The following is a 56,802-nucleotide window of genomic DNA, read 5'->3' as shown; positions in this document are numbered from 1 at the left end:
GACCGCAGCCGGCATTGGTGCCCTGGTGCTCGTCGGTTATCTGGTCTGGCGCACTTTGATCCTCAATCCCGGCGAGATTACCGAGATCGCGGAAAATGAAACCGCAACCGAAATAGCAAGCGCTACGGGAAATCCCAATGCGCAGAATCTCGAAACGGGTGGCCCGACACCCTCCAGCCAGGGAACGGTTGTCTTGACCGCGACCCAGAATGTCTGGTTGAAAATCTATGACGGTGAGGGCAAGCGCCTGTACGAAAACGAAATGGCCGCCGGCGAGACATTCACTGTTCCGGCTGATGCCGACGATCCCCAGATTCTGACCGGGCGCCCCGATGCGCTGACCGTCACGATCGATGGCCAGGTTGTCCCGCAACTGGGCACGGCGGAGCGGACAATCAAGGATGTCGGGGTCAGCGCGGCGGCGTTGCTTGCCCGGGGAGAAGCCAGCGGTCCGGCTGTCGATTTATCGACTGATTGAGAATCGCACAAGCCGACATGTTGACGGGAATGGGTGGAAAACCGCCGGTTTCCGGTTATAATTTTCTTTACTTTTCAGGCTAGTATATGGTTAATATACGCCAAATTCAGCGGAGGCTTCGATGAAGACATTGGGTATCACAATCCTGCTCACCAGCTTGCTCGTCAGCACACCGGTGGCGGCACAAGATGCAAATACAGGTAAGCGCGTCGATCGCCTCGAACAAGAAATGCGCGCGGTCCAGCGCAAGATATTCCCCGGTGGCACAGGCCGCTATTTCGAACCCCAGATCACGGCCGAGACCGGCCCCGCGTCATCCGGGACAACGAATACGACGTCGGCTGTCACCGACCTTATCGCCCGCGTTGACGCGCTCGAGCGCAGTCTGGCGAACCTTACCGGCCAGGTCGAGGAAAACGGATACCGGCTGAAGAAAATCGAGGATCGTTTGGCCGCGACGGAAGCGCCGGCGGTTAGCGCGACGACCACGGGTACGAACGGATCTACACCCACGGTAGCCGCACCGGAGGCTGCACCCGATCCCCAGCGGGTTGTCGGCGTCGCTGCGATCGTCATGCCCGACACCGGGGACGCTGCCGAAGATGCCTATATTTATGGCTATCGGTTGTGGGACGCAAAATTCTATCCCGAAGCCCAAACCCAGCTGAAGAAAATGGCCGATGAACATTCCGGCCATCGGCGGGCCAGCTACGCTCAAAATCTGCTGGGCCGCGCCTATCTCGATGATGGCAAGCCGGCGCTGGCTTCGGTTGCCCTCTATGAAAATTACCAGAAGCGCCCCCGCGGCGAACGGGCACCGGACAGTCTCTATTTTCTGAGCACGGCGCTGGTGCAACTGGGCAAGAAAGCCGATGCCTGCCGGGTTCTGGCAGAAATGCAGGATGTCTATCCGGATGTGGCCAGTGGCCGGCTTGCTGACCGGGTCGCATCGGGCAAGGCCGCCGCCAACTGCAAGTAGCTGATGGACAACGAAACCGCCTCGCTAAAAGAAGATTTTGCAGAGGCATTTTATCGGCTGATTCCGGCATTTGAATCGAATGGCGAGAAGCTGGGGCTGGCCGTTTCCGGCGGGCCCGACAGTCTGGCTCTGCTATTGCTGGCATTTGACGTCTTTCCGGGCAGGATTGCCGCAGCGACCGTCGATCATGGCTTGCGCCCTGCGGCAACGACCGAAGCCGAATTTGTCGCCTCGCTATGCCGCGAACGAGGCATAGCCCACGACATATTGCGACCCGTTGTGCCGATCCGCGGCAGCATCCAGAGCGCGGCCCGGCACGCACGCTACGGACTGCTGCACGACTGGATGAAGGAAAATGACATCCATTGGCTGGCAACCGCCCATCATGCGGATGATCAGCTGGAAACCATGATCATGCGGATATTGCGCGGCAGCGGGATCGACGGGATGTCGGGTATAAGGGAGAAACGGGCCAATATTATCCGCCCGCTGCTTCATTTCCGGAAATCGGCCCTGATTGCCTATGTCGCCAGCCAGGGCATCGAAGCGGTCGATGATCCCTCCAATCGCGATCAGGGTTTCGACCGGGTGCGGGTGCGACAGGCGCTAAAGGATCTGGAAGGATTTGATACCAGTCTCGCCAGTCAGAGCGCGAGCGCATTGGGCTCGGCCCGTGAGGCTATCGAGTGGCACGTCGAGCAGCTTGCCGCGGAGCATATCAAAACCGCAGATAGCGGGTGTTCGCTCGAAAAAACCGCTTTCCCGCACGAGATTCAGCGGCGTCTGCTGCTCAAATGCCTGCATATTTGCGATGTTTCCCTGTCCCCTCGCGGCAGCCAGATTGACCAGACAATCATCGCTCTGGAACGGGGTGAAACCGTCACTCTCGGCAATATTTTATGCCGCGGCGGAGAGAATTGGGCCTTCCAGACCGCTCCGCAGCGCCGGAACAGCTAAATTCCCCGACGCTTGCCCGCCCAGCTCCGATTACACTGATCGGTAAAAACATTGGCGTCCATATTGTCATCCTCGGGAAAAGGACTATCTTTAGGTAAATGAGAATATTGCGTATGATGCCCATCATCCGCGACAACAATGATTACAGGACAAGATGCGCAATGAATGACGAACAGGATCCGAAAGAAAACCCGTGGATGAAGAGCATGTTCATCTGGGCTGGCGTCATCATCGCGCTTCTGCTCACTGTTTCAATGTTTGGTGCAGGTGCCGCAAGTGACGCGGGAACAGGTATCAGCTATTCCTCTTTCCGCAACAAGGTTGAAGAAGGCAGCGTCAAAAGCGTTGCCATCGCGCCGGACCAGATCACCGGCGAACTTACCAATGGCGACAAATTCTCGACCACACCGGTCGGCAACGATCCGTCGCTGGTAAACCTGCTCGATGAAAAGGGCGTCGAATATAGCGGCAAGGCTCAGGAACAGGCGAGTATCTGGCAGATCATTCTGGTCCAATCCCTGCCCTTCCTGCTGATCCTCGGCATCGCCTTTTTTGTGCTGCGCCAGATGCAAAAAGGCAGCGGCTCCGGAGCCATGGGCTTTGGCAAGTCCAAGGCGAAGCTTCTGACCGAAAAACAGGGCAAGGTAACCTTTCAGGACGTCGCCGGGATTGATGAAGCCCGCGAAGAGCTGGAAGAGATCGTCGAATTTCTGAAGAATCCCGGCCGTTTCGCCAAGCTTGGCGGCCAGATACCGAAAGGCGCGCTGCTTGTCGGTTCGCCTGGTACCGGTAAAACCCTGCTGGCTCGCGCCATTGCGGGCGAAGCCGGCGTACCGTTTTTCTCCATCTCCGGTTCCGATTTTGTCGAAATGTTTGTGGGCGTCGGCGCCAGCCGTGTCCGTGACATGTTCGAGCAAGCGAAGAAAAACGCGCCGTGCATCGTCTTCATAGACGAAATCGATGCCGTCGGTCGTCATCGTGGCGCCGGTCTCGGCAACGGCAATGACGAACGCGAACAGACGCTGAACCAGCTACTGGTCGAGATGGATGGTTTTGAAGCCAATGAAGGTATCATCATCATCGCTGCAACCAACCGTCCCGACGTGCTGGATCCTGCTCTGCTGCGTCCCGGCCGTTTTGACCGTCAGGTTGTCGTCCCACGCCCCGATATCGAAGGACGCGAAAAGATTCTGGCAGTCCATATGAAGAAGGTGCCGCTGGCGCCCGACGTCGACCCGCGCACCATTGCACGCGGCACGCCCGGTTTCTCTGGCGCTGATCTGGCCAATCTGGTCAACGAGGCTGCCCTGATGGCGGCTCGCCGCGGCAAACGGATGGTCGCGATGAGCGAGTTCGAGGATGCCAAGGACAAGGTCATGATGGGCACCGAGCGCAAGTCGATGGTGATGACCGAAGACGAGAAGAAAATGACCGCCTATCACGAAGCCGGTCATGCTCTGGTCTCCGTGCACGAACCGGCCTCTGATCCGATCCACAAGGCGACGATCATCCCCCGTGGCCGTGCGCTTGGTATGGTCATGCGCCTGCCCGAACGCGACAATTACAGCTACCACCGCGACAAGATGCACGCCAATCTGGCGGTGTCGATGGGCGGCCGCGTCGCCGAGGAAATCATCTTCGGCTATGACAAGGTCTCGTCCGGCGCATCCGGCGATATCCAGTACGCGACCAAACTCGCTCGCGACATGGTCACCCAGTGGGGCATGTCGGACCTGATGGGGCCGTTGCAATATGAAGAGGAACAGGGTGAAACCTTCCTCGGCTATTCTCAGTCCCAGCGCGTCCATATGTCGGACGAAACCGCTAAGAAGATCGATCTGGAAATCCGCAAGCTGATCGACGACAGCTATGACCGTGCGAAGCATGTGCTGACCACGAACGAGAAGCAACTCCATGCCCTCGCCAATGCGTTGCTCGAATATGAGACGCTGTCCGGCGAAGATATCGACGAGCTGGTCGAAACCGGCAAGCTGTCGCGCCCGAATGGAGAGGTTGTCAAGCCGGCTGCCGTTCCTTCTGCCGGCGCGAGCATCCCGAAGGCGGGACGGAAGAAAAAAGGCCCGTTTGGCGATCCCAAACCGCAAGGCGCTTAACCCCCGCCTGCCAATGACAGAATAAGAAAAGGCCGCCCGGAATATTTCCGGCGGCCTTTTCTTTTGTCTCGAATAATCTTGCGCGGTGACGCGGCTTGCTTACCGGCGACCATAGTCTCCGGAAACACCGGCGCTGCGTGGTGGTGCAGCGGCGGTCAAGCGAAGCGCTTCAGCCGACTGGCTGATCGAACCGATTTCATCCGGCGTATCATCATCGTCGATGAGAACCTTCTGCAGCGACTGGATCAGGCTTTCTTCCAGATCCTTCGGCTTGACGGTTTCTTCTGCGATTTCGCGCAGCGCCACAACCGGGTTTTTATCACGATCGCGGTCAACAGTCAGCTCTTCGCCGCCTGAAATCTCACGTGCGCGCTGGGCAGCGAACAACACCAGATCAAACCGGTTTGTTACTTTATCGACGCAATCTTCAACGGTAACGCGAGCCATAAGCCGCTCCTGATTCTGCAAAATATTGGAAAAGAAGCCTGCATCTAGGGATATCAGCTGGATTTGTCAACAAATCCGGTGTGCTGTGAACATTCATAAACAATCTAATGGTTTGTCGGTACGCCGGTGATAATCTATGCCTCCCAGCCATGGAAAGCGTCACCGCCAACAACCCGATATTGCCATCCGATCCGCCAATATGGCTTGGCGTCGGCGAGAATCGCTTGCGACTGGTCCGCGCCGCCGCGGAACGTCTCGCCGCGCTGGTGAACATGATCGAAAGAGCGGAAAAAAGCCTCAAGCTTTTCTTCTACATGTTCGAGGATGACCGCACCGGCCGGAGAATTCTGGATATATTGATCGCCGCCTGCGAACGCGGCCTGGCCGTCGAAATGATGGTCGACAGCTTCGGTTCAAACGGTACATCGCGAAGTTTTTTTGATCCGCTGATCGAAGCGGGCGGAAAATTCAAGATTTTCAGCCCGCGCTTTTCGACCAGCTATTTTGTCCGCAACCACCAGAAAATGATCATCGCCGATGATTGCTGCGCGCTGATCGGCGGATTCAACATTGCCGACGCCTATTTTGACATGGCCCAGCAAAACGGAGAGAGCCTCCCGGTCGGCGATAGCTGGGAAGATCTCGGCCTCGAAATCGAAGGGCCCGAAGTCAGAAATCTCGCCAACTATTACCGGCTGTTGTCCGACTGGGTCTATCGCGACAATGGCAATATCCGTTCGCTGCAAAAAATGGTGCGGCACTGGAAGGCCGGTGACGGCCAGTTTCGCTGGCTGCTCGGCGGACCGAGCAATCGTCTGAGCCGCTGGGCGTGGGCGATCAAGAAAGATCTCGAGAATGGCAGCAGGCTCGATCTCGTCTCCGCCTATTTTTCGCCGGGACAAGGCCTTTTGCGCCGCATTGGCAGAATATCGAAACGTGGCGGGGAGAGCCGGATCATCTTGCCCGGAAAAACCGATAATGCGGCGACGATCGGTGCCAGCAGATTATTGTACGGATATCTGCTGAAGCGCCATGCCCGTCTGTTCGAATATCACCCCAAGCGGCTGCACACCAAATTGGTGGTTGTCGACGATGCGGTCTATATCGGCTCCGCAAATTTCGATTTGCGCAGCCTGTATATCAATGTCGAGATGATGTTGCGGGTCGAAGATGCCGCATTTGCCGGTCATGCGCGCAGCGTGATCGACATCATTCACGAGCAGACAGAGGCGATCACACCGGAACTGCACAAGTCGCGCCGGTCCTTTCTGAACCGGCTGCGCTGGACCATATCCTACTTTGTCGTGAATACGCTCGACTATAGTGTTACCCGCCGACTCAATTTCGGAATCAAGAAATAGCTCCGCCTTTTTCGCATTCGGGCCAATTTCCGGACCAACTTCACCATTCTGTCGCAGGACAAGAATCGTTCATCGCAATTCGCGGTTATGACTCTGTTAAGACAGAGCCACGTAGCTAGGAGGAGCGATGAGTATTCCAATATCAGATGATCGGCAGTGCATATGACCCAGTTTCGGTATATTTTCACATTGCTGCTAACCACCATATTGGCCGCATGCGTGTCCGCTCCCGACCGGCCATCGGTTCAACGGGACACACCCCCGCCCCCGACATATAAAAATCCCGCGCCAACGGAAACGCCGCGCGCCACTGCGTCGCGTGACCGCCCCGATCCGGCGCTGGTCCGCGAAATTGCCGATCTTTGGCGGAGCTTCCCGGGCACAACGGGGATTGCAGTCAAGCGGATCGACGGTGACTGGGAAATCGGTCACAGGATGGATCAATATTTCCCGCAGCAGAGCGTCTCCAAACTCTGGGTCGCGCTGACCCTGCTCGACAAAATCGATCAGGGCCGCGCCTCCTTGTCGGATTCCATCCGCATCGGCAAAGAAGATTTGACGCTATTCCACCAGCCCATGGCGGCGGAAGTCGAAAAGAACGGTGCCGTCGTAAAGTCTGTCTACACCTTGCTTGAGCAAGCATTGGCGAGCAGCGACAATACGGCAAATGACGCTCTGCTCAATCATGCAGGCGGGCCGGAAGCCGTGCGCAAGTTCATCGCAAAAAACGATCTCGGGAAAATCCGCTTCGGCCCTGGTGAACGCTTGTTGCAGAGCGGCATCGCCGGAATGGAATGGCGGCAGAATCTGTCCTACGGGCGTACATTCTATGCAGCCCGGGCAAAAATACCGGTCGAGCAACGACGCCAGTCGCTCGACGCCTATCTCGCCGATCCGGTCGACGGGGCAAGTCCGCAAGCGATTGTTCGCGCGCTCGACAAACTGGCCCGCGGCAAGCTGCTGTCGGAAAATTCGACCAATTTGCTGCAATCGATATTGAAACGGACGAGAAGCGGGCCGAACCGGCTTAAGGCAGGCGTTCCTGCCGGTTGGGAATTTTTGCACAAAACCGGCACCGGTCAGGTGCTTGGCCCGGTCGCAACCGGATATAATGATATCGGTATCATGACGGCGCCGGACGGCACCCGCTATGCCGTGGTCGTGATGCTGGGCGATACGACCGCATCCATCCCGGAACGGATGCGGCTGATGCAGTCGGTGACCCGGGCCGTTGCCCGTTACCACCCGGGCTGATCGCTATTCGCTATCGGCGGCCGGTGCCGGTGTGGCCGTCTCCGGTGTATCGATTGCTTCAGGCGGACTATTGCGCTCGTCGAGCATCTTTGCCGCTTCATCCAGTGCCTTTGCCTCGCCGATGGTAACGCCACCGGGGCCGGGATCATTCTCGGCAGGACCGCAAGCAGCCAGTCCGGTCAATATCATGATGCTGACTATATTTTTCATGCCGTCTCCATAATGCCAATCCGGACTGAGCCAAAGACAAAAAAAAGGGCCACCCGGGGGCAGCCCTTTTTTCTAAATCTCGCTAAAAATTTAGTTGAGTTCTTTTTTCGCAGCGGCAGCGGCTTTGTCTACTGCAGCATTCGCAGCATCTTTAGCAGCTGAACCGGCTGCTGATGCAGCTTCACCAGCGGCTACAGCAGCTTCACCAGCGGCATCAGCAGCAGCACCGGCTTCAGCAGTCGCGTCAGCAGCAGCTTCGCCCATGGCGTCGGTTGCGCCTTCAGCGGCATCCATTGCATCATCAGCAGCTTCTTCAGCGGTTGCTTCTGTGCCTTCTACGGCTTCTTCTACACCGGTTTCAGCATTGTCAGCGCCGGAGCAAGCAGCCAAGCCAAGTGCAGCGGCCAAAACGATTGATGTTGTAACTTTTTTCATTGGGGTAAACCTTTGTTATATTCCTCAAAAAACCAAGCAGGGCGAGAGGCGTTCTACCGCCAATGTCCTACGGTGGACGTATCTAGCGTTTTGGCCGAACGAACGCAATGAAGAACCTGATGTGACATTTTCATGACCTGTAAATTCTACTGTCATCGCGATCTCCGACAAATATTAAACGCGGAAAATCAAGTCGATTGACCAGATATAAAGATTTCTTTATATAGTAATTCGACATGGATCATATCTTAAACATTTTCAGAGCACTTGCCGACCCTACGCGGTTGCGAATCGTGCTGTTGCTGCAAAAAATGGAACTGGCTGTCGGTGAACTTGCACAGATACTGAACCAGAGTCAGCCACGGATTTCACGCCACATCAGAATATTGGATGAAGCCGGACTGGCTGAGCGGCGAAAGGAAGGGAGCTGGGTTTTCCTGAAACCCGGCCCCGCATCCGAGCTGGAGATACTGGGCCGCATTTTCCGGTCTGACAAGGTGGCCAAGTCGGAACAGGCGATGCAGGACCAGGCGCAGCTTTCATTGGTCCGCAAAGCCCGCGCCGAGATGGCGGAACGCTATTTTTCCGCGCATGCCGAGGAATGGGATGCGATCCGCTCGCTGCACCTGCCCGAAGCAGAAGTCGAACGGGCGATGCTCGTCTTGCTGAAAGATGCGCAGCTCGGCAAGATGCTGGATATCGGGACCGGGACGGGGCGGATGGTCGAACTGTTCGGGCCGTCAGCCCAATCGGTCATCGCGCTCGACAAAAGTCCGGAGATGTTGCGGCTGGCCCGGGCAAAATTGCTCGAAAGCGAAGCCGCCAACGGATCGGCTCTGGTACAGAAAACGGAATTGAAACAGGGCGACTTCAACCAGCTGCCGGTGGAAAATTGCGCGGTCGATAGCGTCATTCTCCATCAGGTCCTGCATTATGCCCAGCATCCCGAAGCGGTGCTTGTCGAAGTGTCGCGGGTATTGAAATCCAACGGTTTCGTCCTGATCGCAGATTTTGCCGCCCATGACCGGGAGGATTTGCGCACCGAACATGCGCACGCACGTCTGGGCTTTAGCGATGACAGCATGAAACGCTGGCTCACCGCCTCGAAGCTTGAACTGGTGCAAACCAGAACCCTTGATGGGGGTGAACTGACGGTAAAGATCTGGGTCGCCAGAAAGCCGGCCATAACCAGCCTGCATCCCGACGCCGACAAAGCGGCCTCTCGGTCTGAAAATTTGAAAAGAGCAACAGCATGAACAACACCACACGGCCAATGGGCTTCAACGAGCTGGAAGAAGCCAAACGGGCGCTGGATGTGCCGCTGTTCGCGGGACTGAGCGGGGACGCCGATGTCTCGTTCGAATTTTTCCCGCCAAAATCGGAAAAAATGGAAAAAACCCTGTGGGATAGCGTGGTCACTCTGGAGCCGCTCAATCCGCGATTTGTTTCGGTCACTTATGGAGCCGGCGGCACCACGCGCGAACGCACCCATGCTACGGTCGCCAGGATCGCCAAAGAAACCAATATTCCTGCAGCGGCCCATCTGACCTGCGTCGGCGCAAGCAAAGCGGAAATCGCCGAGGTTGCGAAATCCTATTGGGAGGCGGGCGTTCGCCATATAGTCGCTTTGCGCGGCGATCCGCCGTCGGAGGGTCAGGCCTTCGAACCGCATCCGCAAGGCTATGCCAGCGCTGCGGAACTGGTAAAAGGCCTGAGCGACATTGCGCCGTTCGAAATATCGGTCGCCGCCTATCCGGAGACCCATCCGGAAGCCGACTGCCCGCAAACCGACCTCGACAATCTGAAGCGCAAGCTGGATGCCGGGGCAAGCCGGGCGATCACGCAGTTCTTCTTTACCGCAGAGGCCTTTTTCCGCTTTCGCGATGCTGCGGCCGCAGCCGGTATCGACGCCGAGCTGGTTCCCGGCATTCTGCCGGTTTCCAACGTCGCCCAGACCCGCAAATTTGCCGGCATGTGCGGCGCCGAAATTCCCGGCTGGATGAATGACCTGTTCGAGGGTCTGGATGACCATCCTTCGGCGCGGCAATTGATCGCCGCCACGGTGGCAGCGGAATTGTGCCGCAAGCTTTATGCCGGTGGCGTTCGCCAGTTTCATTTTTATACGCTCAACCGGGCCGAACTCAGCTACGCGATTTGCCACTTGCTCGGCAAGCGCCCGAATGGGGCCCGCCAGGAGAAAGCAGCATGACCAGCGCGCGCGAACAATTGCAGAAACTGGCTGCGGAACGCATCCTCGTATTTGATGGCGGCTATGGCACCGCGATCCAGAATTACCGGCTTGGCGAAGAGGATTATCGCGGCAGTCTCGACCTCACCGATGACCAGAAGGGCAATAATGATCTGCTCAGCCTGACCCGTCCGGATATTATCGAGGCCATTCACACATCCTATCTCGAAGCGGGCGCCGACATTATCGAAACCAACACGTTCAGCTCTACCGAGATCAGCCAGGCCGATTATGGCTGCGAGCATCTGGTTCGCGATCTCAACGTCAAGTCCGCAGAAATCGCCCGTGCGGCCTGCGACAAGGCCGAAGCCAGGGATGGCCGCCCGCGCTTTGTCGCCGGATCCGTCGGCCCGACCAACAAGACCCTGTCGCTGTCGCCCGACGTGAACGATCCCGGTTTCCGCGAAATTGAATATGATTATCTGAAAGGCGTTTACCGGGCGCAATGCGATGCCCTGATCGACGGTGGTGTCGACTTCCTGTTGATCGAGACGATCTTTGATACGCTCAACGCCAAATGCGCTGGCATGGCGGCGATGGAAGCGGCAGAAGCAAGCGGGCGGGACGTGCCGTTAATGATATCGATGACCCTGACCGACCTGTCGGGTCGCAATCTCTCCGGCCATACGGTCGAGGCTTTCTGGCACGCGGTCCGGCATCTCAAGCCGCTGACCATCGGGCTCAACTGTTCTTTCGGAGCGGACCAGCTCAGGCCGCATCTGGCGATGCTGTCGAAAGAGGCGAACGCGCTGATCATGGCCTATCCCAACGCTGGCCTGCCCAATGATCTAGGCGAATATGACGAAATGCCGCAAGAGACGGCGGAATTAATCGGCGATTGGTTGAAAGACGGTCTGGTCAATATCGTCGGCGGTTGCTGTGGCACCACACCGGAGCATATTGCCGCCATTGCCGGTGCCGTGGCTGACCAGGAACCGCGCAAGATACCGAAGATTACTGTCAGGACACGTCTGTCGGGTCTCGAACCGTTCACGATGGCGGCATGAGCCGAGCGTAATCAGGTTCGTGGCGCTCCCGCCATGACTGGATAGACTATTAATCGCCCTTCGGCTTCGGTCGAGACCAACGGATGATATCACGAATTATGAACCAATCCTCTTCCACCAATTTCGTCAATATCGGCGAACGCACCAATGTCACCGGCTCCGCCCGCTTCAAGAAGCTCATCCTCAACGATGACTATGAAGCAGCGGTCGAGGTCGCTCGCCAGCAGGTCGAGAACGGCGCGCAGGTGATCGATATCAACATGGACGAAGGCCTGCTCGACGCGCATCATGCGATGACGACCTTTCTCAAGCTGATCTCTGCCGAACCCGATATCGCGCGCGTTCCCGTGATGATCGACAGCAGCAAATGGTCGGTGATCGAGGCCGGGCTGAAATGCGTGTCCGGCAAACCGATCGTCAATTCGATCTCGATGAAGGAAGGCGAGGAGGAATTTCTCAACCACGCCCGCAAATGCATGGCTTATGGTGCGGCAGTAGTGGTCATGGCCTTTGACGAGACCGGTCAGGCGGATACCAAAGAGCGCAAGATCGAAATTTGCGAGCGCGCCTACAAGCTGCTCACCGGCATCGGCTTCCCGCCGGAAGATATTATTTTCGATCCCAATGTTTTTGCCATCGCCACCGGCATTGATGAGCACCGCCGCTACGGGCTCGATTTTATCGAGGCGACCCGCGAGATCAGGAAGCGCTGCCCGCATGTCCATATTTCCGGCGGCCTTTCCAATCTGTCGTTCAGCTTCCGAGGCAATGAACCGGTGCGCAAGGCGATGCACAGCGTCTTTCTCTACCACGCAATTCCTGCCGGCATGGACATGGCGATCGTCAACGCCGGCCAGCTTGATATTTACGACGACATCGATCCGGAACTGCGCGAGCTTTGCGAAGATGTCATATTCGACCGGCGCGACGACGCGACCGACCGGCTGATCACGCTCGCGGAAAAATTCCGCGGCACCGATGAAGTGGCGGAAAAGGCGGCGGCGGAATGGCGCGGCTATGAAGTGCACAAGCGTCTGGAACATGCGCTGGTCAAGGGCATCGACGCCCATATCATCGAAGATACCGAGGAAATGCGTCTCGCCGTCAAAGCGCGCGAGGGTCGCCCGATCGAAGTGATCGAAGGACCGTTGATGGACGGCATGAATGTCGTCGGCGACCTGTTCGGGTCCGGCAAGATGTTCCTGCCGCAAGTGGTCAAATCCGCGCGCGTCATGAAAAAGGCCGTCGCCCACCTTTTCCCCTATATCGAAGCGGAAAAAGACGAGAATGCCAAAGGCAAGGGCAAGATCATCATGGCCACGGTCAAGGGCGATGTGCATGATATCGGCAAGAATATTGTCGGTGTTGTGTTGCAGTGTAACGGCTTTGAAGTCATCGATCTTGGCGTCATGGTGTCGTGGACCGATATATTGAAAGCCGCCAATGAAAATGACGCGGATATCATCGGCCTGTCGGGACTGATCACACCCTCGCTCGATGAAATGGTAACCGTTGCCGAAGAAATGGAACGGGCAAAAATGACCATGCCGCTGCTCATCGGCGGTGCGACCACATCCAAAACCCATACCGCGTTGCGTATCGAACCCGCCTATAGCGGCCCGACCATCTATGTGCTCGACGCCAGCCGCGCCGTCGGTGTCGCGTCACAGCTGGTCAGCGACACGCAGGCCGAACCCTTTATCGCAAAAACCCGGGAAGATTATGAGCAGGTCCGCATCGCGCGGGCGGGCAAGACCGGAAAGAAACTGGCGACGCTCGAAGAAGCGCGCGCCAATGCCGCTGTGGTCGACATGAGTCTCAAGGCTGCGGCCCCGGCCAAGCCGGGACTGCACGTCTATGAAGACTGGGACCTCGCAGAGCTGCGCGACTATATCGACTGGACTCCCTTTTTCAGGGCATGGGAACTGGCCGGCAATTATCCCGCAATCCTGACCGACAAGATTGTCGGCGAAAGCGCGAGTGACCTGTTCCGCGATGCGCAGGTGATGCTCGACCAGATTATCGAGGAAAAGTGGCTGACCGCTAAAGGCGTCGCTGGCCTGTGGCGGGCGCGGCGCGACGGCGATGACATATTGGTTTCACTGGACAATGAGGAATATAATCTGCCGATGCTGCGGCAGCAGGTCGTCAAACGCGGCGGCAAACCGAATAATTGTCTCGCCGATTTCATCGATACCAGCGACGACTGGATCGGCGGCTTTGCGGTTACCGCCGGCCATGGCATTGACGAACATGTCCAGCGGTTCGAGATGGACAAGGATGATTATAACAGCATCCTGCTAAAGGCTCTTGCCGACCGGTTTGCCGAAGCCTTCGCCGAACGCATGCACGAACATGTCCGCAAGTATCTGTGGGGCTATGCGGCGGATGAAAATTTGAACAACAAGGACCTGATCCGGGAAAAATATCAGGGCATCCGCCCTGCCCCGGGCTATCCCGCCTGTCCGGACCATAGTCTGAAACCGATCCTGTTCGAGATGCTGGATGCGACGGCGAACACCGGTATCGAGCTCACCAGCGGCTTCGCGATGACGCCGACGGCTGCGGTTTCGGGCTTCTATTTCGCCCATCCGCAAGCCGATTATTTCGGGGTCGCGCGGATCAGTGAAGACCAGGTTGAAGAATATGCCACAAGGCGCGGTGTGTCTGTCGAACAGGCGCAGCGATGGTTGCGGCCCAATCTGAACGAATAGTCCACCTCATTAACCGGTTAACCTCTGTCGCTCAGCCTGAATTCATTTGGGACGGCATAAGCATAGCTATTGTTTGCCGTTGCGGCAGACGATAATGAGACTGCCCTATTCTTCCGATTCAGGATGGCCGAAATGAACTTCAAGACCCCTTTGATTGCCGCCGCTATCTTCGCCACGCTTGCCGGAACCACTGCACAGGCGCAGCGCGTCGCTCCCTTTACGGTCATGGAAACCGGCCAGGCCTATCAAAGGCTGGCGGACGCGGTTGCTGCCATTGGCGGCAATAATGCGACCATCGTCATCGCACCCGGCTCCTATGGCGATTGTGCGGTGCAGACAGCGGGCCGGATCACCTACAAAGCTTCCGTCCCGGGTCAAACCATCCTCGATGGCGGTGTCTGCGAGGGCAAGGCATCGCTTGTCCTGCGCGGCAAAGCAGCAACTATTGACGGAATCATCTTCCAGAACCAGCGCGTTCCCGATGGCAACGGCGCCGGCATCCGGATCGAACGCGGCGACCTCTATGTTTACAACGCGATGTTCCGCAATGCCGAAGAAGGCATATTGAGCGCCGACGATCCGAGCGCCGAGATTGTCATCGACCGGTCCACCTTCCAGCGGCTCGGACGCTGCGATCGCGGCCTGTCCTGCGCGCACAGCATCTATATCGGCGATTTCGGTTCGCTGAAGGTGACCAACAGCCGGTTCGAGAAGGGCAATGGCGGACATTATGTCAAAAGCCGCGCCCCACGGGCGACGATCACCAACAATAGTTTTGACGATACACAGGGCCGCGCCACCAATTACATGATCGACCTGCCGGCCGGCGCGACCGGCGTGATCAGCGGTAATGTCTTTGTCCAGGGCCAGAACAAGGAAAACTATAGCGCCTTTATCGCCATCGCGGCCGAAGACAGGGACCATAGTTCAGCGGGACTGAATATTCATTCGAACAACGCGTCACTCGCCAAGGGTGTAAAACGGAACACCTGGTTCGTCGCCGACTGGAGCGGCGACGAATTGCGGATCGCTAACAACAGTCTCGGACAAGGCCTGACCCGCTACCAGCGGCGCTAGGGTCTCGCCGCCAACCGGTTCATTCGCAGCTGTTTGCAGGGCCGCCGTCGATATCCAGACATTGTCCGTCTGTTTGATCCGCAGTGATTTCCACGCCGATCAGCGCGCCCAGAGTCGGAGCGATATCGACGGTCATTACCGACAGAGGCTGTTCAAAATGCTGGATGCCCTCGCGCCAGAACAGGATCGGTACCCGGCGGTCATAATCCCAGGGACTGCCGTGGGTTGAAACATAGCCGCGCTGGGTCGTGGCAATCGGTGTGATCCCCTTTTTGAGCAGGACGATAAAATCGCCGGACCGGTCGGGGTTGAAAGACGCGCGCGCACGCTCGGCCAGCGTCCATCCTTCGGGCGATCCGCGCGGAATCTCGATCGACGCGATGTCGTCACGGTCCAGCACCATCTCGACCTGATCATGGGCCGCGATCAGCGCGATGGCGCTATCCTTGACCTGTTCCCGCTGCTCTTCTGACAACTCGAGACTGACATAATAGTCGCCAAATGGTCCGTCCGCGTAGAGCACGGGCTTGTCGCCCGGAATGTTCAGCCCCGCCGCAACCTTCTTGCCGATCGTCTTTGCATTGAGATCGGGGTCGATACGCTGGGCCGTCGGCACGCCCTGCTGGCTCATCCGTTCCGGCAGGTCCAGACCGCCATGATCGGCCGTCAGCATCACGACATAGTCAATCTCTTGCGCGTCCAATATGTCGAAAAAGTCGCCAAGTGACCGGTCCAGTTCACCCATCTGGATGCACATTTCGAGACCCTCGGTGCCAAAGGCATGGCCGATATAGTCGGTCGCGGACAGTCCCACGGATATCACGTCCGTCGCCTCGCCCTGCCCCAGTTTCATGTCATTAATCACCGCGGTTGCCGCCGCGATTATCGACCTGTCGAAATCAGGCGAGCCGCGGTATATACTGGCGGCGCCGTCGGGACGCTCGAAAGCATATTCGCCGACAGATTTGCCCTCTCCGTGCATGATCTTCGCGCTATGCGCGGAACAGCTGGCCGGTATCTCGAATGCCGGACGGGCCTTGTCAATTTTCGCGCCGATAACCTCGTTCAACCTCGCCACCGCAGGCATGATCTTGCGGCCCTTCAGGGTGGAAAATCCCTTGCCTTGCCACCAGTAAATCTCGTCAACATCGTGGCCGCCCATCATCAGGGCTGCCCGGTCCTTGCCCGCCACCGCGACATTGCGCGATTTTGGCGATATTTTCTTCAGCCGCTCGCCCAATGTGGGCACCAGAAGATGCCAGGCGGAAGCGACAAAATCACCCTGCGTTGCAGCCGTGATATCGCCAAAGCTGGTGCCCGCGATCCGTTCGTCTTCGGCGCAATAGACGGTCTTGTCTTCGCGTTCGATCGACTGGTCGATCCAGTTATTGGCGATGATCCCGGCGCGCCCGGAATGCACACCGGTCATGATCGTCGAATGGCCCGGGCAGGTTTCGGTTGCAGCATGGGACTGATAGCCGGACGGGAACACCACACCATTTGCCAGCCGTTTCAGGCCATCGGTAAAACTGCTGCGATATTCGGCGAACAGATCGGCGGAGAACTGGTCCACCGAAATGGCAACGACCAATTTCGGCTGGGCTGGCTCCGCGCTATTGTGATCTTCGGCATTTGCCGTTCCCGAAATTGTGATAAGCGCAGCCAGAGCTGTAACTATGGTCGGTTTTCGCACGAATTGTCCCCACTGAATGAAAGCGCCTATGGAAAGTGATCTAGCAATAGACTAGATGCGGATAAACAGGAAATAGTGAGTTTTTATGACATTTGATTTTCGCATTTTCTCGGTAATGCTGGCGTTGGTTGCGCTGGTCATTGCTCCGGCGGCCGAAGCGCAGAACCGGCTCGGCAATAGCGAATTGAATGTACCGGCCACGCTCATCGCCGAAACGCAACAGGTCAAAGCCGGGCAAAGCGTAACCCTGGCCTTTGTCATGGAACCCAAGCCAACCTGGCACGGCTATTGGGAAAATCCAGGCGATGCCGGCATCGGCATGAGCTTCAACTGGACCCTGCCCGCAGGCGTGATCGCCGGGAAACCGAAATTTCAGGTCCCCGATACGCTGCTGATCTCGGGCATCATGAACTATGTTTACAAGGGCGATTATGCGGTGCTGGTCGATCTCGTCCTGTCCGATGATGTCCGGCCCGGTCCCTTGCCGATTTCGGTAAAATCGGAATGGCTGTCCTGCACCGACGAGATTTGCGTACCCGAACAGGATGATCTGTCAATCACGCTGCAGGTCGCCGGCAAAGACGCTCCGCTTGTGCTCGACAAAAGATTCAACGGGTTCCGCGCGGCCCTGCCCCGGCCTCTGGGCAGCGAAGCGAGCTTTGCCGTCACCGACAATCTCTTCCGCCTGTCGGTTCCCCTGCCGGCCAGTGTCGAGATTGACAGTCCCTATTTCTTCATCCTTGAAGACGGCGTTGTCGACTATGCCGCACCACAGAAATTCACGCGCGACGGCGATCGCCTGATCCTCGAGACCGATGCGCGCGGCGACGGGTTTGACGCGATCAACGGCATTTTGAAAATCGGCGATCACACGGGTTTCCTGATATCCGCAGTCAAAGGCGATGTCGCCATGACCGGCCTGCCACTGGCAGGAGACGATCCGAAGAGCGAGAGCAATGGGTCACTGCTTTTTTTGGCGCTGGGCGGCGCATTATTGGGCGGCCTGCTGCTCAACCTGATGCCCTGCGTCTTTCCGATACTCAGCCTGAAAGCGATCAGTCTGGCCAAGGCTGGCGGCAGTGAAGCCGTCGTCCGCCGCGACGCTCTGGCTTATACCGCTGGCGTTGTGCTGGTCGCCACCGCCCTTGGCGCGGTTCTGCTCGGCCTGCGGGCCAGCGGAGCGGCCGTCGGCTGGGCGTTCCAGCTGCAGGATCCGCGGATCATCTTTGTCCTGCTCGCGCTGGTAACGGCCATCGGGCTTAATCTGGCCGGCCTGTTCGAACTGCCCAATGTCAATTTCGGCAACAAGCTGACCCGGAAAGACGGCGCAGCCGGTTCCTTCTGGACCGGTGCGCTCGCCGCCTTTGTAGCCACGCCCTGCACCGGCCCGTTCATGGCAGCCGCTCTCGGTGCGACAATCGTCCTGCCGCCGGTGGCTGCGCTGGTGATCTTTGCCGGTCTCGGCATCGGCCTGGCCCTGCCCTTTCTGCTTATCGCCTTTGTCCCGGCTATACGCAGCCGCCTGCCCAAGCCCGGGCCCTGGCTGGACAGCTTCCGCAAGATCATGGCCATCCCGATGTTCCTCACCAGCATCGGCCTGATCTGGTTGCTCGGCCGCCAGATTGGCACCGATGCGCTCGGTCTGTCGCTAATCTTCCTGCTCACGGTCAGCCTGATCCTGTGGTGGTTCGGCGGGGGACAGATGAAAGGTCTGTCCCGCGGCGCGCTGACCAGCGCGGCCATGGTCGCTGCAGTTCTGGGCGGTATCATCGCCCTCCCGGGGGACGAGGCGATGAACAGCCAGAAGCTTGCGCACTCGTCCGCCGCGACATTGCCCAGCGAACCGTTTAGCGAAGCGCGCCTTTCTGAACTGCGCGCGTCCGGCCAGCCGGTTTTTGCCTATTTCACCGCTGACTGGTGCATCACCTGCAAGGCCAATGAGGCCACCGCCATCCAGCGCACCGAAACCGCCGATGCATTCGAAGCCGCCAAAGTTGCCGTGTTGATGGGAGACTGGACACGGCCCGATCCCGTGATCAGCCGGTTTCTGGAGCAGCATGGCCGGGCCGGCGTGCCGCTCTATCTCTATTATGCGCCCGGCGAGGAACCCGTCATCCTCCCGCAGATTCTGACCGTAGCAACATTGGTGGATTTGGTCGATAAATCGGTATAAACTGCCCCCTTGCTTCCACCCCCGATGAACGGAGACAATTCATGAGGAACCCTGCATCCATAGCCGTGACGGCCATCGCCACCATCGCACTAGCCAGCCCTGTGGCGGCAGCGCAAAAAACCGGCGCCATCGCCCAGGATTTCAAACTCACTGATGTAAACGGTAAAACCGTTCAGCTGTCACAATTTCGCGGCAAGACCGTTGTGCTCGAATGGCATAATCCCGGCTGCCCTTTTGTCAGCAAACATTATGACAGCGGCAATATGCAGGCGACCCAGAAAGCGGCGCGGCAACAGGGCGCTGTCTGGTTGACGATCAACAGCGGCGCCAAGGGCAAACAGGGTCATATGACTGGTGCCGAAGCGAAAGCGCTTATTGCCAAGCAGAATATCCAGTCGACCAACTATCTGTTCGACACCAAAGGTCTGGTCGGCAAGGCCTATGACGCCAAGACGACGCCCCACATGTATATTATCGATGGCGCGGGCATATTGGTCTATCAAGGCGGGATCGATGACAAGCCGACCGCCAATCCGGCAGATATCAAATTGGCGCGCAATCATGTGCTGGCGGCTCTGTCCGAGATGAAATCCGGCGACAAGGTCAGCGTCGCCTATTCGCGGCCCTACGGCTGCTCGGTCAAATACGCTTCCTGAACCGTCTGCAAGTTGCAGGACCGGCACGCAAACTCTACGCGCGCGCCAGCCCTGCGCCCCAGGGTCTCCGGATATGATGACGGCGTACGAACCCCCGAAAGTCGCCATCGACAGGTCTCCGGACCCAATGCGAAAACAGTTGCAACTCGTCGCTCAACCGGAGGGTCGGGGACAGATTCGATACACAACCGGAATCTGTCCCCTCCTTTGTTCCGACAGCGTGCGACCCTATCTAAAGGCGCCGGCGGTCAAACTTCTCCGTCCCGCCCGCCGGTTATCACCGGCGGTGGAGGTAATTTTTCTAGCGTCTCGATGCTAGCCCCGCTCTATTCCGGTACTCAGGAACATGCTGCTTGGGCCACTTCTTGTCACTGTGGTCTGTATACTGGCCTTGTAGACAACCTGCTATGAACAAGGGTGTAAAGAGATGTATCTTAACGCAAGGTGCTGAATTAGCCCTATTTTATTATTAAGCGCCGTAGCCCGCAGGCGGCCTATATTCTTCCGGCTCTGGCGAGGGTTTCACGCCCCGTCAGGAAATGCATGATTTTACAGATAGTTGCGGCCGTTACCGATTCGCGCGCTGTTTGGGCGCTCGCGAAAGCCCTAGCCGGGCTTGCGAAACCGCATCACGAACCTGTCGGTTTTGCCACGAACCGCCGGATCGAAGACATTTTTTTCCAGATCGTCGTCGGGATTGGCGAACATCTCGTTTTCCCCGTCCAGCACGAAACCGGCCTTCAGGAAATCTGAGCGCGCGGTTGCCGGATCGATCCTGTGGGTCTTCTCTACCACTGCGCGGGTATCGCCCGCAGAGCCGACGTGATCAATCACAGCGACAACGCCGCCCGGTTTCATACCTGCATATAGATTTGCCAGTATCGCAGCCGGGTCCATTCTTTCCATTTTGAACTGTTCGCTTTCCCAGTAAAAATCATGGTAGATCAGGTGGAGCATGGCAAAGTCGATGCTGTCCGCTGCCGGTTTGTAATCCGGCAATTGCGAAGCCACCATCGTCACATTGGGTTGCCGGGCAGCGACGTCCGCCCATTTTTGCTTAGACTGGTCACTGGAAACAAATTGCGGCGGATTAACCGCCACAACCGTTCCGTCGGGCCCAACGGCACGCCCCAGAATTTCGCTATAATAGCCGCCGCCAGCAAAAATATCGAGAACGGCATCGCCGGTTTCGAGGCCCATGAAGGCAAGCACCTCTGCCGGACTGCGGCTCTCGTCGAGCGCGACATCCGCCTCATCCCGCCCCGGAGCGGTCACCGCGGAAGCAAAATCGGGTGCCGTTTCCGCTGCATCAGTCGTCGATTGGGGCGCCATTTCTCCCGCATCGACCGGAGCCGCAATCGCCAATACGGAAGTCGCCAATGTCAAAAATATCGAAGCACGCATGATTGTCTCTCCCCAGAATATTGGGAGCAACATGAACCGGCCGGCACTTGCGCACAAGCTATAGCCAGTCCGTTAGTCTACTTGAGAATGTCGTTTATCGAAACAGTAGCGCAACTACATCTTCCGCTGCGTCTTGCCATAACCCATTTTCCGCGTCCCCGGTCGTCCTTCGGTCGACCTGCCTTTCGGTTGCGCGACCTGCAAGTCGGCAGGCAGCCCAAGCTCTTCGGCTTCCAGCTTGCGGATCTCGTCACGCAGGCGGCCTGCGGTTTCGAATTCAAGATCAGCCGCTGCATCGCGCATCTGTTTCTCCAGACTTTCGATATGCGCACGCAGATTATGGCCGACGAGAGGTTTGCCGTCGTCCCGGACTGCACCGGTGACCATATCCTTGGCTGTGGCGTGGGCGACAATGTCACCGATATTTTTCTTGATCGATTGCGGGGTGATGCCGTGCTCGAGATTATATTCGACCTGCTTCTCGCGGCGGCGATCGGTCTCGCTGATCGCGCGTTCCATCGATCCGGTCATCCGGTCGGCATAGAGTATCACCCGCCCGTCGACATTACGCGCGGCACGGCCGATGGTCTGGATCAGCGATGTTTCGCTGCGCAGGAAGCCTTCCTTGTCGGCGTCGAGTATCGCGACCAGACCGCATTCCGGAATATCAAGACCTTCGCGCAGCAGGTTGATGCCGACCAGCACGTCATAGACGCCCAGTCGCAGATCCCGGATCAGCTCGATCCGTTCCAGCGTCTCGACATCGCTGTGCATATAGCGGACCTTGATCCCGGCCTCGTGCATGAACTCGGTGAGATCTTCCGCCATCCGCTTGGTCAGCGTGGTAATCAGGGTGCGATAGCCCTGCTCAGCCACCTTGCGACATTCGTTGATCACATCGTCGACCTGGTCCTCGACCGGCCTGATCTCGACCGGTGGATCGATCAGCCCGGTGGGACGAATAACCTGTTCACTGAACACGCCACCAGTCTGTTCCATCTCCCATTTGCCCGGCGTCGCCGACACGCTGACGGTCTGCGGCCGCATCGCGTCCCATTCGTTGAAACGCAGCGGCCGGTTGTCGATACAGCTGGGCAAGCGGAAGCCATATTCCGCCAGATTGATCTTGCGGCGGTGATCGCCCTTCGACATGGCGCCGATTTGCGGAACAGTCTGATGGCTTTCATCGACAAACAGCAGCGCATTGTCCGGCAGATATTCGAACAAAGTCGGTGGCGGCTCGCCCGGCAAGCGCCCGGTCAGGAAGCGCGAATAATTTTCGATACCGGCGCAGCTGCCGGTGGCGGCGATCATCTCGAGGTCGAAATTGGTTCTTTGCTCCAGCCGCTGATGCTCGATCAGTTTTCCCTCGGCTTCCAGCTCCTTCAGTCGCTCCGCAAGCTCGAACTTGATCGCTTCCATCGCCTGTTTCATCGTCGGACCCGGCGTGACATGGTGCGAATTGGCATAGACCCGCACCTTGTTGAGGGTCGCGCCCTTCTTGCCGGTCAGCGGGTCAAATTCGACAATCTCCTCAATCTCGTCGCCGAAGAAACTGATCCGCCAGGCCATGTCTTCGTAATGCGACGGAAATATCTCGAGATTATCGCCGCGCACGCGGAAATTGCCGCGAGCGAAGGCCATGTCATTGCGCTTGTACTGCAGCGCCACCAGCTTGCGGATGATATCCCGCTGGTCGACCGCCTGTTCCTTGGTAAGGTCAAAGATCATCGCCGAATAGGTCTCGACCGAGCCGATACCGTAAAGACAGGACACCGACGCGACGATGATCACATCGTCCCGTTCGAGCAGCGAACGCGTCGCGCTGTGCCGCATCCGGTCGATCGCCTCGTTTACCGAGCTTTCTTTCTCGATATAGGTGTCCGACCGCGCGACATAGGCCTCGGGCTGGTAATAGTCATAATAAGAGACAAAATATTCGACGGCATTGTCCGGAAAGAAATTCTTGAACTCGCCGTAAAGCTGCGCCGCCAATATCTTGTTGGGCGCCAGGATCAATGCCGGCCGCTGCAGCTCTTCAATCATCTTGGCCATCGTGAAGGTCTTGCCCGATCCGGTCACGCCGAGTAGCACCTGATCACGCTCCTCGTCGCGCATCCCGGCAACCAGTTCCTTGATCGCCGCCGGCTGGTCGCCGGCCGGCTCAAAATCGCTGACCAGCTTGAACGGTCTGCCGCCTTCCGATTTTTCGGGACGATTGGGCTTGTGCGGTACGAAATCTTCGCCGGTCTCCGGCTCTGCAAGGCTTCTTCTGATTACCAATTCTGTCATCGGCTTGATATGGAACAAAAAGGGTCCAATGTCATCCCTGTTATGGCCTTTTCCGGTCAGGACGATCAACGCAAATTTACATCTGCAATACTTCGGTTTATGTTAGGAACCGGGGGCGTTAACATTGAGGGAATATTCTTGTGAAAAAATTACTTGTTTCGGTGGCTGTACTCAGCCTGATAGGCGGCTGTTCCGACAAGGGCGCTGACCAGGACGGTGACGGCAAGATCACCGCTGACGAAGTCGCCAAGGAAATGAACAAAGTCACGCTTGAGCCCGGCGAATGGGAAAATAACGTAGAAATAGTCGATGTGAAAATCGACGGATTGCCCGACGGCATGCCCGCTGGCGCTCTGGACAGCATGAAGGGCAAGGTCACGACCTCGAAATCCTGCATCACCGAGGAACAAGCCAAAAACCCCGGTGCCCAGTTTTTTGCCGCGCAAGAAGAAACCAATTGCGAAGTCAAGAAATTCAACATGAGCGGCGGCGCGGTATCTTCGGAAATGGCCTGCAACAACATGGGTGGCGGCCCTGGCAATATGACCATGACCATGGATGGCCAATATGGACCGAGCAACTACGAGATGACGATGAATATGGTTGGCGGAGCAGCGGGTATGAAAATGAATATTTCTGCCAAGAGCAACGGCAAGCGGATCGGCAACTGCCCGGCCGGCTAGTCCCGACATTATCGAAATGAGCAAAATCAAGGCAGGAGCGTTTCGCTTCTGCCTTTTTTTTGCGTCATTGCATCTGCGCCTCCGGCTGATAGATTTTGTTTCGAGACCGAATCGATCACCCCCGATTGATGATCAGGAGAAGAACCATGATTGGATATGTAACGCTCGGCACCAATGATATCGACAAGGCCCGCGCTTATTATGACGCGCTGCTCGGCGAACTGGGCGCGAAACGCCTGATGGAACTCGAGGAGAACGGCTTCACGCTTTATGGCGTTGATATGACCACGCCATCGATTGCGCTTACCACGCCTTTTAACGGACAGGCGGCGCAGCCGGGCAACGGCAATATGATTGCGCTGCAGATGCAGGAGCGCGGACAGGTCGACAGCTTCTACAATAAGGGTCTCGAGCTTGGCGGTAGCGATGAAGGCAAGCCCGGCGTTCGGGGCGATGAAGGCCCGATGGCATTTTACGCCGCCTATTTTCGCGATCCGGAAGGCAACAAGCTTTGTGCATTTCGGATGGGTCCTGCATAAGGCAGAAAAACAAGGGGAGAGAAATATGAAACATCTTTTGGCTTTGGCGGCGACAACCGCCTTGATCTGGACCGCACCGGTGTTGGCACAGACCAGTTCGACATCACCCGATCTGGCAGCGGCTATCGCCGCAGATTATGACAAGGATCTGGAAGCCCTGTTTCTCGATTTTCATAAAAACCCCGAACTATCCTACAAGGAAACCCGCACCGCCGCGATTATCGCTAAGCAATGGCGCGCTGCAGGCTTCACCGTCACCGAAAAAGTCGGCGGCACCGGTGTCGTTGCGGTGATGAAAAACGGTACGGGCCCGACCCTGATGCTGCGCGCGGATATGGACGGCCTGCCGTTGGTCGAGGATAGCGGACTGGACTATATGTCGACCGCGAAACAGGTCAGCATCGATGGTGAGGAAAAGCCGGTCATGCACGCCTGCGGCCATGACGTGCATATCACTTCGCTCATCGGCACAGCGCGGCAAATGTCTGCGATGAAGGGCCAATGGTCCGGCACTTTGGTGCTGATCGCGCAGCCGGCCGAAGAGCGGATTGGCGGAGCCAAGCTGATGATGGACGACGGGCTATACACCCGTTTCCCCAAGCCCGATTTTGCCATGGCCTTTCACGTTTCTGCCGACACGCCGACCGGCAAGCTGGCGATCGGCGAAGGCATCGAAAGCAGCTCGTCCGACAGCGTCGATATCATTGTCCACGGCGTCGGGGCCCATGGCGCTTCTCCGCATCGCGGCAAGGATCCGATCGTGATGGGCGCGGAAATCATCATGGCGCTGCAGACCATCGTCAGCCGCGAAATCGCACCACTCAAGCCGGCGGTCATAACCGTCGGTTCGTTCCACAGCGGGTTCAAGCATAATATCATTTCCGACAAGGCGACCATGCAACTCACGGTCCGATCGGATGACGAGGACACGCGCGCAAAATTACTCGAAGGGATCAAGCGCATCGCGACCAATGTCGGCCGGATGAACGGCCTGCCCGAAGACAGGTTGCCCGAAGTTCTGGTGTCGCATGAATCGACTCCGGCCAATTATAACGATGCGGCGATGACCCAGCGAGTGAAGGGCGTATTCGCCGCTCGCTTCGGCGAGCAGGTGTTCGACAACCAACCTCGCGAAGGCATGGGCGCAGAGGATTTTGCCTATTTTGTTGCACCCAATACCGATGTCCCGGGCGTATATTTTGCCGTAGGCGGGACCCCGCAGGCCGATTTTGATCGCGAGAAAGCCGGCGGCGCACCGGTGCCTTCGCATCACTCGCCCTTTTTCAAAATTTCTCCGCGCGCATCCGTCACATTGGGAACCGAAGCGATGACGGCAGCGGCGCTGGACTATCTGACGCCGCAGAAATAATCATTGTGGCGGACGAACTGTCACCGGCGCAGATCGAGGCGCTGCAGGCAAGCCTGGTCGAGAAGCAAGCGGAGTTGAAGGCGCTTGATCTGGAAGCGGCAAGCTGGCGCAATACGGTGGAACTGGACCAGCAGAGCGTAGGCCGGCTCTCCCGCATGGACGCCATGCAGCAGCAGGAAATGGCCCAGGCCGAAGCAAGGCGGCGGACCAGCGATATCGCCCGGATCGAAATGGCTTTGAAACGCATCGAGCAGGGTGAATTTGGCTGGTGCGCCGAATGCGGAGAGCCGATCGCCTTTCGCCGTCTGGAGATCGATCCCGCAGCAGCCTTGTGCATTGATTGCGCGCGTTAGGTTCTACCCAAAACCATAAAATTGTGTCGGGTTCACATCGGAACGCTTGACATGCAACCAAATAGTTGCATATAAGAAGACATGTCCGATGTATTTTCCGCTCTCGCCGATGAAACCCGGCGCCTATTGCTGGACCGGCTGTTTAACGACGGCGGCCAAAGCCTTAGCGCGCTTTGCGCCAATCTGGATATGTCACGCCAGGCCGTCGCCAAACATCTCGGGATTCTGGAAAAAGCCAATCTCGTGTCCGTTCACTGGCAAGGGCGGGAAAAGCTGCACTATCTCAATCCCGTGCCGCTCGGCGATATCGTCCATCGCTGGGTCGGCAAGTTTGAAGATGCCCGCATCGAGGCGCTGATCGACTTCAAGGAACAGATTGAAAAGCCAGATCCAAAAACCCAGGAGAAACGCCGTGCCTGATACCAGGATTACCGCAATCGAAACCCGCAATTCTACCGGAGAGAAATGCGCTGCCGATTTTGTCTATACGATCTTCATCAAAGCTACCGCCGAACAGGTCTGGAACGGCCTGATCGAGCGCGAGCTGACCAAGTCCTATTGGGGCCATTATAATGAATCCGACTGGAAGCCGGGTTCGCGCTGGGAACATGTGCGCAGTGACGGCAGCGGCAAGATCGATATACGCGGTCGCATCATCGAAATGACCCCGCCGCATAAAATGGTCTGGAGCTGGGGTTCTGACGAGAACGCCGATCAACCCGAGAAATTGTCACGTGTGACCTATGAACTGGTCAATCTGGGGCCTGATACCAAGCTGACCGTCATCCATAGCGAACTCGAGCCGGAATCGGCGATGAATGTCGATATACGAAACGGCTGGCCGATGGTTCTCAGCAATCTGAAATCCTTTTTGGAAACCGGAAAGACGTTGGCCAAAAAGGCATGATCCAGCGGGCAATCATTTGACCAAGGGTGAGGGAATAAGGTTTCAGCCAGATATCAGCAGACAGCCAAAGGGACTCGAAATCACGCTCAGTCGCACTGACATTGCATATTCCCTCTTCCGCCCGTGAATCCAACCGCCTAAAGTCGTTCCATGAACGATCAATCCTTCATTCTGGACGACATCAAACCGCATGATGGTCGTTTCATCAGCGGGAAGCATTATTTCGCCTGCCGCGTCTATTTCGAGGACACCGACTTTTCCGGTATCGTCTATCACGCCAATTATCTCCGCTACATGGAACGGGCCCGCTCGGACATGCTCCGTCTGCTCGATATGGACCAAGGAGCGGCCTATGACAACGGCGAAGGCGTTTATGCGGTGGTTGATCTGACGATGAAATATCTGCTGCCGGCCAAGCTCAATGATGATCTTGTCGTGATCAGCACGGTCGAGAAATTGCGCGCCGCCAGCGTGATTATCGACCAGAAGATTTTCCGCGGACCAGACCAGATTACGTCAGCCTCCGTTCACGCAGCCTTCCTTACCCCTGCTGGACGTCCGAGGCGGCAACCGAAATCGTGGACAAAGGCATTCGCCAGCGTCATGGATCAAGCGAATATGAAATGAAGGATATCAAAACTTGCTAGACCAACTTTCCCTGGGAGCGACAACCGGTAATTTTTCGCCATTCCTGCTGTTCATGGAAGCCGATATTGTCGTCAAAACAGTGATGATCGGGTTGCTGCTGGCCAGCATCTGGACATGGACGATCATCGTCAGCTTTGGCATGAACATTGCGCAAATTGCTCGAAAATCGGACAAATTCGAACAGGCATTTTCCTCGACCGACAATATCGACAGGTTTTTTGATGCCCACGGCCAGTCCAGCCTGCCCAGTGCGAAAGTGCTGGCGGCCGGAGTCAGGGAATGGCGTCGTTCGACCGCCAAGGGCCCCGTTGACCGCGAGGGCACCCGCCAACGGCTGGCATCAGCAATGAACTCGACCATTGCCCAGGAAGTGGATCGCATCGCCGACCGGCTCAACTTCCTCGCAACGGTTGGCAGCGTCGCCCCTTTCGTCGGTCTCTTTGGTACCGTCTGGGGTATCATGCGCAGCTTCTCGGCGATTGCCGCAGAACAGAATAGCTCGCTCGCCGTGGTCGCCCCCGGCATAGCCGAAGCCCTGTTCGCGACAGCCATTGGTCTGTTTGCCGCTATTCCTGCCGTGATCGCCTATAACCGTTTTTCCCACCGGCTGAACAAGCTGGAGGCGCGGATGGGTCGCTTTGCCGACAGTTTCCACGCAACGCTCAGTCGCGAACTGGAGATCGGGAACTAGATATGGGCATGAACATGGGATCCGGGATAGGCAGGCGTGGCGGTGGCCGCGGACGTGCTCCGATGGCAGAAATAAACGTCACGCCTTTTGTCGACGTGATGCTGGTGCTATTGATCATTTTCATGGTGACGGCGCCATTGCTGGTGGCTGGCGTCCCTGTCGACCTGCCGGAAAGCCGCGCCAATGCGCTGGAACAGGAGCAGGAACCGGTACAGATTTCGATCGACAATGAAGGTCGTGTGTTTATCGAGGAAGAAGAACTCAGCCGCGGCGCTCTCGAGACACGATTGCGCGATATTGCCGCGGACCAGAATCCCGAAGATCCGCGGCAGATCATGCTGCGCGGCGACAAGACGCTGGATTATGGCCTGATCATGGGCGTGATGGGCGAACTGAACCGGGCTGGACTGAACCGGGTTTCGCTGGTCACTACAGGTTCATCTGAGACTCAATAATGGTCATCGGCTGATATGGAGAAAGCTGAAAAAATTGGCTTGGGAATAGCAGCCGCGGGTCATGTGGCGCTTTTTGGCGTGCTGTCATTGAGCATCCTCAGCACAACCAACGATGCTTTCCGCAACAAGCCGATCGAGGTGATGATCGCCGATGAGGTCGGCCTGGTAAGCGCCGCTCCCGATCCCGCAAAAGTCACCCCGGCGACCAGCGTAGCGCCCGAACTGGGTGCGCCCGAGGAAAGCAGTTTTGTCGCGCCGGAACCGCTACCCGAACCGCCGAAAGCTGAAGCGAAGCCAAAGCCGGCGGCGGCTCCTGCCCCGATATCCCGCGAACCCCGACGGCGACCGGACAAACCGGCCAGCAGCACCGCGAAAGCCGCGCCAAAGCCGACCCCCAAGCCGCGCGGGTCGCGACTGGGGGATGATTTCCTGAAAGGCGTCACCGACGCGACGTCCGTCAGCCGCAACCAGAATATCGCGGCAGAGAAGGCTTCGCCTGCTGCCGTCGCCTCATTGGAGCGCGAACTTTACCGGCTGGTCAAACAGAAATGGCGTCCACCCTCCGGCGCGGACGCAGAACTTTTGCGTACCAAGGTAACCGCACGGCTTGATAGCAATGGCCGGATCATCGGCACACCGACGGCGACAACCACCGGCATCACACCAAGCAACCGCTCTCAGGTCGACATCCATCAGGAACGCGCCATTGCCGCGGTGCAGCTCGCTGCGCCTTTCACGACATTCCCGGAAAAATTTTACGACGAATGGAAGGTTATCGAACCTGTCCTGTATCTTGGCGTCTAGGAGACCAGACATGCAATCGCCCGCCCCCTATATCCGAACCTTCATCCTTGGCATCATCGCCAGCGTTGGACTGACCGCAACCGCGCACGCGCAGTTGACGGTCGATGTCGACAATAGCGGATCGGAGGAACTGGTGATTGCGGTTCCGGGACTGCCGACCCCGCAAAATGTCGACACGCCCGCCGGCAATACCGCTGAACTGGGCGCGAAGATCAGCGATGTTATCGTCACCGATCTGCGGTCCAGCGGATTGTTCAAGCCTGTCGGCCGCAATCAGGTTCGCGGGATCAGCTTTTCTGAAGTGACCGCTCCGCAATTTCCGTACTGGAGCGGCACCAACGCTTCGGCGCTGATTCAGGGCTTCATCAAGACCAATCCCGACGGCAAGCTGACGGTCGGCTGCTATCTTTATGATGTCGCGCTGGAAACCGAACTCACCCGCCAGGGTTTTGTCGTCGAACCCCGCGACTGGCGCAGGGCCGCGCATAAATGTGCCGATGCCATCTATTCCCGGCTGAGCGGCGAATCGCCGTTTTTCGACAGCCGTATCGCCTATATCGCCGAGACCGGTCCCAAGGGTAACCGGGTCAAGCGGCTGGCCATCATGGACAGCGACGGTGCCAATCACCGGTTCATCACCAACGGCCAGGCCACCGCTCTGACACCGCGTTTCTCTCCCGATTACAAGAGCATCGTCTATCTCAGCTTTCTCGACGGCAACCCGCGCATCTATATTTACGATATCGGGACCGGTCGTCAGCGGCTGATCACCCAGAGCACCAACCCGACTTTCGCCCCGCGCTGGTCGCCGGATGGCAAATGGATCCTCTATTCCATGGCGATAGCCGGTAACACCGACATCTATAAAGTGTCGTCTGCAGGCGGAGCCAACCCGCAACGCCTTACCTTTTCCCCCGGTATCGATATCGGCGGCAGCTTTTCGCCCGATGGCGGACGGATTGTCTTTGAAAGCGACCGCTCCGGCAGCCAGCAGCTTTATGTGATGGACGCAAATGGCGGCAATGAACGACGGATCAGCTTTGGCGGCGGCCGCTTTGCGACACCGGAATGGAGCCCGCGTGGCGATCTGATCGCCTTCACCAAAATGGCCGGCAATTTCCGCATTGGCGTCATGACGCCAAGCGGCGGCGGCGAACGGCTGCTCACCAACAGCTGGCAGGACGAAGCGCCGACATGGGCGCCCAATGGTCGCGTCATCCAGTTTTTCCGGACGACAAGGGGAAATGGCGCCACCGGAATCTGGCAGGTCGACCTGACCGGCAGCAACGAACGACAGTTGCCGACTCCGGTCAATGGTTCCGATCCGGCATGGGGTCCCTTGCTGCCATAAATTAGAAACGCGACAAGCCTTTGGAAAAAGGCTATATATATCCGAAGGGCTAACTCAAATAGGAGCAATATGATGATCAAATATGCGACCCCCCTCCTGATTACCGCCAGCCTCGTACTGGCCGGTTGTTCAAAGAAACCACCAGAAGAACTGCCGCCGGCACCAATTGGTACGGCCCCGACACCTGCGCCGACCGGACCTTCTGGCCCGGGCTATGCACCCGGTTCGCAGGGTGATTTCCTCGCCAATACAATGTCCGACAAAATCTTGTTCGATACCGATCGCTTCAATGTCGATTCCCAGGATCAGCTTATATTGCAAAGCCAGGCACAATGGCTGGCACAAAATCCAAATGCGCGGATTACCATCGAAGGCCATGCCGACGAACGCGGCACCCGCGACTATAATCTGGCGCTGGGCGAACGCCGTGCCAATGCGGCGAAAAACTATCTCGCCTCGCTGGGTGTCAGCCCGGCGCGCATGACCACGGTCAGCTATGGCAAGGAACGCCCCGACGCGCTCGGCTCCAACGAAAGCGCCTGGGCACAGAACCGCCGCGCGGTCAGCGTCGTCGTCCGCTAGACCGATCTGGACTGACATATAAAAAGGGCCGCTACCTCTGCAGGTAGCGGCCCTTTTTTTGATCCGGAAAAATCCGACTATTTCTTGGTGCCGGTCATCGCCATTTCACCAAAAGCGCCCGCTTTTACCGAACCGACGAGTTCGCCGTCGGTAATCACTGCATCGCCTTCGAGCTTCATCGGCATGGGAACGGTCATGTTCATTTCCCAGGTAATATGATTACCGTCGACCTTGCCATTTTCAACATCCATAGCGCCCATTGCGCCGGCGTTGTTGCCGGTGAACGTGTCACCGTCGGTTACGATGGTGAATTCCGAAGTCTGGTCTCCCATCGGGGATTTCGTCACACAAGCATAAGTTCCATCAATAGACATTCCATTCTCCTTTTTATGTCAAAGCCGTGATCCGGCCCGGACTGGCGATTACTCGTCACCCTCTGCCGAATCGTTCGAACCACTCTCACTATTAACAGCAGTGTCACTAGCTTCATAGCCGCGATATTCGATCGGCATATCAAGGGCATCCAGCTGGGATTTGATCTTGGACACGTCACCGACAATGACCCAGGTGAATTTATCCGGGTCGATTGCATCGGCCATCGCCTTGTTCAGATCATCAGTCGTCAACGCTTTATAGCGATCCGCGACGGTTTCCGCATAGTTGGACGGCCTGCCCAACATCACGTCACCCTGCATCTGGCTCAAAATGCTCGGCGTACGTTCGAACTGGCCGGGCAATTCGCGAACATTGCCGTTGACCGTGCGTTCCAGTTCGGCTGGCGTAACGCCATTTCCTCCCAGAAAGTCCCGGACCTGCGCATCAATTGCGGCGACGGCGGGACCGGTCTGATTGGTCTGGACCGGTGCACGCATGGTGTAGAGCACCCGGTCTTCGCCGCGCAGCACGGTGTTGCGGGTGCCGTAGCTCCAGCCCTTGGTTTCGCGCAAATCCATATTGATCCGCGAAAGGAAATTGCCCCCCAGGATCTCGTTTGCGGCGTTGAGCGTCAGCAAATCGTCAGAGCCTTTATAGGGCAATACCTGTCCGGCCAAGATCATCGACTGCGGAGAATTGGGGCGGTGGATGGCAATGATCCGTCCCTGCCCTTCGGGAATGGGTGCGTCGAAATTCTTCGCCGGCGCCGCTTTTCCGGTGCCTTTCCACTTGCCGAAACGCATCTCCAGCTTGCTGACCAGCTCCTGCTTGTCGATCTTGCCCGCTGCAAAGATCGTTGCCTTCGCCGGATGCATCCATTGATGATGGAAAGCGGACAAATCGTCGCGGGTGATAGCCGAGACCGTTTCTTTGGTACCATTACCGGACAGCCCGCGGCCATAGGGATGTTCGGAACCGAAGAGCAGCGGCGGCAGCGTATTGCTGGCGATGCTCAGAGGATCGCTTTCCTCGCGATCGATCGCGGTCAGCTGCTGCACCCGGATGCGTTCGATATCATCCGCGTTGAACGCCGGGTTTTTGACGATGTCCGCCATCAGGTCGAGCGAAGCATCGAGATTGGGATTGACCGCGCTCAGGTCGACATCGGTACGGTCACGACCGCCACCGGTGCTGATATTGGCACCCAGCCGTTCCTGCTGTTCTGCGATTTCGATCGATGTCAGGCTGGTCGTGCCTTCTTCCAATATCGATGTCACGAAATTCTGCAGCCCGAGCTTCTCGGACGAATCCGCGCTGGTACCGGCGTTGAAAGACAGGGTCACCCGGGTCATCGGCACCGTATCACGATGGGCGAAATAGACCTTGATGCCGTTCGACAGCGTCGCGGTTTCGACATCGGGGAAATCGACATTCGGAATTTCACCTACCGGCGGCAGGTGAGACCGGTCGGGAGCGGTGACCGTCCCTGTTTCGCCATCCTGCGTATAGAAAGCCGGAGCGGTCAAAACGCCGGTCCGCGCGCCTATGCCAGCGCCCACTTCCTGATATTCGTCCCGCTCTCCCGGGACAACCGTGATACCAAGCACCGGACGGGTCAGCCATTTCTGCATCGCGGCCTTGACGGCTTCCGGTGTCGTCGATGCCAGTCGGGCGAGTTCCTTTTTATAATATTCCGGATCGTCGGAATAGAGTTTGCCCTGTGCCAGAGCGACCGCTTTACCACTGAAGCCGCCGACCTGTTCAAGACCGGCGATCCGTGCCGCCGCATCGCGGGTCGCGACCCGCTGCACTTCATCTGCTGTCGGACCGTTGACGATGAAATCGGCAATGATCTGATCGAGCCGTTTGGCGACGACATCAGCATCTTCACCCGGCTTCACGTCGGCCGTGATCTCGACCAGGCTGCCATGCACGAACGGCAACACATAAGCGGTAACGCTCACCGCATTTTTCTCTTCCCGCACCATGATATTGTCGAGCCGCGAACTGGCGAGACCGCCAAGCACGGTCATGCCGACATCGAGCGGCGTATAGTCGGGATCGTTCAGACCCGGCACCACCCAGTTGCGATAGATGCGCGTGGTCGCGACCTTGTCCTTCATCACCTCGTAGATCGGGGCATCAAGCGTCGGCAATTCAGGGTTGAGCTGCGGGATCGGCTTGCCACGGGGAATCGCGCCAAACCATTTGTTGACCTTCGCTTTCGCGGTCGCCGCATCAATATCGCCGGCCAGAACGAGGATCGAATTATTCGGGCCGTAATGGTCGGTGAACCAGAGTTTCATATCGTCGAGCGACGCGGCTTCGAGATCCTCCAGCGAACCGATCGTGTCATGCCCGTAAGGATGGTCGGACGGAAACAGCAATTCGGTCTGGCGATAGCCGACCAGCCCATAGGGACGATTGTCGCCCTGACGCTTTTCGTTCGAGACCACGCTGATCTGGTTGTCGAGCTTCTCCTGCGTCACCGCGCCGAGCAGATGGCCCATCCGGTCGCTTTCGAGAAACAGAGCAACATCCAGCGCGGAGGTCGGGACGGTCTGGAAATAATTGGTCCGGTCGAGCCAGGTCGTGCCGTTGAGATCGGTCGCGCCAATCTGCCGCAGCGGTTCGAAAAAATCACCCGGCGCATTTTCCGATCCGTTGAACATGATATGTTCGAACAGATGGGCATAGCCGGTCTTGCCCTTCGGTTCGTTGGCCGAGCCGACGCCATACCAGATCGAGACCGCCACAACCGGTGCCTTGCGGTCGGTATGCACCAGCACCTTCAACCCGTTGTCGAGCGTGAATTCTTCATAAGGGATATCGACCGCGTCGACCAGTTCGCTGACCGGCGCCGGCTTGGCCGATTCATGATGTTTGGCCAGAGCCGGAGCGGCAACCGTCAACGCCGTGGTGGATAAAGCCAGAAACAGGGAACGGGACAAACGGGACATCAAAACTTTCCTCTCAATCATAATGCGAGTGACATGGATTTGGACATGCCGGTAAACAGGGCCTTGCGGCGCATTGGCTTCGACAAACGGCATTCGATCATCGACAAACGCCTATTTTGTCTTCCAGCCCCAGAACAGGTGACAGGGCAGGATATTCCAGAAGGAATAGCCGCTGTCGATATGGTCAAAATGTGGTTCCATGAAGGCGCGCGCCTTTTTGACAAACTGGTAGACGAGAAACGCTCCGCCGGGCCGGATTGCCTCATAGGTTTCTTTGGCGATTTTGGGCCCGAGCTGATCAGGCAATGTCGAAAAAGGCAGGCCGGACAGGACATAGTCGGCTTTCTCGTGACCGAGCTCGCTGATGATCTTCTGCACATCGGCAGCAGAGCCGTGGATCGGATAGAAACGGCTGTCGTGGATGGTCTTGCCGAGATAATCGATGAAATCGGGATTCAGGTCGATCACGACAAGCATCGCGCCGGGCTTCAGCCGTTCGAGTACGGGGCGACAGAATGTGCCCACACCCGGACCATATTCGACGAACAGATCGCATTCGTCCCATTTGACGGGCGCAAGCATCTTCTTGATCGTGATGTCGGACGACGGCATGATCGAACCGACCATCACCGGATGCTTCAGAAAGCCCTTGAAGAATACACCCCAGGGCCCGAGACGCCGCTCCACCCGCGACTTGATGCGATCGATAAATTTCATTTTGGCGATACTATTAGTCAACTCGGTCCTCCGGTACCAGATCAAACCGTCTTACTAGGGCGTTACAGCACCGGTGACAAATATAATACGGGTTGCCCGTTACAATCGACCGGCTAAAAGAGAGCGATGAAGCTTCATCCAAAAGACTCGATCGCGGTCATATTTTGCGCACAGCGCACCGGCACCGGTGACGAGGCTTATCAAAGCGCAGCGGCGGCAATGGGTGAACTGGCAGCACAGCAACCCGGCTATCTCGGAGAAGACCATGCGCGGTCTGCGGATGGCCTGGGGATTACCGTCAGCTATTGGCGCGACGACGGCAGCGCGAAAGCATGGCGCGACCACCCGGATCATATTGTCATCCGCGAACGGGGTCGCGGGGAATGGTATAGCGAATATAGTCTTCATGTCGCCCGCATCGAACGAGCCTATGACTGGCAGAAATAGCGTGGCATAGGAAATCTATGGCCGATTCACCCGATATTGAACCGCTCGAGCGGATAGCTTCTTCCGTTCCCGATGCGAAACCGATCGACAGCACCCGGATGGCCGTGCTGTTCTCGGTCATGCTGGTGACAGCGTCCGGCAACACGGCCATGCAATCGATATTGCCGACGATCGGGACACAGCTCAATATCCCCGACTTCTGGGTCAGCGCGGCGTTCAGCTGGTCAGCCCTGCTCTGGGTCTATACCGCTCCAAAATGGGCGCGCCAGTCCGATCACCGTGGCCGGAAAGCGCTTATGCGCCTCGGCATGATCGGCTTTACGACCTCGTTCGCGCTAGCGGGTCTGGCGCTGTTTCTGGGACTGCTCGGCTGGTATAGCGCGGTATGGACCTTTGTCCTGTTCGCTTTTTTCCGCAGCCTTTATGGCGGTCTGGGGTCGGCTGCTCCGCCTGCGGTACAGGCCTATGTCGCAGCCCGAACCGCGCGCGCCGACCGGACCAAGGCGCTGTCCCTGATATCGTCCTCCTTCGGGCTCGGCACCATCGTCGGGCCGGCCATTGCGCCTTTGCTGATCCTTCCGGTTCTGGGTCTTTCCAGCCCGATGTTCGCCTTTGCCGCAATCGGCATAGTGGTGATGGTGGCGCTAGCGCTGAAACTGCCCAATGACAATCCGGGTTTTCATGCGCGCGGCGTGGTGACGTCCGAGCCTTATAGCAGCGCACCTTCCTCCGGCAGTTTGAAGGAAGAGGATGATTCCACCGAAGAGGAAGCCAGTCTGCCGCCGCGCTTGCGCTGGGGTGACGAGCGGATCAAGCCATGGCTGATCACCGGCATATTAGGCGGCAATGCCCACGCTCTGATATTGGGCGTGGTCGGCTTTCTAATTCTCGACCGGCTCGGCTTGCGCGGTGACCCGGAAACGGGAATCCAGATGACCGGCATCGTTCTTATGTCCGGCGCAGCAGCGACCCTGCTGGCCCAATGGGGCCTGATCCCGCTGCTGCAAATGGGACCGCGGACCTCGATATTATGGGGCATGGTCCTGGGAGCAGTGGGCTGCCTGATCATCGGCCTGTCCCATGATCTGCACGGCATCATCATCGGTTTCGCCGTGGCGTCGCTGGGCTTTGGCCTGTTCCGTCCGGGCTTCACAGCCGGAGCATCGCTCGCCGTCAAACGGTCGGAGCAGAATGGTGTTGCCGGCATTGTTGCATCGGTCAATGGCATGGCGTTCATCGCCTCGCCGGCGCTGGGAGTATTGCTCTACACCTATGCCGGACCGCTGCCGTTCTGGCTGGCGATTACGGTTTGCGTTTTCCTGTTCGGTTGGGGCTTCAAGGCCCTAGAGCTCGACGACCGGATGACCGCCGAGCAATAGGGCCCTGCCTTTAGTGTTTGCTGTCCTTGATCGGCGTCAACATTCCCGGTGACACAAAGCCGATCGGCTCTACCCGCATGGCATTTTGCTTCAGCTGGGACTCCATCTTGGAATATTCTTCCTCCATTTCCGGCGTCACCGAAGCGCGACTGTCTTCCAGCGCCTTTTCGAAATGCTTCATCTGCACGGTCTCGACCAGTCCGCCAAATTCGCGCAGCGCGTGAAGCCCGGCACGACGGACAAGATCTTCCAGATCGGCACCGGAATAACGATCGGTGCGCTCTGCCATCTCGTCAAGATCGACATCCTTGGCCAGCGGCATCTTCGACGTATGGATAGCCAATATGCGGCGGCGTCCAGCCTTGCCCGGAACCGCAACATAGACCAGTTCATCGAACCGGCCCGGCCGCAGCAATGCCGGATCGACCAGACCGGGGCGGTTGGTTGCGCCGATCAGAATGACCGACTGCATTTCTTCCAGACCGTCCATTTCGGCGAGAATCGTATTGACCACGCGTTCGGTAACCTGGGAATCTCCCATGCCCCGCCCGCGCGCCGGTACCAGACTGTCAATCTCGTCGATGAACAGGATCGTCGGCGCGACTTGCCTTGCCCGGGCAAAGAGACGGGCAATCTGTTGCTCGCTCTCGCCGTGCCATTTCGACAGCAGGTCGCTCGATTTCGTGGCGATGAAATTGGCTACGGCTTCGCGGGCGACTGCTTTTGCCAGCAGGGTCTTGCCGGTTCCCGGAGGACCGTACAGCAGAAATCCCTTGGCCGGACGGATGCCCAGTCGCGTGAACGCTTCCGGATTCTTGAGCGGAAGCTCGATTCCCTCTTTCAGCCGCATCTGCGCCTCGTCGAGGCCGCCGATATCTTCCCAGCGAACGTCGGGAACCTGCACCATGACTTCGCGCATGGCTGATGGCTGGACCCGTTTCAGTGCTTCGACAAAATCATGCCGTTGCACAACCAGTTCTTCAAGCACCTCCGGCGGCACCGTTTCCGATTCCAGATCGAGCTTCGGCATGATCCGGCGCACGGCCTCGATCGCCGCTTCCCGCGTCAATGCCGCCAGATCGGCGCCAACAAAACCATAAGTGGTACGCGCCAGTTCTTGCAGATTGACCGCCTTGTCGAGCGGCATTCCGCGTGTATGGATGCCCAGAATTTCGCGGCGACCCGCAACATCGGGCACGCCGACAATAATTTCCCGGTCGAAACGCCCGGGGCGACGCAATGCTTCATCAATTGCTTCCGGACGATTGGTTGCCGCGATAACCACCAGATTGAGTCGTGACTCAAGACCATCCATCAAAGTGAGCAGCTGGGCTACCAGGCGTTTCTCGGCTTCGCCTTGCACCTGTCCGCGTTTCGGCGCGATCGAATCGATCTCGTCGATGAACAGGATGGAGGGTGCCGCCTTGGTTGCGGCATCAAATATCTCGCGGAGCTTTTTCTCCGACTCGCCATATGCGGAGCCCATGATTTCCGGACCGTTGATCAGGAAAAATTCCGCTTCGCTTTCATTGGCGACAGCCCGGGCGAGCCGTGTCTTGCCGGTACCCGGAGGGCCATGCAACAACACGCCGCGTGGTGGATCGACGCCTAGCCGGGTGAATAATTGCGGATAGCGCAACGGCAATTCGACCATTTCCCGCAGCTGGTCGATCGTTTCATGCAAGCCGCCAATATCGTCATAAGTGACGTCGGCACGGCGGTGCTCGGTCGATTCTTCATATTCCGGCCGCAGCTCGACCTCGGTCTCTTCGTCAATATGGACAATGCCCTTGGGCACGGTCGAAACGACGTTGAGCCGGATTTGAGTGAGGGAAAAAGCCGGAGCAGCCAGCATTTGCCGCAATTGCGGCGGCATATCACCACGATCAACCTGTTGCTGGCCGTGGGTTGCAACAAAGTCACCCGCCTTTAGCGGACGCCCCATGAAACTGCGCTTCAGGCCGCCACCATTGCCCTGCAGGCGGAGATCCTTCTGGGCCGGAGCGAAAACGACTTTCTTCGCCGGCTTCGATTCGACCTTGCGGATTTCGACAAAGTCACCCGCTCCGACGCCGGCATTGGCACGCTGCAGGCCGTCGAGCCGGACAAAATCCAGACCTTCGTCTTCCGGATAAGGCAGGACGGCGCGCGCCGGCGTGGCCTGCTTGCCGACAATTTCGACAACATCGCCCTCGATCAGCCCCAGTTTCCCTAGATTATCACGGGATAGCCGGGCCAGGCCACGACCGCTATCCTCGGGTCGGGCGTTGGCAACTTGCAGTTTCAACTGCTTGCCATCATCTTCCGGCTTGTCTTTATTCGGTGCTGGATCGGACACGGGGGCGTATCTCCTCAATATCGTTTTGGTTGTTTCCAATAAGATAGGGATCGCGGTACCGATATGCGACTCTGATTTTCAATTGCCGGGTCTTGCGGCGGAATTCGGCCAAAAAAAAGGCCAGTTCCGAAGAACTGGCCTGAAAAGTTTTTAGGAGAGGATGCCTGAAAGGCTCATCCTAGATGCAGCGAAACCGATTATTGTGCAAGTGCGAAAAGAACATTGCGGGTTGCACAACTTGCAACTTATCATTATTGCTAGTGACAGTTTTCCGCCATTGTCCCGATTCTTAATTCATTTTGCGTTGCACAAAGCTGATTTAACAACAATATTGGTCATTCTATGCGCCGTCTTCCTCCCCTCCGCGCCCTCGAGGCCTTCATTCGTGTCGCCCGTCTGGGCTCTTCCAAGGCTGCAGCAGCGGAACTGGCTCTGTCAGCCCCTGCCCTCAGCCGCCGAATCAAATCGCTCGAAGACCATATCGGCAAACCGCTGTTCGAACGGCGCAACCAGTCGATGGTCCTCAACGGGGACGGGCAGACACTGCTGAAAGCCGTTGCTCCGGCGATGGAAACCATCGGCGAAGCGGTCGACCAGATGACCGTGACCGGAGGCGACATGCGTCTGCGCCTCGGCGTTCTGCCGCTGTTCGGAGCGACGCGTCTGTTTCCGAAGCTGCCCGAGCTGAAAAAACTATATCCCAAGCTGAATATCGATGTCGATACATCCTCCCACGCCGAGAATATGCTGGGCGATGCCGTCGATGCGGCGATCATCATTAGCGATGATGTCGATCCCAATCTTTATTCGGTGAAGCTGGACAGTAACAAGGTTTACGCAATCGGATCTGTGGAGCTGACGCAGGGACCAAATGCTGTAAAACGTCCGGAAGATTTGCAGAATCACAATATCCTGATCCACAGCAACATGACCCGGGCCTTTGACCAGTGGAAAAAAGCGGTCGGGCTACCGGATTTGCATCCGGCCGGTATCGACCATCTCGACAGCGGCCCCCTGATGCTGGAGGCAGCGGCTCAAGGGCTTGGCATCGCGATCATGCACGGTGGCCATTTCTCCGACGCGAATGATCCGCGGCTGGTCCGGCTGTTCGACCATCAGGTCGACAGTCCTTACAGCTACTGGTTCGTATGCCGCAAACGCGACATGAAGAACCGGGCTGTCCGGATTTTCCATGACTGGGTAGTGCAAGCGAATCTGTAGGGTCGGGATCTAGGCGGTGAGATCGGGGTCCAGCACCAGATCGTCGTCGAGCTGCACGCCAAAGCTGTTCAGCAGCATCGATACCTGACTATATTGACCCACGGTCAGAACCAGATCCATCCGCTGCTTTTCGGTGAGCTCCGAAAGAGCCTCCCAAGTGGCGTCCGACACATGGCCGTCGCCGGTCAGTTCGTCAGTTGCTTTTAGCATGGCGCGTTCGACAGGGGTCCAGCCCGGCGCGTCGGGACCGGCCTTGATCCGCTCGATCTCTTCGTCGGTCAGGCCGCAATCCTTGCCGATGCGGACATGTTGTGCCCATTCATAGCCGGCCTTCCAGTTGAAGCCGGTGCGCAATATGATGATCTCGCGCTCGCGAGCGGCCAGATCATTATGGCCGGAGAGGATATAGCCGCCCCACCACATGAACGCTTTATAGGCTTTCGGCGCCTTGATCAGCGTCCGGAAAATGTTGAGAATTTTCCCGGAGCGAAAGCGCTCGCCCAGCATCGCCCGATGCTCGGGACCGAGTTCTGACTCGGCGAGCGGGGCGATCCTGGGTTTATCGAGACGCATTCCTATTTATTAGGCCAGTGTGACCGACTTGATCGCGCCTGGCTTTGCTGGTGGTTCGCCCTTTGGCAGTGCGTGAACCGCTTCCATGCCGGAGGTCACTTCACCCCAGACCGTATACTGGCCGTCGAGGAAGCCCGCATCGTCGAGGCAGATGAAGAACTGGCTGTTGGCGCTGTTCGGGTCCATCGTGCGGGCCATCGAGCAAGTGCCTTCGACATGCGGCTCTTTGGAAAATTCTTGCGCGATATCGGGCTTGTCGCTGCCGGACATGCCGGTACCGGTCGGGTCGCCGCCCTGTGCCATAAAGCCGTTGATGACGCGGTGGAAAACAACGCCGTCATAAAAGCCTTCGGCTGCCAGTTCGGTAATCCGCTCTACATGGTTCGGGGCCAGGTCAGGCCGGAGCTTGATTTCAACATCGCCTGTATCGAGGTGGAAAGTCATTTTTTCGTGCGCCATCTTGTCTATTCCTTTTCGTTCATTGAATCGATCTTGGGGCGCATATAGCTAGCGTGATTGAAAAAATCACCCTGCCTTGGGTAAAATGTCACAAAAGATTGCAATTATACGGTCGCCACGACTAGTAAGCAGCCAAACGCGCACAGAAGGGGAGCTTCGCGATGACCGAGATCAACGACGCCCCGCATGACGAGATCATACGCGAGGATGTTCTCGACGACGACAACCGGCTGACCGACGAATTTGTGCGCTCGGTTTCCGACGCGGTGTCGGATAATGATTCCACGCTGGCGCAGGAACTGGTCAACCCGCTGCACAATGCCGACATTGCCGATCTGTTCGAGCTGGTCGATTCGGATGAGCGTGCGCCTCTAGCCGCCGCTCTCGGCGATCTGGTGAGCGCCGATGTGCTCGCCGAGATGAACGAGCATGTTCGCGAAGATCTGATGGAAGCGCTGGACGCGAGCCAGATTGCTGACCTCACCGAGCAGCTCGACACCGATGACGCTGTCGCGATCATCGAGGATCTTGAAAAGGGCGAGCAGCAGGCGGTCCTTGCCGAGCTCGACGCCGAAGACCGCGCCGCGATCGAGAGCGCCCTCACCTATGAGGAAGAAACCGCCGGTCGTATCATGCAGCGCGAATTTGTCGCGGTGCCCGAACATATGATGGTCGGCGATCTGATCGACTATCTCCGCAAGAATGACGATCTGACCACGGAATTCTGGGAAATCTATGTAGTCGATCCGACTTTCCGTCCGATCGGCACCTGCCAGCTCAGCTGGATCCTCAGGACCCCCCGCGATATAGCGATCGCCGATGTGATGAAGCGCGAACAGTCGCTGATCCCGGTCAATATGGACCAGGAAGAAGTCGCATTACGCTTCCAGAAATATAATCTGATCTCGGCTGCGGTCATCAACGATGACGGCCGCCTGATCGGGATGATTACCGTTGATGACATTCTCCATATTGTCGAGGACGAGGCCAGCGAAGACGTGCTGCTGCTCTCCGGCGCCGGCGACGGCGATATCAACGAGCCGATCCGCGATTCCTACGTCGCCCGCGTCCGCTGGCTGATTGCCAATCTGGCGACGGCGCTGATCGCCAGTTTTGTCATCGCAATCTTTGGCGCGGCAATCGAGCAGATGGTCGCGCTGGCAGTATTGATGCCGATCGTGGCGTCGATCGGCGGTAATGCCGGCACCCAGACCATGGCCGTCTCGGTCCGCGCGCTGGCAATGAACGAACTGACCCGCTCCAACACCCGCCGGATCATCGGCAGGGAATTCCGGATAGCCCTGCTCAACGGCGCCACGATCGCCGTTCTGGTCGGGCTCGGCACCGGACTGGTCTTCGCCAATCCTATGCTCGGCGGGGTCATCGCGGTCGCCATGCTGATCAATATCGTGATCGCCGGATTTGCCGGCATTTTCGTTCCGGTGATGCTGGACCGGCTCGATCAGGATCCGGCCCTCGCCTCGTCGGTTTTCGTCACCATGATCACCGACACTATGGGCTTTCTCGCCTTCCTCAGCCTCGCCGTCGGCAGCGGGATGGTCAGCCTCTAGAGCGCCGGGTGATTGAAACCGAACGCCTGCTCCTCCGTCCGCATATCGCAGACGATTTTGAAGACTGCCTCGCCATGTGGCAAGATCCGGCAGTTGTGAAATATATCAGCGGCAAACCCGCCACCGAGGCGGAAGCATGGACGCGATTTCTAGGATATTTAGGGCACTGGAAAATCATGCGTTATGGCTTGTTCGTGCTGATAGAAAAATCATCCGGTCAATTCATGGGAAATGTGGGGTTTAGCGACTTCCGGCGCGGATTGGGACCCGATTTCGATCCCTTCCACGAAGCCGCCTGGGTATTGGCAACGGCGGCCCATGGCAAAGGCTATGCGCAGGAAGCCATGGTGGCCGCGCAAAGCTGGCTCGATGAAGAGTTCAGTCCCGCCCAGACTGTTTGCATTATCAGTCCCGAAAATATCCCGTCGATCAATCTGGCCGAGAGGCTTGGCTTTCTTCCAACCAGAGAATCCATTTATAACGAAAAGACAGTCAGGCTGTTTGAACGTCTAAGGCCAGAATGAAGAGGATAGCTCGGAATCACGCACTCCGACACGATGGCCTTTCTCGCCTTCCTCAGCCTCGCCGTCGGCAGCGGAATGGTCAGCCTCTAGTATCGGTATAGACCCCGACAAAATTGCGCAGGTCGTTATATATCCGTTCCCGCGCGCCATCGCCGATCATTTCGCAACTGAGCGCATCGAAACCGGGCCGGTTTTCGCACGCTGCCAGACGGATTGCGGCGAGCAGCCATATCTCGTCCGGGGTGGTCAGCGAGCAGCAGGGGCGTCCGATCTGGAACGGCTCCGGCCAGGCAAATCCGATCGTCTCGGCGACAATCAATATGCGCGTCGCTGCCCGGTCTCCACCCAGCCGTGCGGACAATTGGTCCCAGCAGTCATAATTGTTCCGGCTCGCCATCACCGCCACCCGGAATGCGATAATCAGCCTTGCCTCGACCGATGGCAAAGTCCGGATGTCCGGTAATGGCATCGCCAGCTTCTCTAAAATCTCGCCCAATATCCGTCTCCTGCAAATTTGATTCTTCCCTTAATATGATATTGATAATCATTTGCAATAATAAACTTGAGGATATTTGGTCCGGTCCGGCTGGTTTGATATAGGCTGACCGGAAGGTGCTTGACTAAAACGGTCGTCGCCCACAGATGTTGGTCATGCCACTCAATATGACGAAAATTGCCTATCGCAGCGAAAGCCCCGCGACACTGCGGAACTGGCTCGAATCTCACAAGGACAATAGCGCCACAAGCGGCGAAGCGCGGCTCACCACCCGCTATCTCCCAAAGCGTCACGCCGAAATGGTCGGCGGTTCGCTCTACTGGATCCACGCGAAGAAAATTGTCGGCCGCTCGCCGATCATCGGCTTCATGGACAATGGCGAGGGGAGGCAGTGGATCCGACTGGAGCCCCGGCTTATCGCCGTCCAGCCGATTCCCAAACGCGCCCATCAGGGCTGGCGCTATCTCGAGGAAAAGGATGCCCCGGCCGATCTCGGCGATGGCGCGGAAGGAGCCGAAGAGATGCCTGCCGAAATGCTCGGCGAGCTGGCGAGCCTGGGGCTGGTCTAGGCCTTCTCAAACAGGGCGGCGCAGCCCGTTCCGGTCAGCCCTTGCTATCCACCCAGTGCTTGAGCAGATCATGAGCAATCGCAAATGGCGGCGGAGCGACAAACAGCGCGCCCGGTTCGCCGTTCATCGCCGCTTTGACCTCGTCGAGCGAGAACCATGCCGCTTCTTCAATCTCTTCCTCATCGAGCGTCAGCGTCGGATCGTCGGTGACGCTGGTGCAGGCGATCATCAGTGATGAAGGGAAAGGCCATGGCTGGCTCGCGACATAGCGGACGTCGCGTACCTTGATTCCGGCCTCCTCGAACAGCTCGCGCTTAACGCAGCCTTCGATACTCTCGCCGGGTTCCAGAAATCCGGCCAGAGCGGAAAAGCTTTTTGGCGGGAAGCGCGGTTGTCGACCGAGCAGCACCTTGCCCTCGCATTCCGACAACATGATCGCCACCGGATCGGTGCGCGGGAAATGTTCCGCGCCGCAGCCGTCTTTCTCGCGGTCGCACAGACGCGCCCAGCCGCCCTTGCGGGACTCGGTCGGCTTGCCGCATTGCGCGCAGAATTTGTGGCGTGCGTGCCAGTCGACCAGGCTCCGAGCGGTCGCATAGATTGCCGCCTGGTCAGCCGGCAGATTGCCCAGCGTCTGCCACAGTGCCCGGTTGGCCAGGGGACCGGCATCCCCTGCCCCGTTCAGTTCGGCGAAAAAGGGCGTGTCGTCTTCAATCCCCAGCAACAGCAGATCATTGTCCGGCGAGGCTTCGTAGGCGGCGCCCCACGCGAGATCGCCGTAATCGTCAAACACCGGGTTCAGACCATCCAGTTTGAGCAGCTTCGCCCGCGGGTTCATCATCGCGGCGCGCAACTTGTCCGGATTGACCCGCACTTGATCAACGCGGTCGAGCGTTCCGCCGGCAAAGGTCGGCACTATGGTTTCTCTGGCTGTCAGTATCTTTACTCCGTCTCAATTTCGCTTTCGGTCGCTCCCCGGACAGGGAACGGTTCAGTCCGGTTCAGGGGCTGGTCTTACCGGTGTCGACCGGTGCCGAGCCGTCAAGATCCGCGTAGACATATTTCGGAAAATCCGACTGGAACGGATAGCTGTTCGATGGGATATATTGCGTATAACCCCCTGCGCGGAGACCGCGCGAGGTATCTACAAATGCCGCCGTTCCTGCAGCGCCACCCCAACCGAACGTACCCGCGGGACTGTCAATCGTGCCCAGACCGGAACGTCCGCCAGCACCAAAGCCCTGTTTCGCAACCCAGGTGCCCGATGTGTCCGCCGTATCAGGCAAGAGGTTGGACATGCCGAGCTTCGCTGTCTCCGGCTCCATCACCTGGACATTGCCCATTTTTCCGAACCCCAGCAGCATTTGCAGGAATTTGTCATAATCGGCAGCCGACCCGACAAGGCCGGTGCTGCCGAAGGCGAAGGGAGGCTTATCAAGAAAAATGCTGGTTGCACCGGGATCGATCGGGATCAGCGATCCGGCGAATGGCGCATAATTATCCGCGAGATCGACCGCCCGGTCAGCCGGAACATGATAGAACATATTGTTCATGCCCAAGGGGCCGAACATCCGCTCATGCAGAAATTCATCAAGCGGCTTGCCGGAAACCTTCTCGATCACCGCGCTCAACACATCATGGCTAAGCGAATAGCTCCACTTGGTGCCGGGTTGATAGACCAGAGGCATTGTCGCGAGGCGCTTCATAAAGGTCATGATGTCCGGCGTGGGCGCACTCCGGTCGAAACCGGGGAGCGGGCTGCGGCTGACCCGGCCAGGCGTCAAGCCGGCGTCCAGATAGGCTTTCTGAATCGGGCCCTTGGAGATGATCGTATAGCCCAGACCAGCCGTATGGGTCAGCAACTGGCGGATCGTGATCGGTCCTTTTGCAGCCACGGTATTTTCGATCGGCCCTTCTGGCTCCGTCAACACCTGCATATCTGCAAAATCGGGGAAGATATCCGACAGCGGCTGGTCCATTGTGATCAGACCGTCTTCGATCAGCATCATCGTCGCCATGCCGGTAACCGGTTTGGTCTGCGAATACATCCGCCACAAGGTGTTGCCGTCGACCCGTTTTTCACCGCCGAGTGTCAGCGAACCTGCCGAAATCACCTGTGGAGCCGCCTGATCGAAGCCGATCATCGCCAGCATGCCTGCAACCTTCTTTTCCGCAACATATTGATTGATGACCTTGGTCAATCCGGGAAAGCTCGCCGCCATTTCCTTGGCAAATGCAACGCTTGGCATGCTGGCAAGAAACGCGCCGATGCCCATACCACCGAGTACGGAACGCCGTGAAAATGGAGACCCAAGCGACGTTGTTGAAAGTTGTTCAGATGTCATTTTTCTTCCTTCAGTTTCCAATCCACGGCCTTCGCATAAAGCGTCGGCAGTCCGGCTTCCGCTATGTTGTCCAGCGGCCACCAGATATTATCATCCTTGTTAGTAACCATTTTTCCGTCCTGATAAACAGCCAAATCGACTTCGAGCGAAAAATGGGTGAAGCTGTGCTGAACGATATTGTCGTGCACGCGCCATTCGCCGGCCATCGGCGGTGTCGCATGACCATCCTGGCCGGCCGCCCAGCCGTCGTCGGGCAGCGACCGCATACCGCCGAGCATGCCTTTCGGCGGCCGCGTCGCGAGCATTATTCGGTCCTGCTGCTCGATCCAGAAGAAACGCGCGCGACGAACCGGCTTGGCTTTTTTCGGTGCCTTGACGGGATAGCGTTCCATGCCGCCTGCCTTGAACGCCGCACATTGTTTCTGCACCGGACAGATGTCGCATTTCGGATTTTTCGATGTGCAGATAGTCGCGCCGATATCCATGCAGGCCTGGGCAAAATCCCCGGCACCATCACGCGGCGTGATCACATCCATCGCCGCCCGGATTTCAGCCTTGCCTTTGGGTAGCGGTGTATCGATGGCGAAGAGCCGCGCCACCAGCCGCTCGATATTCGCATCCACCACCACCGCTCGCTCGGCAAAGGCAATGGCGGCGATTGCAGCCGCAGTATAGGCGCCCACGCCAGGTAATTTTAAAAGCTCAGACTCTTTCTGAGGAAAGATTCCATCCATCTTCTCAGTGATATGCACGGCGCATTTACGAAGATTACGCGCCCGCGCATAATAGCCGAGACCGGCCCAGGCGGCCATGACGTCTGCTTCCTCGGCACCCGCCAAGTCCTGAACCGTCGGCCAGCGCCGCGTGAATTTCTCGAAATAGCTTTTGACCGCACCGACGGTCGTCTGCTGCAGCATGACTTCCGACAACCAGACATGATAGGGATCGGGCAAATTGCTACCCGGCGGTGACCGCCAGGGCAATTTTCGCGCGTTATCCACATAATGTGCACCGATATTGGCAGAAATTTTACGCGCTCTGGCGGGTATACTATCGACGGCCATGGCCGCGCCATGCCATAAAAGGATATAATGGCGAAGAAAATTGGCACCACTGGCGATGAAAAGGGCAACGAAAAGGCGATAACCGTCGCAACCGGCGCGCCCGCGTCCAAAAAAGCCGCCAGAAAACCAGCCGCCAGAAAATATCAGAAATACCAGCGTCCCCGCGGCGGTCCGGCTAAAAGCATCTCCGATCTGGTGCCGGAAATCGGCCGCGCCGCCTTTCGCCGCTATGGTTTCATCCAGAGCTCGGTGGTCAGCCGCTGGGCGGAGATAGTCGGCGACCGCTATGCTGCCGTGTCCCTGCCCGAATCGATCCGCTTTCCGCGCGGCGAGAAAGAGGGCGGGACATTGCATCTGCTCGTTACCGGCGCTTATGCGACGCTGATGCAGCATATTGCTCCGGATATCATCGAACGGGTCAACCGCTTCTTCGGCTATGGTGCGGTCAGTCATATAAGATTCAGACAAGGCACCGTAACTCCCAAGGAAGACAAGGGAAAGCGCACTCCGCTGCCACATTCGCTCAGACCCGCGCCGATCCAGCTGGGCGAAAATTTGCGCGATATCGGCGATGCGGAGTTGAACCGGGTACTCGAATCGCTCGCATCGGCAGTTGCAAAGGCGGAAGCGGACCCTAAGAAAGATGCGCAATTGAGTATAAAGGTCGTCGGCAAGATCGGTGGCGGTGACAAGAAGAAGGACCAGACATGAACTTGAGAAGCGCGTATCTTGCTTCGGCTTTGGTGGCCGCAACCGTAATCGCAGTACCGGCATCCGCACAGCAGGCCGACCGGGTCACCCTGTCGGCCATGGGCGGTCATGTCATGGGCAACCCGCTCGCCAGGCACAAGCTGACCGAATATATGAGCTACACCTGCAGCCACTGCGCGGCATTTGAAAAAGATTCCCATGCCGCCCTGACCACCGATTTTGTCAACAAGAGCCGGGTCAGCTTCGAAGTCCGCAATCTTGTTCTCAACCCGATCGACCTCTCCGCTGCCATGCTCGCACGCTGCGGCGGACGGACCAAATTTTTCGGCAATCACCGCGCTTTGCTGCTGAAGCAATCGACATGGCTCGCGAAATTCCAGGCCACTCCCCCGGAAGTGATGAAAACGATGAACGACGGCACGGTTCCGCAGCGGCTCAAGAAAATTGTCAAGGCAGCCGGTCTCGACATATTGATGAAAGCTCGTGGCTTCACCACAGCACAGATCGACGCCTGCCTGTCGAATCAGACCGAGCAGGACAAGATATTGGCGATGACAAAATATGCCACGGACACGCTCAAACTAAGCGGAACGCCAAGCTTTACGCTCGGCGATCAGCCGCTCGCCGACGTCCATAGCTGGACGGCGCTCAAACCCAAATTGACGGCTCTTCCGCAATAGACATTCGATATTTTCAGGAAACAGGAACAGACTATGCGCACATTCAACTATATTGCACCTCTGGCTTTCGCTCTGGCGCTGAGCGCTTGTGGCGAAGCCACCGAAACCGAAACCGGAGCAAGCTCTTCCGGAGCGGTCGAAGCAGTAGAAGCGCCTGCCGGACAGAAATGGTCCGAAACGGTTGCGAAAAGCGAAGCCGGCGGCATTGTCATGGGCAATCCCGATGCGCCGATCAAGCTGGTCGAATATATGTCGATCACCTGCTCGCACTGCAAAGATTTCGGGGAACAGGCCTTTGCCCCGCTGCGCGATACATATGTCGAAAGCGGACGGGTGAGCTTTGAAATCCGCAATTTCGTTCGCGATCCTCTGGATCTTACCGCTGCCCTTCTTTCCCGCTGTGGCGGTGAAGCGCCGTTCTTCCCGCTGACCGAACAGGCTTTGGGTTATCAGGCAACCATGTTTGAAAAAGCGCAGGGCATGGGCGAAGCAACCTATAGCGGCATATTGCAGTCCGAGCCGAAGGTCCGCTTTGTTCGCCTTGCCGAACAGCTTGGCCTGGTCGCCTTCTTCCAGCAGCGCGGTATTTCCGAAGACCAGGCCAAGGCGTGCCTGGCTGACACGGCAGCGGCTGAAAAGCTGATGGCCGATACCCAGAAAGGTGCCGAGGAATTTAATATCGAGGGAACGCCTACATTCCTGATCAACGGGCAAAAAATAGAAGGCACCAACTGGGCCATGGTTGAAACCAAATTGAAGGAAGCAGGCGCAAGATAGGCGCCGGGCCAATCGCAGAGGGGGAGCGATTTGAATCTGGTCACTGATAGGGGCTGCACGGGGATCACGACGTGCAAATAAAGAAGCTCAGACTCTCGGGCTTCAAAAGCTTTGTCGATCCGACAGAGCTGCGCATCGAAAAGGGGCTGACCGGCGTGGTCGGCCCCAACGGTTGCGGCAAATCGAATCTTCTGGAAGCCATCCGCTGGGTGATGGGCGAAAACTCGGCCAAGTCGATGCGCGGCGCCGGCATGGAAGATGTGATCTTCGCCGGCACCCAGGACCGGCCAGAACGGCAATTTGCCGAAGTCGCACTGACCGCGGAACGCGAAACCAATGACGTATCTTCGCTGCATGTCGGCGACAATGACAGCGAACTGGAAATTGTCCGGCGGATCGAGCGCGGGGCTGGCTCCGCCTATCGCGCCAACGGCACAGATGTCCGGGCCAAGGACATCGCGCTGATCTTCGCCGATGCCGCCACCGGCGCGCACAGCCCTGCCCTCGTCAGCCAGGGCAAGATATCCAACATCATCTCCTCCAAACCCGAAGCACGGCGCGAAATGCTGGAGGAAGCCGCCGGCATCTCCGGCTTGCACGTCCGGCGCAGGGATGCCGAACAGAAATTGCGCGCGGCGGAGAAGAATCTCGCCCGTCTCGATGATATTCTCGGTGACATGGAACAGCGCGCCGCCAATCTCCGGCGGCAGGCCAAACAGGCAGAACGCTACCGCAAGCTGAGCGGTGAAATCACCACCGTCGAAGGACGACTGATCTACGCGCGCTGGAAGGAAGCTGCCGCTGCCGCCGATATCGCCAGAGCGGAAGCGGAGGCCGCCGAAGCCAAGGTCAGCGAAGCGCAAAGCGAGCAGCAAGCCGCTGTGTCTGCGCAGAATGAAAGCGCCAAGGCGCTCGGAATATTGCGGGCTGAAGTCCAGCGGGCGCGGGAAGAAGCGAGCGAATCCAGCCACCGGCTGCTGACCCTGACCAACGAACGCGACAATCTGAAATCGCGACTGCTCGACCTGCAGGCACAGGCCCAGCGGATTCACGATGACAATGCCCGCGAAGACCAGCTGACCCGCGATGCGATGGAAGCGCTGGACCGTCTCGAACAGGACGAGAAGCGGCTTTCGACGGAACTGACCGATCTCAACAAGGAACGACCCGATCTCGAACGCGCCGCAGAGCGATCCGAGCGCGCTGCCAGCGAAGCCGAAGTCGACCTCGCCAAGGCGGTGGCCGAGGAAGCGCGGATTCAGGCTGAGATTAAAGTTGCCAATGCCGCCGTAGGGGCGGCGCAGGCGCGCCATGACCGGCTGGCTGTCGAACTGGACCGGCTCAACGCCGAACGCGCCGAGATGGGCGACGAGGCAGAGCTGCAGACCGCGCTCGCCGAAGCGATTGCGACACGGGAAGCGGCGCAGACAAGAGCAGACGGCAGCGGCGGCAAGATTGCCTCGCTCGAGGAACAACGGGTTCAGGCCGCCGCGGCGCGCGATGCCGCGCAATCGGGCCTTGCCACGCTGAAGGCGGAACTGGCCGGACTGCGCTCGGAACATCACGCGCTGGATCGCGAACTGTCGAAAGTCGAAAGCGCGCACAAGGCGATTGATCAGGTCAAACCGGCACCCGGCTATGAACGGGCATTGGCGGCGGCGCTGGGCGATGATCTGCTTGCCTCGGTCGGCGAAGACGGCGACCGTTTCTGGGGTGGCGGCGAGATGACCGCATCCGGCAAGCCACCGGCGGGAACCGAAACCCTGCTCGATCAGGTTCAGGCACCGAGCGAATTGCACAATCGCCTGTCTCAGATCTTTGTCGCCGATAACGATGACGGACAAGAACTCTCGGTCGGCCAGCGGCTGGTCACCAAGGCGGGCGCGCTGCGCCGCTGGGACGGCTTTGTCGCCCGCGACGACGGCAATGCCAGCGCGGAAAGACTGGTTCGCGCAAACCGTCTGCGCGCATTGCAGGATATGCTGGTGCCAGCCGAGAAAAAGGTCGCAGAGGCAGAAGCGACACTGGTTGCTGGCCGCGAAGCGATGTCGGCAATCGAGATCCAACTCGGCGAAGCCCGCACTGCGCGGCGCGATGCCGAGGAGGCGCTGCGCCAGTCATTGCGCGAAGCCGATCAGGCGGAAGAAGCGCTGGCCTGGCTACAGAAACGCACCGCCAGCCTCGCCGAACGGGATGCCGCGCTGAAAGCGGAAAATGCCACCGCGCTTGCCGAACTGGAAGCAGCACAAAAGGAACGCGCCAGCCAGCCAGACGGGGCGGAGCAGGAGCGCGCACGGGCGGCCTTGCAGGATCAGCGCGACGCGGCGCGGCAACGGGTCATGTCCGCACAAGCCGCGCTCTCCGGCATCGACCAGAGGCTCGCGCAGGTCAAAGAACAGAAAGCAGTCGCCAGCGCGCAAATCCGTTCGTGGCAGGATCGCTCGGGCGAAGCCGAAGCGCGGATGAAGGAAATGGCCAAGCGCGGCGCCATGATCGAGGCCGAAGTCGAAAATCTCGCCGACCGGCCGCGGGTGATCGAGGTCGAGGTCACAAAGCTGGAAGAACGGCAGGAAGCGCTCAACGCAAAAGTGGTAGAGAAGGACGCCGCGCTGCAGGCCGCCGAACTAGCTCAGCGCGACCATGAAGACCGGCTCAATCAGGCCAGTGAAATGCTCAGTCAGGCGCGGGAACTGCGTGCCGGAGCAAAAGCCCGCGCCGAGAACCAGGATCTGCGCCGGATGGAAATGGGCCGTATTTCGGCCGAGAAATTTGAATGCCCTGCTGTGGTATTGCCGAAAAAACTCGAATTTGACGAAGAGACGGTTGGTGATGCATCGCAGGAGTCGGCGGAACTCGAACGCCTCTCGCTCAGCCGCGAACGGATCGGGCCGGTCAATCTGGTCGCCGCCGACGAACTGGCGGAACTGGAAGGCGAGTGGGAGAAATCGACCAAGGAAAGCCAGGACCTGAACGAAGCGATCCATCAATTGCGCGGATCGATCGGCAGCCTCAACCGCGAAGGCCGCCAGCGCCTGCTCGCCGCGTTCGAGGAAGTCGACCAGCATTTCCAGCGGCTGTTCGCGACCCTGTTCGATGGCGGCAAGGCCCATCTCGAGCTGATCAACAGCGACGATCCGCTCGAGGCCGGGTTGGAAATCATGGCCCAGCCACCGGGTAAGAAGCTGACTTCGCTGACATTGCTGTCGGGCGGAGAGCAGGCTCTAACCGCTGTGGCACTTATATTCGGACTATTTCTAACCAATCCGGCACCTATCTGCGTGCTAGACGAGGTCGACGCCCCCCTCGACGACGCCAATATCGAGCGTTTCTGCGACCTGCTCGACAAGATGGTCGCCGAGACCAGCACCCGCTATCTGATCGTCACCCACAATGCCGTGACCATGAGCCGCATGCACCGGCTGTTCGGGGTGACCATGGTCGAGCGCGGGATTTCGCAGCTGGTGTCGGTCGATCTGAACGCTGCGGAAGAGTTGCTGGCGGCGGAGTAGCCGTTGACATTTGCAATAAATGTAACTACATAAATTATAGGATTTGGCAGATTAGGCCAGACCTATAGCCATCGCGGGTTCTTTGGATGATAAAACTTCCGGGAAGCCTGTATGAAAATAACATTCGACCCGGCGAAGCGCCAGTGGACCCTCGAGGCCCGGGGATTGGATTTTGCGGATGCCGCTTTGATTTTTCAAGCGCGTCATATTTCGCAACTTGATGATCGACAAGAATATGGGGAAAAACGATTTATAACTTACGGATATATCGGCAGTCGAATAGTCGCCATGGTCTGGACGGAGCGTGGAACCAGCCGGAGAATCATTTCACTGCGGAAAGCCAATGAACGAGAGCAAAGAAAAGTCAGAGAAGCCCTGGACAGACCCGGATGATCCGCCAGAATGGACGGACGATCAGTTTGAGCGAGCAGCCATCTGGGACGGTAGCAAACTGGTACGCCCCGCCGATGGCACGCTCACCAAGCCCGGGCGGCCAAAACTGAAAAACCCGAAACAGCAGGTCACCCTGCGTCTGGACAAGATTGTTCTGGAGACATTCAAAGCCTCGGGTGCCGGATGGCAGACCCGGATCAACGAGGCATTGCGCGAGGCGTTGAAACTCTAGTCCCCCAAAACCAACCTTGGCCCCGGCCCCTTGAGCCCCGCCCGGTCCTCGGGGTTATAAAGCTTGCATTTCTTCAGGCTCAGGCAGCCGCAACCGATGCAGCCGTCGAGCCGGTCGCGGGTTCGTTCCAGTTCCGCGATCCGCGCGTCGATCACCCCGCGCATCGCCTTGCTGATCCGGGTCCAGTCGGCCTGCGTCGGCGTGCGACCGTGGGGTAAGTTGGTGAGTAGACGCGCAATCTCGCCGATGCTCAGACCGAGTTGCTGGGCGATCAGGACGAAACTGAGCCGGCGGATGTCGGAGCGCAGGAAGCGCCGCTGGCCGCCGGCCGAGCGAAAGGGTTCGACCAGCCCCTTTTCCTCGTAGAAGCGGATCGCGGAGACCGAGAGACCGGTGCGGGTGGCGAGGTCGCCGATGGTTAGCGCTTTGGTTACGGGCATATGCGTCTCCAATATTTCCTCCCCGTTGCGCAGCAATGGGGAGGTGGCGTCCGCCGAAGCCTTGGCGAAGGCGGGTGACGGAGGGGCCCCTCCACCATCCTTCGGATGGTCCCCCTCCCCATGCTGCGCACAGGGAGGAAAAAATAATAGCTTGACCTCAACTTAACTTGAGATTGTACGAATCGCAAGCATGGAGAATTGGCGGGCTCGGAAAGCCGTCTGCAAGGCGGAAAACATGCTTCCAATTCTTCCAATATAGTGATGCCAATATTGCGAGGAAGACAGTATATGAAACTCAATCAGGTCACCGTCGGATGCGTCGATTATGACCGGTCGGCGGCATTTTACCGCCGGCTCGGCCTCACCCAGATCGTCGACTCCCCTCCCCGTTATGCCCGGTTCGAGACGCCCTCGGGCGAAACCTTCTCTATCCACGCGGTGGAGAAGACCGGAGCGCCAACGACCATGATCTACTTCGAATGTGACGATCTCGACGAGGTCGTCGCGGATCTGCAGTCCAAAGGCCTTACCTTCGATATGCAGCCCGTCGACCAGAGCTGGGGCTGGCGCGAAGCCCGGCTCAGCGATCCGGCTGGCAACCCTATCTGCCTGTTCTACGGCGGCGACAACCGCCGCTTCCCGCCGTGGCGGATCGACCATTCAACAACGGAGAAAGGAAATGAAAAATGAACAACGGAAAACTCGAGCATGTCAACATAACGGTCAGCGACCCGCAACGGAGCGCCGACCTGCTGCACGATCTATTTGGCTGGCATATCCGGTGGGAGGGGCCATCAATGTTGGGTGGCCACACGATCCACATCGGGACGGATGACGACTATATCGCGCTCTACACCAACCCGGACGTTCGCGCCGCCGACCCCACGTTCACCAAGGGCGAGCCGATGAACCATATCGGCGTGACGGTCGATGATCTGGATGCGGTAGAGGCGAAAGTCGTGGCGGCCGGATTGGACCCCTTCGGCCAAGATAACTATGATCCCGGCCGGCGCTTCTATTTCTTCGACTGGAACGGGATAGAGTGGGAGGTGGTGAGCTATCGATAAAACTCGTCATCCTGAACTAAGGACGGTAGTTCTGTATTATGTTGATTTTGCATGATAAATATCGACATAATTTA

At 58.0% G+C, this 56,802-nt stretch carries 56 protein-coding genes (1 of these 56 only partly in view); 39 read left to right on the top strand and 17 right to left on the bottom strand.

Annotation, left to right across the window (positions count from 1 at the left end):
• The 4 genes from AACZ86_RS08275 to ftsH form a co-directional block, all read left to right on the top strand.
• Positions 1-478, top strand: the 3' portion of a protein-coding gene (locus AACZ86_RS08275) for a RodZ domain-containing protein (RefSeq protein WP_339691286.1). The gene continues 359 nt to the left of window position 1, outside the view; only the last 478 of its 837 coding nucleotides appear in the window; the start codon falls outside the window, past its left edge; the stop codon is at positions 476-478.
• Between the two features lie 121 nt (positions 479-599).
• Positions 600-1,457: a hypothetical protein gene (locus AACZ86_RS08270; protein ID WP_339691283.1), complete on the top strand. Its 858-nt coding sequence runs from the start codon at positions 600-602 to the stop codon at positions 1,455-1,457.
• Between the two features lie 3 nt (positions 1,458-1,460).
• Positions 1,461-2,414 (top strand): tRNA lysidine(34) synthetase TilS, encoded by a 954-nt coding sequence (tilS, locus tag AACZ86_RS08265; protein ID WP_339691281.1) that lies wholly within the window; start codon positions 1,461-1,463, stop codon positions 2,412-2,414.
• Between the two features lie 161 nt (positions 2,415-2,575).
• Complete coding sequence (gene ftsH / locus AACZ86_RS08260) at positions 2,576-4,528, top strand: ATP-dependent zinc metalloprotease FtsH (protein WP_339691278.1); 1,953 nt, start codon at positions 2,576-2,578, stop codon at positions 4,526-4,528.
• Between the two features lie 99 nt (positions 4,529-4,627).
• Here ftsH and rpoZ read toward each other — a convergent pair whose 3' ends face one another.
• Positions 4,628-4,975 carry a DNA-directed RNA polymerase subunit omega gene (gene rpoZ, locus AACZ86_RS08255; RefSeq protein WP_335653402.1) on the bottom strand — a complete coding sequence of 116 codons (348 nt, stop codon included), beginning with the start codon at positions 4,973-4,975 and terminating at the stop codon, positions 4,628-4,630.
• A gap of 149 nt (positions 4,976-5,124) precedes the next feature.
• Between rpoZ and AACZ86_RS08250 the strand changes: the two genes are divergently transcribed.
• Both AACZ86_RS08250 and AACZ86_RS08245 read left to right on the top strand, forming a co-directional pair.
• Positions 5,125-6,336: a phosphatidylserine/phosphatidylglycerophosphate/cardiolipin synthase family protein gene (locus AACZ86_RS08250; protein WP_339691274.1), complete on the top strand. Its 1,212-nt coding sequence runs from the start codon at positions 5,125-5,127 to the stop codon at positions 6,334-6,336.
• 162 nt (positions 6,337-6,498) lie between these two features.
• Positions 6,499-7,590, top strand: coding sequence for a serine hydrolase (locus AACZ86_RS08245; RefSeq protein WP_339691272.1), 1,092 nt, complete (start codon positions 6,499-6,501; stop codon positions 7,588-7,590).
• 3 nt (positions 7,591-7,593) lie between these two features.
• Here the strand turns inward: AACZ86_RS08245 and AACZ86_RS08240 are convergent, their stop codons facing one another.
• Both AACZ86_RS08240 and AACZ86_RS08235 read right to left on the bottom strand, forming a co-directional pair.
• Positions 7,594-7,800: a hypothetical protein gene (locus AACZ86_RS08240; protein WP_339691269.1), complete on the bottom strand. Its 207-nt coding sequence runs from the start codon at positions 7,798-7,800 to the stop codon at positions 7,594-7,596.
• 90 nt (positions 7,801-7,890) lie between these two features.
• Positions 7,891-8,235 (bottom strand): hypothetical protein, encoded by a 345-nt coding sequence (locus AACZ86_RS08235; protein WP_339691268.1) that lies wholly within the window; start codon positions 8,233-8,235, stop codon positions 7,891-7,893.
• A 236-nt stretch (positions 8,236-8,471) separates the two neighbouring features.
• Here AACZ86_RS08235 and AACZ86_RS08230 point away from each other — a divergent pair, with 236 nt between their 5' ends.
• The 5 genes from AACZ86_RS08230 to AACZ86_RS08210 all read left to right on the top strand — a co-directional run bounded on the left by AACZ86_RS08230 (position 8,472) and on the right by AACZ86_RS08210 (position 15,281).
• Positions 8,472-9,491, top strand: a complete 1,020-nt coding sequence (locus AACZ86_RS08230) for a metalloregulator ArsR/SmtB family transcription factor (protein ID WP_339691267.1) — start codon at positions 8,472-8,474, stop codon at positions 9,489-9,491.
• On the top strand, positions 9,488-10,444 hold the full coding sequence (metF, locus tag AACZ86_RS08225) for a methylenetetrahydrofolate reductase (protein ID WP_339691265.1): 957 nt from the start codon (positions 9,488-9,490) through the stop codon (positions 10,442-10,444). The genes AACZ86_RS08230 and metF overlap by 4 nt, the downstream gene beginning before the upstream one ends.
• A complete protein-coding gene (locus AACZ86_RS08220; protein WP_339691262.1) occupies positions 10,441-11,490 on the top strand; it encodes a homocysteine S-methyltransferase family protein in 1,050 nt (349 codons plus the stop codon). Before metF ends, AACZ86_RS08220 begins: the two co-directional genes overlap by 4 nt.
• Positions 11,491-11,588: 98 nt before the next feature.
• Positions 11,589-14,204, top strand: coding sequence for a methionine synthase (metH, locus tag AACZ86_RS08215; RefSeq protein ID WP_339691259.1), 2,616 nt, complete (start codon positions 11,589-11,591; stop codon positions 14,202-14,204).
• Between the two features lie 132 nt (positions 14,205-14,336).
• Positions 14,337-15,281, top strand: coding sequence for a right-handed parallel beta-helix repeat-containing protein (locus AACZ86_RS08210; RefSeq protein WP_339691256.1), 945 nt, complete (start codon positions 14,337-14,339; stop codon positions 15,279-15,281).
• Between the two features lie 19 nt (positions 15,282-15,300).
• On the opposite strand, the gene AACZ86_RS08205 is transcribed toward AACZ86_RS08210, so the two are convergent.
• Entirely contained in the window at positions 15,301-16,974 is a 1,674-nt protein-coding gene (locus AACZ86_RS08205; RefSeq protein WP_339691253.1) for an alkaline phosphatase family protein, read from the bottom strand.
• Between the two features lie 85 nt (positions 16,975-17,059).
• On the opposite strand from AACZ86_RS08205, the gene AACZ86_RS08200 reads away from it, so the two are divergent.
• Both AACZ86_RS08200 and AACZ86_RS08195 read left to right on the top strand, forming a co-directional pair.
• Positions 17,060-19,147, top strand: coding sequence for a protein-disulfide reductase DsbD domain-containing protein (locus tag AACZ86_RS08200; RefSeq protein ID WP_339691251.1), 2,088 nt, complete (start codon positions 17,060-17,062; stop codon positions 19,145-19,147).
• 41 nt (positions 19,148-19,188) lie between these two features.
• Positions 19,189-19,803 carry a redoxin domain-containing protein gene (locus AACZ86_RS08195; protein WP_339691250.1) on the top strand — a complete coding sequence of 205 codons (615 nt, stop codon included), beginning with the start codon at positions 19,189-19,191 and terminating at the stop codon, positions 19,801-19,803.
• A gap of 606 nt (positions 19,804-20,409) precedes the next feature.
• On the opposite strand, the gene AACZ86_RS08190 is transcribed toward AACZ86_RS08195, so the two are convergent.
• The gene (locus AACZ86_RS08190) at positions 20,410-21,207 is read right to left on the bottom strand and encodes a methyltransferase (protein ID WP_339691248.1); all 798 of its coding nucleotides are present in this window, start codon (positions 21,205-21,207) and stop codon (positions 20,410-20,412) included.
• Positions 21,208-21,321: 114 nt separating this feature from the next.
• Complete coding sequence (uvrB, locus tag AACZ86_RS08185; RefSeq protein ID WP_339691246.1) at positions 21,322-23,499, bottom strand: excinuclease ABC subunit UvrB; 2,178 nt, start codon at positions 23,497-23,499, stop codon at positions 21,322-21,324.
• Positions 23,500-23,639: 140 nt separating this feature from the next.
• On the opposite strand from uvrB, the gene AACZ86_RS08180 reads away from it, so the two are divergent.
• From AACZ86_RS08180 to pal, 12 genes are all read left to right on the top strand, one after another.
• On the top strand, positions 23,640-24,182 hold the full coding sequence (locus AACZ86_RS08180; protein ID WP_339691244.1) for a DUF3617 domain-containing protein: 543 nt from the start codon (positions 23,640-23,642) through the stop codon (positions 24,180-24,182).
• A 146-nt stretch (positions 24,183-24,328) separates the two neighbouring features.
• A complete protein-coding gene (locus tag AACZ86_RS08175; protein WP_339691242.1) occupies positions 24,329-24,721 on the top strand; it encodes a VOC family protein in 393 nt (130 codons plus the stop codon).
• Positions 24,722-24,746: 25 nt separating this feature from the next.
• The gene (locus AACZ86_RS08170) at positions 24,747-26,090 is read left to right on the top strand and encodes an amidohydrolase (RefSeq protein ID WP_339691240.1); all 1,344 of its coding nucleotides are present in this window, start codon (positions 24,747-24,749) and stop codon (positions 26,088-26,090) included.
• A 5-nt stretch (positions 26,091-26,095) separates the two neighbouring features.
• Positions 26,096-26,443: a TraR/DksA C4-type zinc finger protein gene (locus tag AACZ86_RS08165; RefSeq protein WP_339691238.1), complete on the top strand. Its 348-nt coding sequence runs from the start codon at positions 26,096-26,098 to the stop codon at positions 26,441-26,443.
• 81 nt (positions 26,444-26,524) lie between these two features.
• Entirely contained in the window at positions 26,525-26,863 is a 339-nt protein-coding gene (locus AACZ86_RS08160; protein ID WP_339691237.1) for a metalloregulator ArsR/SmtB family transcription factor, read from the top strand.
• Positions 26,856-27,350: an SRPBCC family protein gene (locus AACZ86_RS08155; RefSeq protein WP_339691234.1), complete on the top strand. Its 495-nt coding sequence runs from the start codon at positions 26,856-26,858 to the stop codon at positions 27,348-27,350. The genes AACZ86_RS08160 and AACZ86_RS08155 overlap by 8 nt, the downstream gene beginning before the upstream one ends.
• Before the next feature lie 150 nt (positions 27,351-27,500).
• Positions 27,501-27,977, top strand: a complete 477-nt coding sequence (locus AACZ86_RS08150; RefSeq protein ID WP_339691232.1) for a YbgC/FadM family acyl-CoA thioesterase — start codon at positions 27,501-27,503, stop codon at positions 27,975-27,977.
• A 73-nt stretch (positions 27,978-28,050) separates the two neighbouring features.
• On the top strand, positions 28,051-28,689 hold the full coding sequence (gene tolQ, locus AACZ86_RS08145; protein WP_339691464.1) for a protein TolQ: 639 nt from the start codon (positions 28,051-28,053) through the stop codon (positions 28,687-28,689).
• A 2-nt stretch (positions 28,690-28,691) separates the two neighbouring features.
• Complete coding sequence (gene tolR, locus AACZ86_RS08140; protein ID WP_339691230.1) at positions 28,692-29,144, top strand: protein TolR; 453 nt, start codon at positions 28,692-28,694, stop codon at positions 29,142-29,144.
• Between the two features lie 39 nt (positions 29,145-29,183).
• A complete protein-coding gene (locus AACZ86_RS08135; protein ID WP_339691227.1) occupies positions 29,184-29,948 on the top strand; it encodes a hypothetical protein in 765 nt (254 codons plus the stop codon).
• A gap of 10 nt (positions 29,949-29,958) precedes the next feature.
• Positions 29,959-31,299: a Tol-Pal system beta propeller repeat protein TolB gene (gene tolB, locus AACZ86_RS08130; protein WP_339691224.1), complete on the top strand. Its 1,341-nt coding sequence runs from the start codon at positions 29,959-29,961 to the stop codon at positions 31,297-31,299.
• Between the two features lie 75 nt (positions 31,300-31,374).
• A complete protein-coding gene (pal, locus tag AACZ86_RS08125; RefSeq protein WP_339691463.1) occupies positions 31,375-31,881 on the top strand; it encodes a peptidoglycan-associated lipoprotein Pal in 507 nt (168 codons plus the stop codon).
• 77 nt (positions 31,882-31,958) lie between these two features.
• On the opposite strand, the gene AACZ86_RS08120 is transcribed toward pal, so the two are convergent.
• The 3 genes from AACZ86_RS08120 to AACZ86_RS08110 form a co-directional block, all read right to left on the bottom strand.
• Entirely contained in the window at positions 31,959-32,255 is a 297-nt protein-coding gene (locus tag AACZ86_RS08120) for a hypothetical protein (RefSeq protein WP_339691222.1), read from the bottom strand.
• A 48-nt stretch (positions 32,256-32,303) separates the two neighbouring features.
• The gene (locus AACZ86_RS08115; RefSeq protein WP_339691221.1) at positions 32,304-35,216 is read right to left on the bottom strand and encodes a pitrilysin family protein; all 2,913 of its coding nucleotides are present in this window, start codon (positions 35,214-35,216) and stop codon (positions 32,304-32,306) included.
• 111 nt (positions 35,217-35,327) lie between these two features.
• Positions 35,328-35,933 carry a methyltransferase domain-containing protein gene (locus AACZ86_RS08110; RefSeq protein ID WP_339691219.1) on the bottom strand — a complete coding sequence of 202 codons (606 nt, stop codon included), beginning with the start codon at positions 35,931-35,933 and terminating at the stop codon, positions 35,328-35,330.
• A 126-nt stretch (positions 35,934-36,059) separates the two neighbouring features.
• Between AACZ86_RS08110 and AACZ86_RS08105 the strand changes: the two genes are divergently transcribed.
• The gene (locus AACZ86_RS08105; RefSeq protein ID WP_339691217.1) at positions 36,060-36,380 is read left to right on the top strand and encodes an antibiotic biosynthesis monooxygenase; all 321 of its coding nucleotides are present in this window, start codon (positions 36,060-36,062) and stop codon (positions 36,378-36,380) included.
• 17 nt (positions 36,381-36,397) lie between these two features.
• A complete protein-coding gene (locus AACZ86_RS08100) occupies positions 36,398-37,759 on the top strand; it encodes an MFS transporter (protein WP_339691215.1) in 1,362 nt (453 codons plus the stop codon).
• A 10-nt stretch (positions 37,760-37,769) separates the two neighbouring features.
• On the opposite strand, the gene AACZ86_RS08095 is transcribed toward AACZ86_RS08100, so the two are convergent.
• Positions 37,770-40,046, bottom strand: coding sequence for a CDC48 family AAA ATPase (locus tag AACZ86_RS08095; RefSeq protein ID WP_339691460.1), 2,277 nt, complete (start codon positions 40,044-40,046; stop codon positions 37,770-37,772).
• A gap of 393 nt (positions 40,047-40,439) precedes the next feature.
• Between AACZ86_RS08095 and AACZ86_RS08090 the strand changes: the two genes are divergently transcribed.
• Positions 40,440-41,318 (top strand): LysR substrate-binding domain-containing protein, encoded by an 879-nt coding sequence (locus AACZ86_RS08090; RefSeq protein ID WP_339691214.1) that lies wholly within the window; start codon positions 40,440-40,442, stop codon positions 41,316-41,318.
• A gap of 9 nt (positions 41,319-41,327) precedes the next feature.
• Here the strand turns inward: AACZ86_RS08090 and AACZ86_RS08085 are convergent, their stop codons facing one another.
• Positions 41,328-41,891, bottom strand: coding sequence for a carboxymuconolactone decarboxylase family protein (locus AACZ86_RS08085; protein ID WP_339691212.1), 564 nt, complete (start codon positions 41,889-41,891; stop codon positions 41,328-41,330).
• 9 nt (positions 41,892-41,900) lie between these two features.
• The gene (locus AACZ86_RS08080) at positions 41,901-42,350 is read right to left on the bottom strand and encodes a peptidylprolyl isomerase (protein WP_339691210.1); all 450 of its coding nucleotides are present in this window, start codon (positions 42,348-42,350) and stop codon (positions 41,901-41,903) included.
• 161 nt (positions 42,351-42,511) lie between these two features.
• Here AACZ86_RS08080 and mgtE point away from each other — a divergent pair, with 161 nt between their 5' ends.
• Together mgtE and AACZ86_RS08070 are read left to right on the top strand one after the other, a co-directional pair.
• Complete coding sequence (mgtE, locus tag AACZ86_RS08075) at positions 42,512-43,921, top strand: magnesium transporter (RefSeq protein ID WP_339691207.1); 1,410 nt, start codon at positions 42,512-42,514, stop codon at positions 43,919-43,921.
• An 8-nt stretch (positions 43,922-43,929) separates the two neighbouring features.
• Entirely contained in the window at positions 43,930-44,445 is a 516-nt protein-coding gene (locus AACZ86_RS08070) for a GNAT family N-acetyltransferase (protein ID WP_339691205.1), read from the top strand.
• A 79-nt stretch (positions 44,446-44,524) separates the two neighbouring features.
• Here AACZ86_RS08070 and AACZ86_RS08065 read toward each other — a convergent pair whose 3' ends face one another.
• The gene (locus AACZ86_RS08065; protein WP_339691202.1) at positions 44,525-44,941 is read right to left on the bottom strand and encodes a hypothetical protein; all 417 of its coding nucleotides are present in this window, start codon (positions 44,939-44,941) and stop codon (positions 44,525-44,527) included.
• Between the two features lie 155 nt (positions 44,942-45,096).
• Here AACZ86_RS08065 and AACZ86_RS08060 point away from each other — a divergent pair, with 155 nt between their 5' ends.
• A complete protein-coding gene (locus tag AACZ86_RS08060; RefSeq protein ID WP_339691200.1) occupies positions 45,097-45,510 on the top strand; it encodes a DUF1489 domain-containing protein in 414 nt (137 codons plus the stop codon).
• A 34-nt stretch (positions 45,511-45,544) separates the two neighbouring features.
• On the opposite strand, the gene nudC is transcribed toward AACZ86_RS08060, so the two are convergent.
• The 3 genes from nudC to AACZ86_RS08045 form a co-directional block, all read right to left on the bottom strand.
• Positions 45,545-46,426 (bottom strand): NAD(+) diphosphatase, encoded by an 882-nt coding sequence (nudC, locus tag AACZ86_RS08055; RefSeq protein ID WP_339691199.1) that lies wholly within the window; start codon positions 46,424-46,426, stop codon positions 45,545-45,547.
• An 85-nt stretch (positions 46,427-46,511) separates the two neighbouring features.
• The gene (locus AACZ86_RS08050) at positions 46,512-47,855 is read right to left on the bottom strand and encodes a serine hydrolase domain-containing protein (protein WP_339691196.1); all 1,344 of its coding nucleotides are present in this window, start codon (positions 47,853-47,855) and stop codon (positions 46,512-46,514) included.
• Positions 47,852-48,919, bottom strand: coding sequence for an A/G-specific adenine glycosylase (locus tag AACZ86_RS08045; protein ID WP_339691193.1), 1,068 nt, complete (start codon positions 48,917-48,919; stop codon positions 47,852-47,854). Before AACZ86_RS08045 ends, AACZ86_RS08050 begins: the two co-directional genes overlap by 4 nt.
• Positions 48,920-48,946: 27 nt before the next feature.
• On the opposite strand from AACZ86_RS08045, the gene AACZ86_RS08040 reads away from it, so the two are divergent.
• From AACZ86_RS08040 to AACZ86_RS08015, 6 genes are all read left to right on the top strand, one after another.
• Positions 48,947-49,630, top strand: a complete 684-nt coding sequence (locus AACZ86_RS08040) for a DciA family protein (protein WP_339691190.1) — start codon at positions 48,947-48,949, stop codon at positions 49,628-49,630.
• Complete coding sequence (locus AACZ86_RS08035) at positions 49,627-50,310, top strand: thioredoxin domain-containing protein (protein ID WP_339691188.1); 684 nt, start codon at positions 49,627-49,629, stop codon at positions 50,308-50,310. The genes AACZ86_RS08040 and AACZ86_RS08035 overlap by 4 nt, the downstream gene beginning before the upstream one ends.
• A gap of 33 nt (positions 50,311-50,343) precedes the next feature.
• Positions 50,344-51,087: a thioredoxin domain-containing protein gene (locus AACZ86_RS08030; protein ID WP_339691187.1), complete on the top strand. Its 744-nt coding sequence runs from the start codon at positions 50,344-50,346 to the stop codon at positions 51,085-51,087.
• Between the two features lie 71 nt (positions 51,088-51,158).
• A complete protein-coding gene (gene smc / locus AACZ86_RS08025) occupies positions 51,159-54,596 on the top strand; it encodes a chromosome segregation protein SMC (protein ID WP_339691186.1) in 3,438 nt (1,145 codons plus the stop codon).
• 111 nt (positions 54,597-54,707) lie between these two features.
• Positions 54,708-54,989 carry a BrnT family toxin gene (locus tag AACZ86_RS08020; RefSeq protein WP_339691185.1) on the top strand — a complete coding sequence of 94 codons (282 nt, stop codon included), beginning with the start codon at positions 54,708-54,710 and terminating at the stop codon, positions 54,987-54,989.
• Positions 54,940-55,221: a BrnA antitoxin family protein gene (locus tag AACZ86_RS08015; protein ID WP_339691182.1), complete on the top strand. Its 282-nt coding sequence runs from the start codon at positions 54,940-54,942 to the stop codon at positions 55,219-55,221. Before AACZ86_RS08020 ends, AACZ86_RS08015 begins: the two co-directional genes overlap by 50 nt.
• On the opposite strand, the gene soxR is transcribed toward AACZ86_RS08015, so the two are convergent.
• Positions 55,218-55,661: a redox-sensitive transcriptional activator SoxR gene (gene soxR / locus AACZ86_RS08010; RefSeq protein WP_339691180.1), complete on the bottom strand. Its 444-nt coding sequence runs from the start codon at positions 55,659-55,661 to the stop codon at positions 55,218-55,220. The two genes, AACZ86_RS08015 and soxR, sit on opposite strands and share 4 nt — an antisense overlap.
• Before the next feature lie 288 nt (positions 55,662-55,949).
• Here soxR and AACZ86_RS08005 point away from each other — a divergent pair, with 288 nt between their 5' ends.
• A complete protein-coding gene (locus AACZ86_RS08005) occupies positions 55,950-56,351 on the top strand; it encodes a VOC family protein (RefSeq protein WP_339691177.1) in 402 nt (133 codons plus the stop codon).
• A complete protein-coding gene (locus AACZ86_RS08000) occupies positions 56,348-56,728 on the top strand; it encodes a VOC family protein (protein WP_339691176.1) in 381 nt (126 codons plus the stop codon). The genes AACZ86_RS08005 and AACZ86_RS08000 overlap by 4 nt, the downstream gene beginning before the upstream one ends.
• Positions 56,729-56,802 lie beyond the last annotated feature (74 nt).

This window comes from uncultured Parasphingorhabdus sp., from assembly GCF_963975735.1.
In the GTDB taxonomy this organism is placed as follows: Bacteria; Pseudomonadota; Alphaproteobacteria; order Sphingomonadales; family Sphingomonadaceae; genus Parasphingorhabdus.
Note: the sequence above shows the minus strand (reverse complement) of the source record. Positions and strands in the feature narration are given on the sequence as shown.

What these genes read in the sequence shown, in the direction of transcription:
- AACZ86_RS08270 (WP_339691283.1), top strand. Translation starts at nt 600, where the DNA reads ATGAAGACATTGGGTATCACAATCCTGCTCACCAGCTTGCTCGTCAGC.
- tilS (WP_339691281.1), top strand. Translation starts at nt 1,461, where the DNA reads ATGGACAACGAAACCGCCTCGCTAAAAGAAGATTTTGCAGAGGCATTT.
- ftsH (WP_339691278.1), top strand. Translation starts at nt 2,576, where the DNA reads ATGAATGACGAACAGGATCCGAAAGAAAACCCGTGGATGAAGAGCATG.
- rpoZ (WP_335653402.1), bottom strand. Translation starts at nt 4,975, where the DNA reads ATGGCTCGCGTTACCGTTGAAGATTGCGTCGATAAAGTAACAAACCGG.
- AACZ86_RS08250 (WP_339691274.1), top strand. Translation starts at nt 5,125, where the DNA reads ATGGAAAGCGTCACCGCCAACAACCCGATATTGCCATCCGATCCGCCA.
- AACZ86_RS08245 (WP_339691272.1), top strand. Translation starts at nt 6,499, where the DNA reads ATGACCCAGTTTCGGTATATTTTCACATTGCTGCTAACCACCATATTG.
- AACZ86_RS08240 (WP_339691269.1), bottom strand. Translation starts at nt 7,800, where the DNA reads ATGAAAAATATAGTCAGCATCATGATATTGACCGGACTGGCTGCTTGC.
- AACZ86_RS08235 (WP_339691268.1), bottom strand. Translation starts at nt 8,235, where the DNA reads ATGAAAAAAGTTACAACATCAATCGTTTTGGCCGCTGCACTTGGCTTG.
- AACZ86_RS08230 (WP_339691267.1), top strand. Translation starts at nt 8,472, where the DNA reads ATGGATCATATCTTAAACATTTTCAGAGCACTTGCCGACCCTACGCGG.
- metF (WP_339691265.1), top strand. Translation starts at nt 9,488, where the DNA reads ATGAACAACACCACACGGCCAATGGGCTTCAACGAGCTGGAAGAAGCC.
- AACZ86_RS08220 (WP_339691262.1), top strand. Translation starts at nt 10,441, where the DNA reads ATGACCAGCGCGCGCGAACAATTGCAGAAACTGGCTGCGGAACGCATC.
- metH (WP_339691259.1), top strand. Translation starts at nt 11,589, where the DNA reads ATGAACCAATCCTCTTCCACCAATTTCGTCAATATCGGCGAACGCACC.
- AACZ86_RS08210 (WP_339691256.1), top strand. Translation starts at nt 14,337, where the DNA reads ATGAACTTCAAGACCCCTTTGATTGCCGCCGCTATCTTCGCCACGCTT.
- AACZ86_RS08200 (WP_339691251.1), top strand. Translation starts at nt 17,060, where the DNA reads ATGACATTTGATTTTCGCATTTTCTCGGTAATGCTGGCGTTGGTTGCG.
- AACZ86_RS08195 (WP_339691250.1), top strand. Translation starts at nt 19,189, where the DNA reads ATGAGGAACCCTGCATCCATAGCCGTGACGGCCATCGCCACCATCGCA.
- AACZ86_RS08190 (WP_339691248.1), bottom strand. Translation starts at nt 21,207, where the DNA reads ATGCGTGCTTCGATATTTTTGACATTGGCGACTTCCGTATTGGCGATT.
- uvrB (WP_339691246.1), bottom strand. Translation starts at nt 23,499, where the DNA reads ATGACAGAATTGGTAATCAGAAGAAGCCTTGCAGAGCCGGAGACCGGC.
- AACZ86_RS08175 (WP_339691242.1), top strand. Translation starts at nt 24,329, where the DNA reads ATGATTGGATATGTAACGCTCGGCACCAATGATATCGACAAGGCCCGC.
- AACZ86_RS08170 (WP_339691240.1), top strand. Translation starts at nt 24,747, where the DNA reads ATGAAACATCTTTTGGCTTTGGCGGCGACAACCGCCTTGATCTGGACC.
- AACZ86_RS08160 (WP_339691237.1), top strand. Translation starts at nt 26,525, where the DNA reads ATGTCCGATGTATTTTCCGCTCTCGCCGATGAAACCCGGCGCCTATTG.
- AACZ86_RS08150 (WP_339691232.1), top strand. Translation starts at nt 27,501, where the DNA reads ATGAACGATCAATCCTTCATTCTGGACGACATCAAACCGCATGATGGT.
- tolQ (WP_339691464.1), top strand. Translation starts at nt 28,051, where the DNA reads ATGGAAGCCGATATTGTCGTCAAAACAGTGATGATCGGGTTGCTGCTG.
- tolR (WP_339691230.1), top strand. Translation starts at nt 28,692, where the DNA reads ATGGGCATGAACATGGGATCCGGGATAGGCAGGCGTGGCGGTGGCCGC.
- tolB (WP_339691224.1), top strand. Translation starts at nt 29,959, where the DNA reads ATGCAATCGCCCGCCCCCTATATCCGAACCTTCATCCTTGGCATCATC.
- AACZ86_RS08120 (WP_339691222.1), bottom strand. Translation starts at nt 32,255, where the DNA reads ATGTCTATTGATGGAACTTATGCTTGTGTGACGAAATCCCCGATGGGA.
- AACZ86_RS08115 (WP_339691221.1), bottom strand. Translation starts at nt 35,216, where the DNA reads ATGTCCCGTTTGTCCCGTTCCCTGTTTCTGGCTTTATCCACCACGGCG.
- AACZ86_RS08110 (WP_339691219.1), bottom strand. Translation starts at nt 35,933, where the DNA reads ATGAAATTTATCGATCGCATCAAGTCGCGGGTGGAGCGGCGTCTCGGG.
- AACZ86_RS08105 (WP_339691217.1), top strand. Translation starts at nt 36,060, where the DNA reads ATGAAGCTTCATCCAAAAGACTCGATCGCGGTCATATTTTGCGCACAG.
- AACZ86_RS08100 (WP_339691215.1), top strand. Translation starts at nt 36,398, where the DNA reads ATGGCCGATTCACCCGATATTGAACCGCTCGAGCGGATAGCTTCTTCC.
- AACZ86_RS08090 (WP_339691214.1), top strand. Translation starts at nt 40,440, where the DNA reads ATGCGCCGTCTTCCTCCCCTCCGCGCCCTCGAGGCCTTCATTCGTGTC.
- AACZ86_RS08085 (WP_339691212.1), bottom strand. Translation starts at nt 41,891, where the DNA reads ATGCGTCTCGATAAACCCAGGATCGCCCCGCTCGCCGAGTCAGAACTC.
- AACZ86_RS08080 (WP_339691210.1), bottom strand. Translation starts at nt 42,350, where the DNA reads ATGGCGCACGAAAAAATGACTTTCCACCTCGATACAGGCGATGTTGAA.
- mgtE (WP_339691207.1), top strand. Translation starts at nt 42,512, where the DNA reads ATGACCGAGATCAACGACGCCCCGCATGACGAGATCATACGCGAGGAT.
- AACZ86_RS08060 (WP_339691200.1), top strand. Translation starts at nt 45,097, where the DNA reads ATGCCACTCAATATGACGAAAATTGCCTATCGCAGCGAAAGCCCCGCG.
- AACZ86_RS08050 (WP_339691196.1), bottom strand. Translation starts at nt 47,855, where the DNA reads ATGACATCTGAACAACTTTCAACAACGTCGCTTGGGTCTCCATTTTCA.
- AACZ86_RS08045 (WP_339691193.1), bottom strand. Translation starts at nt 48,919, where the DNA reads ATGGCCGTCGATAGTATACCCGCCAGAGCGCGTAAAATTTCTGCCAAT.
- AACZ86_RS08040 (WP_339691190.1), top strand. Translation starts at nt 48,947, where the DNA reads ATGGCGAAGAAAATTGGCACCACTGGCGATGAAAAGGGCAACGAAAAG.
- AACZ86_RS08035 (WP_339691188.1), top strand. Translation starts at nt 49,627, where the DNA reads ATGAACTTGAGAAGCGCGTATCTTGCTTCGGCTTTGGTGGCCGCAACC.
- AACZ86_RS08030 (WP_339691187.1), top strand. Translation starts at nt 50,344, where the DNA reads ATGCGCACATTCAACTATATTGCACCTCTGGCTTTCGCTCTGGCGCTG.
- AACZ86_RS08020 (WP_339691185.1), top strand. Translation starts at nt 54,708, where the DNA reads ATGAAAATAACATTCGACCCGGCGAAGCGCCAGTGGACCCTCGAGGCC.
- AACZ86_RS08015 (WP_339691182.1), top strand. Translation starts at nt 54,940, where the DNA reads ATGAACGAGAGCAAAGAAAAGTCAGAGAAGCCCTGGACAGACCCGGAT.
- soxR (WP_339691180.1), bottom strand. Translation starts at nt 55,661, where the DNA reads ATGCCCGTAACCAAAGCGCTAACCATCGGCGACCTCGCCACCCGCACC.
- AACZ86_RS08005 (WP_339691177.1), top strand. Translation starts at nt 55,950, where the DNA reads ATGAAACTCAATCAGGTCACCGTCGGATGCGTCGATTATGACCGGTCG.
- AACZ86_RS08000 (WP_339691176.1), top strand. Translation starts at nt 56,348, where the DNA reads ATGAACAACGGAAAACTCGAGCATGTCAACATAACGGTCAGCGACCCG.